Origin of the sequence: Microbacterium marinilacus (assembly GCF_019753765.1) — a bacterium.
In the GTDB taxonomy this organism is placed as follows: domain Bacteria; phylum Actinomycetota; class Actinomycetes; order Actinomycetales; family Microbacteriaceae; genus Microbacterium; species Microbacterium marinilacus.
This window is the reverse complement of the sequence record NZ_JAIJZW010000016.1, coordinates 1-57,088: the sequence shown is the minus strand read 5'-3', so window position 1 is coordinate 57,088 and position 57,088 is coordinate 1. Positions and strand designations below refer to the sequence as shown.

The following is a 57,088-nucleotide window of genomic DNA, read 5'->3' as shown; positions in this document are numbered from 1 at the left end:
CCCCGACGACCGCCACGAACCGGCCAGGGGCGACGCTCATGCTCGCCGCGTCGACGGCGACCACGTCGGCGCTGCCGCGCCGTCCCCGGAACGACTTCGACACCTCCTGCGCCTCAAGCAGCATCGCCGTCCACCTCCGCCGCCAGCTCCGCCCGCAGAGAGGGCGGTATCGAGTACAGCTCGTCGTCGTCCGTCAGGCTGCGGACGCTGCGCAGCAGCGCCTGCGTGTACGGATGACGGGGACGGGCGAGCACCTCGGCGGTCGCGCCCGACTCCACGATCCGCCCGCGGTACATGACGTACAGGCGTTCCGTCATGCCGGCGACGACCGCGAGATCGTGCGAGATCAGGATCAGCGAGGTGCCGAGCTCGCTCACGGTCTCGGCGAGGGTCTTCAGCACCACCGCCTGCACCGTCGCGTCGAGCGCCGTCGTCGGCTCGTCGGCGATGATCAGCTTCGGCAGCTTGGCGATCGCGATCGCGATCAGCACCCGCTGCCGCATCCCGCCGCTCAGCTCGTGCGGATAGCGGCGGGCCAGCTCCGCGACGTCCTCGAGACCGGCGAGGGCGAGGAAGCGCTGCGCTTCCGCCTCCCGCTCCCTCGGCGTGCCCCTCGGCACCGACTCGGCGACCTGCCGTCCGATCCGCATCACGGGGTTCAGGAAGGTGAGCGGATCCTGGAAGATCATGCCGACGGTCTCACGGCGCACGCGCGCCCACTCCGCCGCCGGCGCGCCGAGCATCTCCCGCCCGTCGAACCGGATCGAGCCGTTCACGCGCACACGCGACGACGCCGGCAGCAGCCCCGCGATCGCGCGCCCCGTGACCGACTTGCCGGAACCCGACTCCCCCACGATGCCGACCCGCTCGCCGCGCGCCACCGTGAGCCCGACCCGGGCCACGGCGCAGACCTCGTCGTGCTCCCCCGTCGGCAGATCGACGCGGAGGTCGGCGACCTCGAGCAGCGCCGGACCGCCGGTCTCCCCGGCCCCGTCCGCGCCCCGCGGCACGGCTTGCCTCGTGTCCGTCATTTCACCCTCCCGATCGTGGGATTGAAGGCGTCGTTCAGTGCGTCGCCGAGCATGTTCACCGCGAGCACGACGACGAAGATGCACAGGCCGGGGAACAGCGCCAGCCACCACCCGTCGCGCAGGTGCGCCTGCGCCGCGTTCAGCAGTGCTCCCCAGCTGGGCCGGTTGGCGTCGCCGACGCCGAGGAACGCCAGCCCGGACTCGACGAGGATCGCCCGCCCGACGGTCATGGTGGTCGCGACCAGCACCGGGGGCATGGCGTTCGGGATCACGTCGGACCAGAGGATCCGCAGCCCCCGGAAGCCCGCGGCGCGCGCCGACTCGACGTAGCCGAGCTGCGAGATGCGCATCGCCTCAGCCCGCACGATCCTCGCGACGCTCGGCCACATCGTCACCGACAGGATGACCACGATGATCACGACGTTCGAGCCGATCAGCGCCGCCGCCACCAGCGCGACGACGAGGCCCGGGAACACCTGGAAGAACTCCGCGACCTTCACCAGCGCGACGTCGATGAAGCCGCGGTAGTAGCCCGCGAGGCCCCCGACGACGACGCCGATCGTCATGCAGAGCACGGCGACGCTGAACCCGACGAGCAGCGACACCTGCGACCCGTGGACGACGCGGGCGAGGTAGTCGCGCCCCAGGTGGTCGGTGCCGAGCGGATGCTCGGCGCTCGGCGGCATCACGCTCGGGTACGCCGCCGCCGACGGGTCGCCCACGACGAACGGGCCCACGATCGCCACCACGGCGAAGAACGCCACGATCGGCAGGAAGATCCGGGTGACCGGCTTGCGCAGGAACGCGCCCCAGGCCGATCCGGGCTTGCCCCGCGCGCGCCGGCGCCGGCCGATGCCGCCCGGCTTGCCGGTCAGCGCCACCGAGACGGCGGTGGTGTCTACGCTCTGTCCGACGCTCATGCGGCTCTCCTCGCGGGTCGGGCGAACCGCGCTCGGAGGCGCGGATCGACGATGCCGTAGACCACGTCCGTGAGGAGGTTCACGACGATGATCGTGATCGTGAGGAAGATCACCACTCCCAGGACGACCATGTTGTTCTTGCGCTCGATCGCGTCGACGAAGAGCAGGCCCATGCCCGGCCAGCCGAACACGCGCTCCACCAGCACGGAGCCGGCGAGCATGAAGCCGAGACTGTAGCCCGCGACCGTGACCATGGGCAGCAGGGCGTTCGGCAGGCCGTGGCCCCACAGCTGCCGGGACGACGACAGGCCCTTGGAGCGGGCGGTGTCCATGTAGTCCTGGCCGAGCGACTCGATCATCGAGGAGCGCATGATGCGCGCCTTGAAGGCGAGCTCGCTGGTCGCCATCGTGATGACGGGCAGCACGGCGTACTCCCACGAGATGCCCGGCTGTCCGTAGGGGCTCTTGCCCTGGGTGGGCAGCCAGCCGAGCCACAGCGAGAACACCGAGATGAGCATCAGGCCGAGCCAGAAGTTCGGCACCGAGAACAGCGCGACCGAGGCGCCGGAGATGCCGGCGTCGAGCCACCGCCGACGCGTGCGCGCCGCGATCGATCCGAGCACGATCGCGCCGATGGTCGAGAGGATGAACGAGGGCACCGCCAGCGCCAGCGTGTTGGGGATGCGGCTCAGGATCAGCCCGAGGACCGGCTCGTTCGACCCGAACGAGTATCCGAGGTCGCCGGTCAGCACGTTGCCGAGGTAGATCAGGTACCGCTCCAGCACCGACTTGTCGAGCCCGTACGCCGCGGTGATCTGCTCACGGAAGGCCTCCGAGATCGGGGCATCCCCCACGAGGGACTGGATGGGGTCTCCCGGCGCGATCTCGAGCAGGAAGAACAGGACGGTGATGACCGCGATGAACAGCAGGACGGACGACAGCACGAGCCTGCCGTAGTGGACGACCAGCGCCTTCATCGCCGCCGTGCCGTTCCCGCTCGGGTGTGAGCCTCGCTCATGTTCTCCCTCGAACCTCCGCGTGACGCGGTCGCCTCTGACCGCCGGTGGCGTCCATCCTGGCCACGCCCGACAGGGACGGGACGAAAATCTTCCGTCCTGCGGAACCGCGATCCTCCGGCGTCCGGCACGGCGGGCGCGACGGGCCGCGCGTCCCGTCGTCGCAGGCGGAGAGGACCGCGAGACCGGCACCGCGTTCCGCCGCTCCGGCCTGCCGGAGGACCCGCGGCGTGGTCAGGCCAGGCCGGCCTTTCGTCGGTTGTAGGCGATCGTGCGCGGGTCGGGGCTGGCGGTGCCGTGCACGAGCGCGGCGGTGATGCGGTCGGCGGTGGCGCGGGCGAGCGTCACGAGCCGTCGGGGCTCGGCCTGGCCCAGCCGGTAGACGATGCCGACGGCATGTTCGATCCGCCCGTCCTCACCCGTCAGCGGCACCGCGACGGAGCCGGCGCCGTCGGCGAGGCATCCCTCGGCGATCGCGTACCGGCGACGGCGGATCTCCTCGACCCGGGCGCGGATGTCCGCGGCGGTCACGGGGGTCCGCGAGGTGAACGCCCGGTGCGGCGCCGCCAGGTAGCGCTCCAGCACCTCGTCAGGGGCGAACGCGAGCATCGCGAGGCCCGTCGCGGTGACGTGCAGGGCGAGCCGGCCCCCCATGCGGTTCTCGCCGGTGTAGTTCGGATGCCCGCGCAACGCCTCCAGGTAGACGACCTCGCCGCCGTCCCGCGTCGTGAGGTGCACGGTCAAGCCCGTCATCCGGTGCAGGTCGATCAGATGCGGCAGCGCCGTCTCGCGCAGCCTCAGCGCCTGTGTCGAGGTCGACGCGAGGTCGAGGAACTTGCGGCTCAGCCGGTAGCGCCCGGCGTCGTCGATGTCGAGGCCACCCCAGTCGAGGATCTCGTGCACGAGCCGGTGGGCGGTGGTGAGCGACAGATCGGCGTAGCGGCTGATCTCGGACAGCGTCAGCGCGCCCCCGCCCCGCGAGAAGGCCTCGAGCAGCGCGAGCATCCGCGCCGCCGCGGTGCGCTTCGCGCCGGCTCGCGTCTCGTCGGTGGAGGTCTCCTCCGCAGACGCCCCGTCTGCCGAGGGCTCGTCGGCTCCCGCGTGCCCCGCTTCCGGCGCCGCAGTGCCCATGGGTCGCTCCCTCGCCGAGGCCGCACGCCTCGCGCGACACCGTCACGCGCGCCCGCGAAGCGCCTCGTCTCCATCGTCGTGCGACGCGCCTCTGCGCCGCACGACGATGGTCCCACCGGCGCCGCACGGCGCGACAGGCGCCTTCCGGCCGGCGGAAAGCTGCGGTCGTCGCGTGCGCTCAGTGGACCGGAAAGGCGCGCCCCGACCAGGTGGAGAAGACACGGACGATCATCGAGATGGCCGCGTTGCGCGACCCCGCCACCACGATGGGCAGGCTCGACGGGCTCGCGTCGGCGAACACCGGGTGGAAATGGTCGGGCGCGAACGACTCGCCGCCGCGGCCGCTCAGCGCCTTGCCCACCCGTGCCAGCTCGGCCTCCGTGCGTCCGCTGTGCGCCACGAGCCAGTCCCGCACGTCCTGCTTGGACATGCCGGCGTCGGCGAGCAGCCGCGCATGCTCGGGGTTCATCACGATGCCGACGGACGAGTGGCGGAAGATCCACGAGCCAGAGCGCTGGATCGTGTCGGCGAAGTCGCGCAGCACCTCCTCCGGCGAGTGGAAGTGCCTGTTGTCCACGAACTCGCTGGTCCGCAGCAGGACGGCGCTCACCGCGCTGCGTCCCTCCGGCAGTCCCAGCTCGACGGACAGGGGCTCCCAGGGGCTGCCCTCCTCGTCCTCGCCGATGCACATCGACCACCGCCCGGGTATGCCCTGCGTGGCCTGCTCCAGCTCGTGCGGGAGGATCCCGAACGTGTTGCGCACGGTCAGGCCGACGGCACGCGGGATCGTCGCGTTGGCGCGGAACCCTGGCCCGAAGACGCCGCCGGTGGAGTTGATGCCCAGCTCGGCGCGAGCATCGCCGTTCACGACGATGAGGGGGCCGGGCCCGCTGGTCGACTGCCAGGCGCCGCCCACCGCCGACCTCTCGGCCGCCAGCGCATCCCACGTGGCGAGCACCACCGGCAGGTACTCGGGCCGGCAGCCCGCCATCACCGCGTGGGTCGCGACGTCCCGGACGGTCGCCACCCGGCCCACCTGCGGCAGGCGCGCGACGATCTCATCGGGATCGCGGTCCGTGTGCGAGAGGAACTCGGCGACCGCCTCCTCGGTCGCGGCGAACACCGGCAGCCCGTCCGTCCAGCCGCGCTCGAACAGGTACTCCCCGACCCGCGCCGCGGCCACCGGATCGAGCTCGGCGGCGTCGGCCTCCGTGACCGTCGAGGCACCGCTCATCGCGCGGCGCCCGTGAGCGCCCGCACGACGTCGTCGGCGATCCCGCCGGCTCGCCCGGAGATCTCCCCCGCGGCCAGATTGGCCACCGGGTGCTCCGTCGTGAGGAAGGGGAACGACGCGTCGCCCTGCAGCGACGCCATCGCCCGGGAGGTCTGCGCGAAGGCCTCGGTGCAGATCACGGCGACCGGCACGCCGGCACGCTGCAGCGCGATGCCGTCGGCGACGGCCGCGGCGCTGCACGAGCCGCAGTCGCCCACCCCCACCACGACGGCGTCGCAGGCGGCGACCAGGTCCTCGATCTGCTCCTCGCTGAGAGGCATCGCGAACTGCGGCTTGGTGCGCCGGACGAGCGAGCCCGCCCCGTGCCCGGACACCAGCGCATCCCCCACCGCGTCGAGGATCTGCGCGGCGTTGCGCTTGGTGTTCTCGAGCAGACCGACGCGGAGCCCGGTCACGGAGGAGACCGTCGCGTCGCCCGCCGCCGCCTGGGCCGCATCGGCTCGGGCGCTGGCGGTGGGATCGATGATGGCCGTCGACATGGGGTCCTCCGATCGCGTCATGGACGCCTCCCGCTGCCGGAAGGCACACGCCCACTATCCGAACGCGAGGCACCCGGCGTCGAGCCCCGATTCCGCGCGACGGAATGCCGGTGGGCTCGGGCCGCCCCCGCGGGCGGGCGAGAGCGGCCCGAGGACCTGCCGGAGGTCAGCCCTCCGGCAGGTACTCCTCCGTGATCCACTCGCCCGGGTCCGCGCCTCCCTCGAGGAAGCCGGCCTCGACATACGTGTCGTAGGCGGACTGCCACGCGTCGAGGTCGTTCTCGAGCAGCGCCGTGTCGCCGTCGGGCGAGACCCACGTCTGGCTCGTGTAGATCTCCAGCACGCCCTGGGCGACCTCGTCGTCGTCGAGGGCCGCGAACGTGAAGTCGCCGCTCGAGCGCAGCGTCTCGATGACGTTCGCGAAGTCGTTGTCCGCGTCGTCGATGACGTCCTGCACCGCCTCCTCGATCGCCGCCAGGAACGCTCGCACGTTCTCTGCCTGCTCCGGGTCGGCGAGCGTGTCCTCTGTCGCGATCCACGTCTGGATGTCCGGCGATCCGCCCAGCCCGGCGTCCGTGACGACCGCGTCCTCGTTCTGCTGGGCGATCTGCATGGACGTGTCGAGGCTCACGATGTAGCCCGCGAGGTGCTCCTGCTTGACGAGCTCGAACGCGGCCGCCGTGACCGGCACCGCCTGCCGTGCGACCTCGTCGCGGGGCACTCCCTCCGCGTCGAGGGCGAGGTTCAGGAGCTTCTCGCTCGTGCCGCCGATCGACCCCATGCCGATGGTCTCCCCCGCCATGTCCGCGGGCGACTCGACGGGGTTCTCGGTGGACGAGACGACCCGGACGTTCGACTTGTAGGCCATCGTGCCGACGGCCGTCAGCGGCTGGCCCTGCTCGAGCGGCGGGAAGAGGTCCACCGTGCTCGCGCGGGTCAGCGTCGCCGACCCGCCGAGCAGCGCCTGGATCGCCGCCGACGTGCCCTGCACGGCCTGCAGCTCGACGTCCAGCCCGTGCTTCTCGAAGTAGCCGCCCGCGTACGCGTACATCTCCGGCGTGAACGTGAACGACTCGAGCGGCAGGAAGCTCACGACGACCATCTCCGCGAGCTCGCCCGACCCCTCTCCGCCCTCGCCGGCCGCCTCCGGCGAACCGCCGCACGCCGCCAGCGCCAGCGCCGCGGCCGCGAGGCCCGCCACGGCACCCGCGCGTCTGCCGCGCCGTGCCGTCACCACGAGATTCCTGATCATCGTCGACCTCACTCTCGGTTCGCGACCGCATCGTCGCGGTCGGCACGCACGACGGTCGCCGACGCCGCGCTGGTCGTCAACGCGTTTTCCTCTCACTGAAATCCCGGTCGCGACGCCCCTTCCACCGGGACACGATCGGCATCGGGACGGCGACGTCGCCGCCCCGACTCGACGCACGGTGACGACGCCATGGGCCGTCGCCGGCGTCCCGGATCGACGAAGGAGTCCAGATGACGAACGCCGCGCGCCTCCAGACCAGGATCGAGGATGTCGGAGACATCGCGGGACGGACGTTCGGACCCTCCACCTGGAGAGCGATCCCGCAGGAGGACATCGACCTCTACGCACAGCTGTCCGGCGACGACAACCCGATCCACGTCGACGCGGAGGCCGCAGCGGCGTCGCCGTTCGGCGGGCGGATCGCGCACGGGCTCCTGACGCTCAGCATGGTCGTCCCCCACCTCCGTGAGATCTACCGTGTGGAGGGCACCTCGACCGGCATCGTGTACGGGTTCAATCGCATCAGGTTCCCGCATCCTGTGCCGTCGGGCGGCCGGATCCGCGTCTCGGGCACCGTCGCGGACGTCGCCGCGATCGAGGGCGGATGGCAGGTCGCGCTCGCGCTGGTCTTCGAGGTCGAGGGCGCGGACAAGCCCGCCGTGGCGGCCGAGCTGATCCTGAGGCACTACCGATGAGCGGCGAGGCGATGAGCGGGGACGCGGCGAGCGGCGCCGTGAACACCGCGGACGTGCGGCTCGACGGCCGCGTGGCGATCGTCACGGGCGCCGGGCGCAGCCTCGGACGGTCCTACGCCCTCGCCCTCGCAGACGCGGGCGCGGCCGTGGTCGTCAACGACGTCGATGCGGAGAGCGCCGAGCGGGTCGTGGCCGAGATCGCGGAGCGGGGCGGCCGGGCAGCGGCGGCCCCGGGCGCGGTCGGGCCCGCGGACACCGCCGACGCCCTGGTGGCCGCCGCGCTGGAGCGGTTCGGGCGGCTGGACGTCCTGGTCGCCAACGCCGGCGTGCTGCGCGACCGCGTGCTGTGGAAGATGGGCGACGACGACTTCGACCTCGTCGTCGAGACGCACCTGCGCGGCACGTTCACGACCGTGCGCGCCGCCGCGCGCGCCATGCGCGCCCAGGGAGAGGGCGGGCGCCTGATCCTGATCGGCTCGCCGGCGGGGCAGTTCGGCAGCTTCGGCCAGACCAACTACGCGGCCGTCAAGGCCGGCATCGTGGCGATGACCCGCACGTGGTCGCTCGAGCTCGCCCGCGACCGCATCACCGCCAACGCCGTCATCCCCACGGCGCTCAGCCCCATGACCGCCACGATCCCCGCCTACGCCGAGGTGTGGGAGAGGTTCCAGGCCGGCGAGCCGGTGCCGCACGAGTTCCGGCACGACCACGCGCTGGGCGGCCCCGAGGACGTCTCCCCCCTCGTCGTGTGGCTCGCGTCCGCCGCCTCCGACGAGGTGACCGGCCAGGCGATCGGCATCGGCGGCGACCGGCTCACGCTCTACTCGCACCCCGACGTGCTCGACACCGACTACGCCGACGGCGGCTGGACGGCCGCCGCGATCGACGCGTCGTGGCGCGAGCGGTTCGCATCCCGCGCGCAGCTCTCCGGTCCGCCCAGCCGCCGGGGCGGCGCGGCATGAGCGCCCCGCATTACAGCGACCTGTGGCAGGGCATCGCCCGCGCCGTGCCCGACCGCCCGGCGGTGATCACGGCCGACGGGACGACGAGCTGGTCCCGTCTGCACGCGGAGGCCTCGGCGCTCGCACGGCACCTCCGCGACGACCTCGGGCTCGGGCTGGGCGACGCGGCGGCGACCATCCTGTACAACCGTCCCGAGTACCTGGCGTTCACCTGGGCGTGCCTCTCGATCGGCGTCGCGCCGGTGGCGGTCAACTACCGCTACCGTGCGGGCGAGGTGCGGGCCCTGCTCGTCGACTCCGACTGCCGCGTCCTCGTCGCCCCCACCTCGCTCGGGGGCGTCGCCTCCGAGGCCGCTGACGGCCTCGGCACCGCGCTCGTCAGCGTGGACGACGGCGGCGACGAGATCCCGGGCGCGATCGCGTACCGCGACCTCGTCGCGCGCGGCGGCCGGATGCCGGCGACGGCACCGCGCGGCGCCGAGCTGCGGCTCTACACCGGCGGCACCACCGGCGCGCCCAAGGCCGTAGTCTGGGAGGTCGACACGCTGCTCGTGGCGCGCCGCCAGTCCACCTGGGGCATGATCGGCGTCGAGCCCCCGGAGACGCTGTCGGAGGCGGTGTCGATCGCCGTGTCCGACGATCGTCGGCGCGTCGTCACCCTGCCGCTGAGCCCCCTGCTGCACGGCACCGCCCAGTCGACGACGACGGGCACGCTCGCGATCGGCGGCACGATCGTCCTCCACGCCCGCCCGCGGATGGACATGGACGAGGCCTACCGGCTCATCCGCGAACACGGCGCCACGCGCCTCATCGTCGCCGGCGACGTGCTCGCCCTTCCGCTCGCCGAGGCGGCGGAGCGGGGGGACGGGCTGCCGGGCGTCGACTCCATCGTGAGCTCCGGCATGAGGTTCAGCGACGACGTGAAGCGGAGGCTGCACGCCCTCGGAGACCTCACCATCGTCGACATGTTCGCGTCCAGCGAGGGCGGCCCGTACGCCTTCGGCACCACCCGCAGCGCCGCCGACCTTCCGGCCCGCCTCGTGCTGACCCCCGATGCCGTGCTCCTCGACGAGGACCTGCGCGAGATCACCATCGAGCCCGGCGCGCTCGGCCTCGTGGGGTACCGCGGCATCCTGCCGCGCGGCTACTACGGCGATCCCGCGAAGACGGCCGAGACCTTCCTCGCGATCCGCGGGCACCGCTACGTTGTCCCGGGCGACTGGGCCCGTGCGCGCGGCGACGGCACGATCGAGCTGCTCGGGCGGCTCAGCGCGGTCGTCAACACCGGAGGCGAGAAGGTCTTCCCCGCCGAGGTCGAGGCGGCCCTGCTGGCGCACCCCGACGTCGACGACGCGGTCGTCTTCGGGCTGCCGGACCCGCGATTCGGCGAGATCGTGAGCGCCGCCGTCGCCCCGACGCCCGGCGCCGAGATCGACGTGAGCCGCCTGCTCTCGTTCGTCGACGACCGCCTGGCCGGCTACAAGAAGCCGCGCCTGGTGATGGTGCGCGCGAGTCTCGAACGCTCCGGCGCGGGCAAGGTCGACCTGCCGCGTCTCAAAGCCGAGGCGGCGCGCGAGCGAGAGGCCGCCACCGCATGACCCCGTCCCCCGCCACCGATCTGCTCGGCTACGGCGAGGAGCTGCTCGACGACGTCGAGCGCGAGAAGCTGTCGGCCCTGCGGGAGCTGCTCGACCGGCGCGCCCGTCCCCAGCTGGCGCAGTGGTGGGAGGCGGCGCACTGCCCCGAGCACCTGCGCGGCGAGCTCGCGGCGCTCGACCTGGAGGACGATCCCGCGCTGCTGCGGGAGGGCGGGCACCCGAGCCCCTACTACGTCGGCTTCAAGCACTTCGAGTTCCAGCGTTTCGACGCGTCGATCGGCACGCTCTACGGCGGCCAGGTGGGCATGTTCCGCACGGTGGTCCGAGAGGGCGGCACCGCGGAGCAGGTCGCCGAGCTCGACCCCCTCATCGGGCGGTTCGACTACACCGGCTGCTTCGCGCTCACCGAGCCGGACCACGGCTCGGACGTCGCCCGCGGTCTGGAGACGACGGCCACGCGAGACGGCGACGGCTGGCGCATCACGGGACGAAAGCGGTGGATCGGGAACGCGGCGATCTCCGACGTCATCGTCGTGGTGGCCCGAGACAGCTCCGACGGCGACGCGAAGGCCTTCCTGGTCCCGCGGGACGCGCCGGGCGTCGCCCTCTCCGACATCACCGGCAAGATCGCGCTGCGCATGGTGCGAAACGCCGACATCGTGCTGGACGACGTGCACGTCCCGGAGTCGCAGCGGCTCGGCCGCATCTCCTCGTTCCGCGACGTCGCGGCCATCCTCGGCAGCCTGCGTTACGTGATCGGCTGGAACGCCGCGGGCATGCAGGCCGGTGCGTACGAGGCGGCCCTCGCCTATGCCCTGCGGCGACAGCAGTTCGGGCGCCCGATCGCGGGGTTCCAGCTGATCCAGGAGAAGCTCACGCGCATGCTCGGCAACGCCACCGCCACGCTCGCTTTCGCCGTGCGGCTCACCGACCTCAGACACCGCGGCATGCTCACCGAGCCGGTCGCCGCGCTGGCCAAGACCTGGGCCGCCGACCGCGTCCGCGAGACGGTCGCGCTGGGGCGCGAGATCGGCGGCGCCGAGGGGATCCGCGTCGACACCGACCTCGCCCGGTACTTCGCGGACGCCGAGGCCGTCTACACGTTCGAGGGCACGCACGAGATGAACTCGCTGATCGTGGGCCGGTCGATCACCGGCCTCAGCGCGTTCACCGGGTGAGCTCCGAGCGGGTGCCCGCAGCGCGGTCAGCCCGTGCGCTCGGCGATCCCTCGACGCCAGTAGCCCATGAAGGCGACCCGACGGCGGTCGACGCCGTGCCCGGACACGAGCAGTCGGCGCAGCTGCTTGATGGTCGCCGCCTCGCCCGCGATCCAGGCGTAGAACTCCCCGTCGATCGGACCGTCCTGGCCGGTCCCGGGGCTGTCCCACAGCAGCTCGCGATCCACGTCGACGTCTGCGAGCACCTGCGGCCGCGGCGCGGCGGCGAGCGACAGGATCTCGCCGCTCTCGGCGGCCCACGCCGTCACGGCCTCGATGAGCCCCTCCCCATGCTCGCGATCGGGCAGCCCCTCCCGCTCTTGAGAGATCCAGCGCACGTCGGCGTGGGCGGGCGCCGCGAAGACGCCCGTGTCGGCGCGGCTCGGCACCTCGACGAACACATCCGCCACGCGATCGGCGGGAAGGGCGTCGAGGATGCTCGCGATCGCCGGCACCGCGGTCTCGTCCCCCACCAGCAGCAGGCGGGAGGCGTTCGCCGGCTGCCAGTCGATGCCGGTCCGAGAGTGCGGGCTGCGCTCGTCCGGGCCGACGATCACCAGCTGCTCGCCGACGCGCGCGCCCTCCGCCCATGTGCCGGCGGGCCCGGCGTCGTGGTGCACGACGAAGTCGATCGTCAGCGCTCGGGCGTCGGGATCGATCCGCCGCACCGTGTACGTCCGGAAGGGGTTGCGCTGCTCGTCGTCCAGCGCCCGCCACGCGTCGTACCAGCCGCCTTCCGCCCGGCGCGCCTCGTCGTCCTGCCCCACGTCGCAGAGGGACCCGTCGGCGAAGGGGAACAGCACCTTGATGCGCTGGTCGAGGCCCGCCGTGCCGAAGTGGACGAAGTCGTCGCACGCGAAGACGATGCGCGCGAAGTGCGGGGTCAGGCGCTCCACCGATTCGACGATCGCCCGGTACGGCCGGTAGGCGGGACGGACGAGGGGCTCGGCGGTGCTGGTCACGGGCAGCCAGTCTACGCAGGTAAGGCGAGCCTCAGCTACCTTCCCCGGGCGCTAGCCCAGCTCGCGCGCGTGCCCTAGCCGGAGGCCCGGCAGCAGCGCGAGCAGCGTCAGCACCGCCGCCACAGCGAAGACGACGGCGAACTCCGCTCCGCTTCCGCGCAGCGCGGTGAAGACCAGGCCCATGACGGCGATCGTCGCCGACGCGCCCACCGAGTCGCTGATCTGCAGCGCGGAGGAGTTGAACCCCTGGTTCGCCCCGCTCGAGTACGCGAGCGTCAGCACCGTGAGGCGGGGGTACATCAGCCCCATGCCGAAGCCGGCGAACGACCAGCACAGGATCGGCACGGCCGGCGGCAGCCCCAGCAGCACCGTGAGGCCGCAGGCGACCGACGCCGTCAGCAGCAGGGCGACCCCGACGACGGCGATGCGCGCGTTGCCGATCCGGTCGCCGTGACGGCCCGACACGTGGGCGCTGACCGCCCAGGCGATCGCCGCGGCCGTGAGACCGAGGCCCGCGAGCGAGGCGGAGAAGCCGAACCGGTCGATCAGCAGATACGGCACGTACACCTCGGCGCCGAACAGAGCGCCGGCGATCAGGCCGCGCATCAGGATGACGCTCGGCAGCCCGCGCCCCATCCGCAGCGTGCGGCGCGGCAGCAGCGGCAGCACCGCCACCCCGATCACGACGACCGACGCCGCGGCGACGATCCAGCCCGCTCCCGGTGACACCGACGCGCTCAGCTCGCCGGCGAACCCGAGCGCGAGCGCGGCACCCGCCACGACGGTCGCCAGGGCGAGCCGGCGTGCGACACCCGGCACGTGCACCGCGGCGGTGTCGCCCGACAGCCCCCGCAGCCGCGGCGCGATCATCGCGATCGCCACGACCGTGAGCGCGGCGAGCCCGGCGAACACCCAGCGCCAGTGCAGGTGCTCCGTCACCAGACCTGCCAGCAGCGGGCCGACCAGGGACGGCACGACCCACGCCGCCGAGAACGCCGCCATCACCCGGCCGTGCAGAGCGGGGGCGTACATCCGGGCCACCACCACATACAGGGCCACGACCTGCGCCCCGGAGCCGAGGCCGGTGATGAGACGGCCCACCACCAGCACCTCCATCGTGGGCGCCGCCGCATCGATCAGCAGTCCCGCGACGAACAGGCCGACGGCCGTGTACAGCGGCGCCACCGGGCCCGACCGGTCCGACCAGGCACCCGCCGCGACCATCCCGATCACGCCGGTGGCGAGCGTCCCCGAGAACGCGAGGGCGAACAGCGCGTCACCGTCGAGATCCGCGCTCACGATCGGCATCACCGTCGTCAGGGCCAGCGACGTCAGCGCCGCGAGGAAGATCAGCGCGACCGACCCGACCGTCACCCAGGCGACGCGCGGATCCCAGATCGACGCGCCCTTGTCGGGCGGCGCCATCGGGATCGGCCCGGAGAACCCGCGTGGATCGATGCTCATCGGGCGAGCGCGCCGATGCGCGTCACGGCCTCGGTGAGGATCTCCGGCCCGGTGCCGTAGTTGATCCGCACATGCCCGCGCCCCTCGTCGCCGAACAGCGGCCCGAGGTGCAGCGCGACCCGTGCCTCGCGCAGGATCCTGACGGCGGGGTTGTCGCCCCAGCCCAGGGCGCTCAGATCGACCCAGCCCAGGTAGCCGGCCTGCCCCGGCGCGTACCGGGCGCCCGGCACGTGCTCGGCGAGCAGGTCCCGCAACAGGAAGCGGTTCAGGTCGAGACGCGCGACGAGGGCGTCGAGCCAGCCGTCGCTCTCGTCGAAGGCAGCGACCGCGGCGATCACGCCGAACAGCGACGTCCGCCACTCCACCTCGTCCGGCAGCGCGGCGACGATGCGAGCCGGCGCCTCCGCCGCCGTGACCGCGAACGCGCACTTCAGCCCGGCCAGGTTGAACGCCTTGCTCGCGCTCGTCAGCGCGAAGCCCACCTCGGCCGCCTCCGGGGCGGCGTCGAGGAACGGCGTGAACCGGGCACCGGGCAGCGTGAGGGGCGCGTGGATCTCGTCGCTGATGATCCATCCGCCGTGCCGATGGGCGATGCGGGCGAGCTCGGCGAGGGTCGCGCGGTCATGCACCGTGCCGGTGGGATTGTGGGGGTTGCAGAGCAGCATGGCCTTCGCACCGCGCGCGAAGGCGTCCTCGATGCCTCCGAGGTCGAGGCGCCAGCCGTCGCCCTCGCGCAGCAGGGGCACCCGCACCGCCTCGGTGCGCGACTCCTCGTTCACCGCGAAGAACGGCGGGTAGACCGGCGGCGTCACGATCACACGATCGCCGGGATCGGTCACCGCGCGCAGCAGCTCGGCGACCCCCATCATCACGTCGCACGTCGTGCGCACCCGGGCGGGATCGACCGTCCATCCGAAGCGGCGCTCCGCGAAGCTCGCGAAGGCCTCGGGCAGGCGCGTGCGCGGGGGCGTGTATCCCGTGTCGCCGCGTTGCACCGCCGCCGTCAGCGCCTCGGTGATCGCCGGCGCCAGCGCGAAGTCCGTCTCGGCCACGAACAGCGGCAGCACGTCCTCGGGATACCTCGCCCACTTCGTGCTGCTGCGGCGTCGAAGCTGGTCGAGGGGAAGGGCGTCGAGGGGGGTGGTGCTCACCCGATCGAGCCTACAGACGACAGAGGGCCCGGGGTCTCCCCCAGGCCCTCCGTGCACGTCACACGCGATCTCAGATCGCGCGGTGCTCGATACGCGATCTCAGATCGCACAGTGCTCCATACGCGATCTCAGATCGCGCAGTGCTCTATACGCGATCTCAGATCGCGAAGCCCAACGCCCGCATCATGTCCCGCCCGTCGTCCGTGATCCGCTCCGGACCCCACGGCGGCATCCAGACCCAGTTGATGCGGAACCGCTCGACGACCTCGTCCAGCGCCTGCGCCGTCTGCTCCTCGAGCACGTCGGTGAGCGGGCATCCGGCGCTCGTGAGCGTCATGTGGATGATCAGGGCGTCGTTCTCGTCGTCCCAGGCGAGGTCGTAGATGAGGCCGAGGTCGACGACGTTCACCCCGAGCTCGGGGTCCATGACGTCCTTGAGCGCCTCGGTGACCTCGTCGTACTTCTCCGGGGTGAGCGTCGCGGTCATGCGGCGATCCTACGCCTCGACCGGCTCGCCGGGGGCGAAGTAGCCCTCGTAGCCCTCGTTCTCGAGGCGCTCCGCGAGCTCGGGGCCGCCCTCCTCGACGACCTCGCCCTTGACCATGACGTGCACGAAGTCCGGCTTGATGTAGCGGAGGATGCGCGTGTAGTGCGTGATGAGCAGCACGCCCAGGCCGGTGCTCTCCTTGGCGCGGTTCACGCCCTCGGACACGATCTTCAGCGCGTCGACGTCGAGGCCCGAGTCGGTCTCGTCGAGGATCGCCAGCTGCGGCTTCAGCAGCTCCAGCTGCAGGATCTCGTGACGCTTCTTCTCGCCGCCGGAGAAGCCCTCGTTGACGTTGCGCTGAGCGAACTTGTCGTCCATGCGCAGGTTCTTCATGCCCTCCTTGACCTCCTTGGTCCAGGTGCGCAGGGAGGGGGCCTCGCCGTCGATGGCGGTCTTCGCGGTGCGCAGGAAGTTCGTCACCGTCACGCCCGGGATCTCCACGGGGTACTGCATCGCGAGGAACAGGCCGGCGCGGGCGCGCTCGTCCACCGCCATCTCGAGCACGTCCTCGCCGTCGAGCGTGATCGTGCCGCTCGTGACGGTGTACTTCGGGTGGCCGGCGATCGTCGACGCCAGGGTCGACTTGCCCGAGCCGTTCGGGCCCATGATCGCGTGGGTCTCGCCGGAGCGCACCGTCAGGTTCACGCCGTTGAGGATCGGGGTCGTGCCTTCATCGGTCTCCACCGTGACGTGGAGGTCGCGGATCTCGAGGACAGCCATGTTCAGATTTCCTTCTTGCGTGTGGGGTCGATGAGCACGTCGTCTCCGTCGATCTCGACGACGAAGACCGGGACGGGCTCGTAAGCGGGGAGGTTCAGGGGCTTGCCGGTGCGCAGCGAGAACGCCGAGCCGTGGGCCCAGCACTCCAGCGTGTCGCCCTCGACGAAGCCCTCCGACAGGGAGATGTCGCCGTGGGTGCAGGTGTCGCCGATGGCGTGCACCTCGCCGGCGGAGTCCAGCACGAGCGCGATCGCGACGCCCGAGACGTCGACCTTGAGCGGGGTGTCCTGCTCGAGGTCGCTCAGGGCGCAGACGCGGGTCGCGCTCACGCCGCGGCTCCCTCGGCCAGCTCCTTCTCGATGAGCGCTGTCAGCTCCTCCTCGAGCGAGGGGATGCCGATCTTCTGCACGATCTCCGAGAGGAAGCCGAGCACCACGAGGCGTCGGGCCTCGTCCTCGGCGATGCCGCGAGCCTGCAGGTAGAACAGCTGCTCGTCGTCGAAACGGCCGGTGGCCGACGCGTGGCCGGCTCCCTTGATGTCGCCGGTCTGGATCTCGAGGTTCGGGATCGAGTCGGCACGCGCGCCGTTGGTGAGCACCAGGTTGCGGTTCGCCTCGTACGAGTCGGTGCCGGTCGCGCCGGGGCCGATCAGCACGTCGCCGATCCAGACGGTGCGGGCGCTCTCGCCCTGCAGCGCACCCTTGTAGAGCACGTCGCCCGTCGTCTCGACGCCCTTGTGGTGCAGGTAGACCTGGCTCTCGAGGTGCTGGCCGGAGTCGCTGAACGCGAGGCCGAACATCTCGCCGTGCGAGCCGGCGCCCGACAGCTCGAGGTTCGGGTTGACCCGCACCACCCCGCCGCCGAAGCTGACGACGACGTGACGCACCGAGGCGTCGCGGTCGACGCGGGTCTGGTGCGCCGCCGCGTGCACCGCGTCGTCCGCCCACTGCTGCACCGAGACGACGGTCAGGCTGGCGCCGTCCCGCGCGATGATCTCGACGTTCTGGGCGTACCGCGCGGAACCCGTGTGACGGAGCACGACCGTCGCCTTGCTGTGCTCGAGCGCCTCGATCACGAGGTGACCGTCGGCGCGGCGCTCCGCGCCCTGGCCCGTCAGCTCGACCACGATCGGCGCGTCCACCTCGGCCTCACGGGGGACGCGGATGTGCAGCGCCTCCGTGGCGCCCTGCCAGGCGAGCGCGGCGGGAAGGTCCTCGGGCACGAAGAACTCGCCGCGCGGCGCGTCGTCGGCCTTCAGCGGCTCGCCCACGTACTCGGCTCCCGCCGCGACCGTCACGGTCACGCCGTCGCCGGACTCGGCCGGCTCGAACAGCGGGGCGAGACGCGCCACCGGGGCGTGCTTCCAGTTGACCTCGCGGCCCGTGGGGCGACCGAAGTCGCCGGGCTCGTACGAGCGCAGCCGCTCGGAGCGCGTCTGCACCGGCACGGTCGTGCCGGACTCCGCGGCGGCCACCTGTGCCGCCGGGTCCACGTGGGCGTGCGTGTCCTGCGCCGTCTCCGGCGCCGTCGTCGACGTCGTCATCTCAGGCGACCAGTCCTCTCATCGTCAGATGAAGGGTCATCCGACACTACCTTCCATGCCCATCTCGATGAGCTTGTTGAGCTCGAGGGCGTACTCCATGGGCAGCTCGCGCGCGATCGGCTCGATGAAGCCGCGCACGATCATCGCCATCGCCTCGTCCTCCGGCATGCCGCGCGACATGAGGTAGAACAGCTGCTCCTCGCTCACCTTCGAGACGGTCGCCTCGTGGCCGAGCTGCACATCGTCGACGCGGATGTCGATGGCCGGGTACGTGTCGGAGCGCGAGATCGTATCCACCAGCAGGGCGTCGCAGCGCACGGTGTTCGCCGAGTGGTGGGCGTTCGCGTCGACGCGGACCTCGCCGCGGTAGCCGGCGCGACCGCCGCCGCGCGCGATCGACTTCGACACGATCGACGACTGCGTGTAGGGCGCCATGTGGATCATCTTCGCGCCGGCATCCTGGTGCTGGCCCGGTCCGGCGAACGCCACCGACAGGGTCTCGCCCTTGGCGTGCTCGCCCATCAGGAAGATCGACGGGTACTTCATCGTGACCTTCGAGCCGATGTTGCCGTCGACCCATTCCATGGTCGCGCCCTCGTGCGCGACGGCGCGCTTGGTCACGAGGTTGTAGACGTTGTTCGACCAGTTCTGGATCGTCGTGTAGCGAACGCGGGCGTTCTTCTTCACGATGATCTCGACGACGGCCGAGTGCAGCGAGTCCGTCTTGTAGATCGGGGCGGTGCAGCCCTCGATGTAGTGGACGTACGAGTCCTCGTCGGCGATGATCAGGGTCCGCTCGAACTGCCCCATGTTCTCGGTGTTGATCCGGAAGTAGGCCTGCAGCGGGATCTCCACGTGGACGCCCTTCGGCACGTACACGAACGACCCGCCCGACCAGACGGCCGTGTTCAGCGCCGCGAACTTGTTGTCGCCGGAGGGGATGACCGTCCCGAAGTACTCCTCGAAGAACTCGGGGTGCTCGCGCAGCGCGGTGTCCGTGTCCATGAAGATGACGCCCTGCTCCTCCAGGTCCTCGCGGATCTGGTGGTAGACGACCTCCGACTCGTACTGCGCCGCCACGCCGGCCACGAGACGCTGACGCTCGGCCTCGGGGATGCCGAGCTTCTCGTAGGTGTTGCGGATGTCCTCCGGAAGGTCCTCCCACGACTGGGCCTGCTTCTCGGTGGACCGCACGAAGTACTTGATGTTCTCGAAGTCGATCTCGCTGAGATCGGCGCCCCACGTCGGCATCGGCTTCTTGCCGAACAGGTCGAGACCCTTCAGACGGGTCTTGAGCATCCATTCGGGTTCGCTCTTGAGCGCGGAGATGTCCCGCACGACGGCCTCGTTGAGGCCGCGCTTCGCGCTGGCGCCCGCCGCATCGGGGTCGTGCCAGCCGAACTCGTACACCCCCAGACCTTCGAGCTCCGGGCGGTCGATCAGCACATCCGACATGGCGTCACACTCTCCTCTTCAGGCCTCAGACGGTGTCAGCCGCTCCGGCGCCCCTTCCGGCGAGCCGGGAGGGATGTCGTAGTGGGCCTTCAAACGAGACGCGAGGAACTCGCGCCTAGACTTGGAGCGGCGCCGCGAGGGTCCTCGCGCGCATCCGCTGCATCAACCGATTCTACAGGCTCCGCCCCTCACGGGGCTCCGTCCGCGCCCGAGCGCAGCGGTCCGCCCGCCGCTCCCCGCACGGCCGTGCCGGACCCGCCGCACGGGGCCACCAGGAGGCTTCACCCGCATGTCCGCCGACACCGCCGCTCCCCCCGCCGCGCCCGCCGCCCCCGCGCCCGCCGTGCTCGGCCGCCCGCTGCGCGTCCTCGCCTGGCTCTCGTTCCTCGCCGAGGTGCTGATCATCGGCACCGGCGGGGCCGTCCGGCTGACCGGATCGGGCCTCGGCTGCTCCGAGTGGCCGCTGTGCACGCCGGAGTCGATCGTGCCCACCCAGGACCTCGGCATCCATGGCTTCATCGAGTTCGGCAACCGCACGATGACCGGGGTCGTCGGCCTGCTCGCGCTGGCGGTGCTGGTCCTCACCCTGCTGCGCCTCGGCGCGCGCCGCCAGCTCGCCGTCGTCGGGTGGTTCGCGCTCGGGGGGCTCGTCGCGGCCGGCGCCGTGTACGCGATCGCGAACGCGTTCGGAGCGCCGGCCTTCGTCCTGGCCGTCACGACCGCCCTGCTGGCCTGCGTCGCGGCCGCCTACGTCACCGTCCGCGCCGTGCGGGCCCGCCGCGAGCTCGTCACGCTGGCCTGGCTCGTCGTCATCGGCGTCGTCGCGCAGGGGCTCGTGGGAGGCATCACCGTGCTCACGGGGCTCAACCCGTTCATCGTCGGCTTCCACTACACGTCGTCCGTGGTGCTCGTGTGCGTCACCGCCGCGTATCTCGTGCGCGCGTACGCCGTCGCCGGTCCGCGCGAGCGCGCCGTGCCGCTGTGGTTCGCCGTCGTCACGCACGTCACGACCCTGGTGCTCGCGGTGACGATCGCGTTCGGCGTGCTGACCACCGGGAACGGCCCGCACTCGGGCGACGCGGACGTGATCCGCACGGGCTTCGACGCCACGGTCCTCGCGCACGTGCACGCCTGGCCGGGCTACGTCCTCCTCGCCCTCGTGCTGGTGCTCGCGGTGGCGGCGTGGATGCGGCGGCTCTCCCCGCGCCGCTGGCTGGCGGCCGTGCTCGTGGTCATCGCGGTGCAGGTCGCGGTCGGGGTCGTGCAGGCGCGCAACGGCCTGCCCGAGCTGCTCGTGGGCATCCACATGGTGCTCGCCGCGCTGTCCGCCGCCGCCTTCACGGTGGTCGTCCTGCGCCTCAAGCGTCCGGTGGCCGCACCGGCGGAGTAGACCCGGCCGTCAGTCGTTCGTCGCCGTCGGCACCAGGATGCCTCGGGCGAGCGAGTGGAAGTGCCGGTTGAACCCGAGCACCGCCGGCGTCGCGCCGTCGGGGAGGTCGAGGCTCTCCACGTCCAGCGCGTCGACGACGAAGAAGTAGCGGTGCAGCCCGGTTCCGGGCGGCGGGGCCGCGCCGATGTAGCCCGCGACGCCGGCCTCGTTCTTCAGCGCGATGCCGGCCTCGGTGCGCCCGGCCGCGAACGACGTCACGTCGGCGGGGATGTCGTACACGGCCCAGTGCCAGTAGCCGGATCCGGTCGGCGCATCGGGGTCGAAGCACGACAGCGCATACGACCGCGTGCCCTCGGGGGCGCCCGACCAGCTGAGCTGCGGCGAGGTGTCCGCGCCTCCCCCCGCCGATCCCCACTGCGCGCGCGGCAGCGGCTGGCCGTGCGCGATGTCGGTGCTGGTGAGGGTGAGCGGCGCGAAGTCCCGCAGGGTGGCGAGCTCGGCGTACGGGTCATACGAGAACATGGACCCTCCTTCCGCCGCCAGGCTATCGCCGGCGCGGTCGCCTGACCACGGCACCGGCCGCCGGATCGCGACCGCACGCGCGCCCAGCGGATGCACAGCCATCGCATCGGGGCCGCATGGGATCGGCGGGGAGGGTGGGTGGCCGCCGAACCCGGCACCACCCGGCACCCCGGTGCCCTACGAGGAGGAACATGACCAGCCCCCGCACCCTGCCCGCCCCTCGCCCGCTGCTGCGCCGCAGCATCCCGTTCTGGCTGCTCTTCGCCGGATCGGCCGGCACCCTCGCCTCCGGCATCGCGCTGACGGTGCCGAACATCGACACCATGACCTCGACCCTGCTGGACAACACGGCCACCGGCGTCGAGGTGTACTCCGGGCAGGCATGGGTGACGCTGGGCGCCGCGCTGGCCGGCGCCGGTGCCATCGGACTGGCGCTCACGCTCGCCCTGGCCGCCGCGTCGTCCCTGATCCCCCGTGCCTCTGCCGCGGGGCCCGCCCCGGTCGAGGACGAGCCCGTGGCGGAGGACGAGTCCCCGGCCGACGAGCCCGTCGTCCCGGAGACGAAGGACGCCGCCGAGGCGCCGGAGAAGCCGGTCGCCGAGGATGACGTCGTCGACCCCGCGCCTACGACGCGGGGCTGATCGCGATGGCGCCTCAGGCCTCGCCCGGCGCGTCGCCCGCGCGACGTCGCTGGGCGAGGTCGGCGATGCCCGCCGCCAGCGCCAGCGCGAGGAACGCACCCACGGACGCCATGCCCAGCGCGTACCCGTCGTGGTACGCGACGAGATCGGCGACCTCGCCGCGCTCGCGGTACAGCGTCGAATAGAAGAGCGACAGGGCGATCGCCATCCCGATGGCCGAGCCGATCCGCTGCCCGAGCTGTCCGACCGATCCGGCGAGGCCGGCCTGCCGCACCGGCACCTCGGAGAACATCAGGGTCTGATTGGGCGAGATCACGAAACCGCCACCGATGCCGCTCACGATCATGATCGCCGCCATCACGGGGCCGACGGCCCCCGGCGGCAGCAGGAGAGCGGCGAGGACCATGCCGGCCACCCCTACGAGCATCACCGACACCCCGAGCACGACCAGGCCCCGGCCGCGGCGGGCGACGAGGCGGCCGCCCAGCCAGGATGAGACCGAGCTCGTGAGCGCGAAGCCGATCGTCACGAAGGCCGCGGTGAGCGCGGTGAGCTGCACGCCGGACTGAAGGAACAGCGTGGTGAGCAGGAACATCGCCGGCATGGCCGCGAAGTAGGCGGTGCCGACGACCGCCCCGTTGCGGAACGAGGGCACCGCGAACAGGCTCAGCGGCAGGAGCGGAGCCTTGCCCCGCGCCTCGTAGCTCCGCTCCCAGAGGACGAGGGCGATCAGCAGCACGGCGAACCCGGCGAGGCTCCACCACCGCTCCGCCGGGTCGTCCGGCGCACCGGTCGTGAAGAGGAAGGGCAGCATGAGCGCCAGCACGGCGCCGCCGAACAGCACGATCCCGACGGGGTCCAGGGTGAGTCGGCGCCCCGAGCCGCGATCGCGCGGCAGCAGCCGCAGCGCGAAGACCACGGCGATCGCGCCGAGCGGCAGGTTCATCCAGAAGATACCGCGCCAGCCGTCCGCCACCCCGCCGATCGCGATGGAGAGCCCGCCCACCATCGGCCCGAACGCCGTCGCGAGGCCGATGGTCGCGCCGAACAGGCCGAACGCCTGGCCGCGCTCCTTGCCGGGGAAGAGCTGCTGGATCAGCCCGATCACCTGCGGCATGTGGATGCCGGCCGCGATGCCCTGCACCAGCCTGCCGACCAGCAGCACCTCGGCGTTCGGCGCCAGCGCGCACAGCACGCTCGCGAGGGTGAACAGCGTGAGGCCGCTGACGAAGAGCGTGCGGCGCGACCGCTGGTCGCCCACGCGACCCATCGGCACGAGCAGCAGCCCCATCGCGAGCACGTACCCCGACAGCACGAGCTGCAGCTCGGTCGACCCGACCTCGAAGGCCTGCTCGATCGAGGGCAGCGCGACGTTGACCTTGGTCATGTCGAGGATGGTCAGGCTCGCCACGCCGGCGCAGACCCAGAAGGCCGGCCACCGTCGCAGGGCGCCGGCTTCCGGCTCTGTCGCAGTCATCGCGAACACGCTACCTCCCGTCGGCGTCGCACGGGCGCTCCGCGGCCGTCGGACGACCCGTGCCGGCATGCGAGAGGCCCCGCTCCCCACCGCATGAGGGCGGCGGAGCGGGGCCGGGGTCGCGCGGCGCCTAAGCCCAGAGGAACGGCACGACCATCGTGGCCAGGGTCACCACGGGGCCGATGACGACCATCGACAGCCCCCAGATCGTCAGGTTCCGGTTCACGCGAGGGCGGTCCTCCTCCACCGTCGACGCGACGATCGTCGCGCCGGTGGTGCCGAACGGCGCGCAGTCGACCAGCGAGGCCGAGATCGCCAGGGCGTAGATGAAGCCCGTCGTCTCGAGCCCGCCGCCCGGGATGAGGAGCGGAACCGCCAGGGGGATCAGCGCGCCGATGATGCCGATGGTCGACGCGAAGGCCGACACGAGCGCGGCGATCACGCAGATGACGAATGCCGCCACGAGCGGCTGGCTCACCGAGCGCGCGGCCTCGCCGAGCTGGTCGATGGCGCCGAGGCGCGTCAGCACCTCGACGTAGGTGATGATGCCGCCGAGCAGCAGGATCGTGCTCCAGTCCACACGGCCGATCGCCTTGCGCCCCACACCCGGGTCGATGAGGGCGATGATCACCGCGATGGTCAGCGCCACGACACCGAGGTTCACGTCGACGTCGAGCTGCGTGAGCAGGAAGAAGCCGCCGATCAGCACGAGGATCGACACGATCACCGTGGCCTGGAGGGCCGAGAGCCGGGTGCGGGTCTTGGTCGCCGTCTGCACGGCGCCCCCGCCCGTCGACGACGCGGATCCGGTCGAGCCGTCGCGCCCGCCACGGGAGCGGGCGATCAGCTCGCGTCCGCCGAACATGAAGAACGCCGCCGCGACCACCAGCGCGTTCACGCCGACCGACAGCGCGAACATCAGGCCGGCGTTGTAGGGCAGGTCGGCGGACGATGCCACCGTCTGCACCGTGATGCCGACGATGCTGGTCGGGGCGAGCGCGCCTCCGACGATCGCCGAGCTCATGGCGATGCCCATCATCGTCGAGTTGATCCGGTGGCTGTGCGCCAGGCTCATCGCGATCGGGACGACCGCGAACGCCGCGTGGGAGGTGCCGAGGCAGGCGACGGCCGTGGCGATGAGCCACAGGCCCCAGGGCAGCAGAGCCACCCGGTCCCCGATGAACTCCAGCGAACGGTCCACGAGCCAGTCGATGGTGCCGGTCTCACGGGCGATGCCGAACAGATACGTGATGCCGAGCAGGATCACCAGGGCGTCGACGGGGAACCCGCCGAGCACATCGTCGAGCCCCTCGCCGACCACGCCGATCCCGACGACGAAGGCGGCCACGAGCGCGAGGGCGCCCATGTGCACGTTGCGCAGCGACGAGATGGCGAACACCGCCGCCAGGCCGATGAGGGCGATGATCTCGGCGGTCACGACGCGCGCTCCCCTCGGGCGAGAGCGCGCTGCGGCGCTCGCCTGGTGCAGATCGTCATCGATTCACTCCGTTCGTGTGTGCGGTGCGGGCGACGCCCGCGCGATATGCGTCGAGGGCGCCCGGGTCGGCTCCCTCGACGTCGTCGAGGCCGATCAGCTCGCCGGCGGCCACGGGACGGCGCAGACGCGCGCCGTCCAGCAGGTAGTACGGCGCCGCGGCGGCGTCGGGGGCGATCATCACCGGCGCGACGCCGGCGATCTCGTGATGGTGGCCCGTGACAGCGAACGGCGTGCCGGCGGGCAGCTCGTCCGTGGCCCTCGCGGCCAGCAGGGTCGTCCATCGCGCCGGCCTGGCGGGCGCACGGTCGACGGCGGCGTGCACCGTCAGCGGCGTCTCGACGCCCATGTAGTGGTACGGCCAGTACACGCAGGCGTAGCGTCCGTCGCGGCTGAGCACGTGCCCCTTGCCGCGGAGCGTGTCCCAGGTGAGGCGGTCACCGGTGCGCACGACGGCGAAGACGCCGCCCGCGAAGCTCGCCTCCCCCGGCAGCCGCAGAGCGGAGAACACGTCCACCACGCCGTCGCGGGCGACGAGGCCGCCGTCCGCGCGGGCGGCATAGACGTCGGCGAGCTCGTCGATCCGCGCCACGGGGTAGTGCATCGCCTCCACGTCCGCCGGCATCCCGATGCGGCTGGCGACGACGGTCATCTCGCACGAGTCGGCTGCGGCGGCGCGCTTCAGCCCGGACACCGCGTCGGCACGGGCAGCGAGGGTCGCACGCACGTCGTCGCCGAGCTCGAGCAGGTCGCCCAGCTCGGGAGCCTGCACCGAGACGCCGGCCTGCGTCACCGTGCCGGTGGCGGGGTCGAGCTCGAGGTCGTACTCGCCGGACTTCCCGACCGCGACGATGTCGAGCCCGACGGCGGAGACCCAGTCGAGCAGGCGCAGGAGGTTGGCCGGCTGGTCGCCGTCGCCGGGGAGGTAGCTGAGCCCGCGTTCCGCGGCGCGCGCGCTCAGCTCGACGCCGACGACGGTGTCGACCTCCTTGCTCACCATCACCACGTGCGCGCCGTTCTCCAGCGCCGACGAGGCGTAGCGGTAGCCGTGGGACACGCGGCCGCAGGCCTCGACGAGCACGTCCACCTGGGACCAGTCGACGGCGTCCGCGCCGGGGACGAGCACGATGTCCCCGGCGCGCACGCGCCGGGGACATCGTGCTCGTCCGCGTCCTGCGACTCGACGATGCGGTCGGCATCGACGCCCAGCTGGTGGAGCATGCGTCGCACGCCGTCGATGTCGGGATCGACGAGGACGGCCGGCACGATCTCCGGCGTCGAGGACAGCTGGGCGAGGAAGGTGCGGCCGTAGCCGCCGTTGGCGCCGGTCAGCGCGATGCGGATGGGGGCTCTGCCGCGAGCGGAGTGCGTGAGGATCACCGTCGTCCCGTTCTTCGTGCCCCGGCTCGGCCTTCGAGTGGGGTCCGGGCCACTGTGCCAGAGATTCCACTTTCATACAAATTTGCACCAAATCATCACATGCGGTGTGATTGTCACCGTCGGCGGGACCATCCGCCGCGCAGCGCGGGGCCGTTCCCGCGATGCAGAGAGGAGCGGCGTGCTGGGAGCGATCGCCGATGACTTCACGGGCGCGACGGATCTCGCGACGATGCTGCGACGGTCCGGGCACCGCGTGTCGGTCGTGATCGAGGACGCGGAGCTCGCGCCCGAGGAGGCCCGAGCGGCAGACGCGGTCGTGGTCGCGCTGAAGACCCGCACGGCACCCGCCGCGGAGGCGGTCCGTGCATCGCTGGACGCCCTCGGGCGGCTGCGCGGCTGGGGCGCCGACCGCTTCTATGTGAAGTACTGCTCGACGTTCGACTCCACCGACGAGGGCAACATCGGCCCGGTGCTCGACGCCGTCGGCGACGCCCTGGGCACCGCGCGCACCGTGGTCGTCCCATCGCTGCCCGCGAACGGCCGCACCGTCTACCAGGGGCACCTCTTCGTCGGCCGCGAGCTGCTCGAGCACTCCTCGATGCGCAACCACCCGCTCACCCCGATGACCCGGTCCCGCGTCGCCGACCTGCTGCGCCCTCAGACCCCCGCCGAGGTGTCCGAGATCGACCACGCCACCGTGCGCGCCGGCGCCGACGACTTGCGCGCCGCTCTCGACGCCGCCGAGGCCCGCTACGTCGTCGTCGACGCGATCGACGACGACGATCTGCGCGCGATCGGGGCGGCGACCGGGCAGCACCCCCTCGTCTCGGGCGGGTCCGGGCTCGCGCTCGGCATCCCCGGTCCGCACCGGCCGGACACCCTGTGGGCACCGCCCGCCACGGGGCGGGGAGCCGTTCTGTGCGGCAGCGTCTCACGCACCACCCTTGCTCAGATCGAGCACGCGGCCCGCACCCAGCCGGTCCGCCAGATCGACCTCGCGGCGGCGGTCGCCGACCCCGCGGCCACCGCCGCGGAGCTCGCCGCCTGGACGCTCAACCAGGACGCCGACAGCGTGCCCGTGGTCTGTGCGGCTCGCAGCCGCGACGACGTCCGAGCCTCTCTCGACGGCACCGCGGTGTCGCCTGTGGTCGAGGAGGTCCTCGCACGCACAGCGGCGCTGCTCGTCGCCGACGGGGCGGTCTCGGCCCTGGTCGTCGCGGGCGGGGAGAGCAGCGGTGCCGTCGTGCGCGAGCTCGGGGTCGGCGTCCTGCACATCGGGCCGGAGCTCGCGCCGGGCGTGTGCTGGGCGGCGGCGGAGTCCGGCGGACGGCGCATCGCGCTCGCCCTCAAGAGCGGCAACTTCGGCCGCACCGAGCTGTTCACGGACGCCTGGGAGGCCCTCGCATGAACGCCGCAGAACAGCTGATCGCCGCGGGGCGCGCCGTCGTCGAGGCCGGGCTCAGCCCGGGATCGAGCGGGAACATCAGCGTGCTCGACGGCGACCGCCTCCTCATCACCGGCACCGGTGCCTCGCTCGGCGCGCTCACGCCGCAGGCGCTGACGGAGACCGCCCTGGACGGCACCCACCTGGGCGGCGCCCGCCCGTCGAAGGAGACGCCGCTGCACCTCGGCCTGTACGCGCGCGACGAGCGCCACCGTGCGGTGGTGCACGTGCACTCGCCCCAGGCGGTCGCCCTCTCGTGCCTGGCACCGTGGCGCGAGCACAGCGCGATCCCGCCGCTGACCCCGTACTTCGTGATGCGCGTGGGCCAGACCCCGCTCCTCCCCTATCGGCATCCCGGCGATCCCGCGCTCGGCGCCGACATCCGCGACGCGCGCTGGCCGCTCCGTGCCGCGCTCCTCGCGAACCACGGGGCGGTCGTCGCGGGCGCCTCGCTGGAAGAGGCCGTCGAACGCGCGGCCGAGCTCGAGGAGGCGTGCCGCATCGCCCTGCTCACCGCCGGGCGTCCGCGCAACGAGCTCGACCCCGCACAGGTCCGCGAGCTCGCCGAGCGGTGGGACAGCCCCTGGACGCCGCCGACCATAGACTGAGCGCGGGAGGACAGATGGCACGGACGACATCGCTCATCCCGGAGCAGCGGCGGCAGCAGATCCTGCGGCACCTCCGGGCGGAGGAGGTGCTCAGCTACCGCCAGATCACGGAGCTGCTCGGCGTGAGCCAGATGACCGCCCGACGGGACGTCGCCGCCCTCGCCGAGCAGGGCCGGCTGCGCGCGACGCAGGGCGGGGCGGCCGCCATCGCGCGCCTCGACGCAGAGCCGTCGCGGGCGGACAAGGCCGTCGCCGAGCTCCCCCAGAAGTCGGCGATCGCCCGCGCCGCCGCAGACCTCGTGTCCGACTCGATGACGGTCTACCTCGACGCCGGGACCACCGTGCAGGCCGTGCGCCCCCACCTCGAGCATCGCCGCGATCTCACCATCGTGTCGAACGACCTCGGCACGCTGCTGTCGTTCCTCGACCATCCCAGTGCCGACCTGATCTGCGTGGGGGGACGCATCGACCGCGACAACCAGTCGATGATCGGCCGCCTGGCGACGATCACGCTCTCCGAGCTCTCGCTCGACCTGGCCCTGCTCTCCTCCAGCTCGTGGGACGTGCGCCACGGCGTCACGACGCCGGTCGAGGCGAAGATCGACCCGAAGCGCGCGGCGCTGGCGTCGGCGACGTCCGTGGCGCTGCTCGCCGACAGCGGCAAGTTCGGCCGGTACGCGAAGTACCGGGTGCTGGGCCTGGACGAGGTCGACACCGTGATCACCGACGCAGGGCTGCCGGTCGCCGACGCCGATCGCATCGAGGCGCTCGGCACGGAGGTCGTGCGCGCGGCGCTCGCGCCGGAAGCCCGAGACGCCGCCCGCTCACAGGCGTCTCGCGACGCCGCAGCGGGCTGACCGACCGATCCCCTCCCGGCCGCGAGCTTTCGGCGCGAGCGAAGGAGGCTCAGCGCGGCGTCAGAACGGCAGGAGCGGGTCGATCGCGACCGCGACGAACACCAGCGTCAGGTACGTGATCGAGGCGTGGAACACCCGCATCGGTCCCGGCGTCGTGCCGTCTCCGGCCGCCGCGCTCAGCACGGTGCGGTTGTAGAGCCGGTGCGACTCGTACAGGAACCAGCCGCCGAAGACCAGCGCCGACACCGAGTACACCAGTCCCATGCCCGCCACCGGGATCAGCAGCAGCGAGCAGGCGACGGTGGCCCACGCGTAGAGGATGATCTGCAGACCGACCTGGGCGCCGTTCCGCGTCGCGCCCAGCATCGGCACATCGGTGTTGGCGTAGTCGGCGGCGTACTTGATCGACAGCGGCCAGTAGTGCGGCGGCGTCCAGAGGAACACCAGCGCGAAGAGGATGAAGGCGGCCCAGTCGAGCGAGTTCGCGACCGCGGCCCACCCGATCAGCACCGGGAAGCAGCCTGCGATCCCGCCCCACACGATGTTCTGCTCGGTGCGGCGCTTGAGGATCATCGTGTAGATGACCACGTAGAAGAAGATCGCCGTGGCCGACAGCGCGGCCGTCAGCAGGTTGGTGGTGAGGAGGAACCAGCCGGTGGAGACGATCGCAAGCGTCCACGCGAACACGAGCGCGTTGCGCGGCGAGATCTCCCCCGTCACGATCGGGCGGTTCTCGGTGCGCTGCATGTGCGCGTCGATGTCCCGGTCGAGGTACATGTTGAACGCCGCCGCGGACCCGGCGCTGAGCGACCCGCCGATCACCGTGGCGAGCACCAGGCCGAGGTTCGGCAGGCCGCCCTGCGCCAGGAACATCACCGGCACCGTGGAGACGAGCAGCAGCTCGAGGACGCGCGGCTTCGTCAGCGCGACGTACGCCCGGATCTTGCGTCCGAGACCCGTCGACCTCGTGGCCTCCGGCGCGATCGTCGACATGGCGACCCTCTCCTCGTAGACCTCGTGAACGACCTTTCGATTCTAGGGCATGCCGCACGCCGCGAAGCGCCGCCGACGCGCCCGCGAGGCGCCGTCACGCTCCGTCACCCGGCACGATCCGGCGAGGGCCCCCGGGGCTATGCTGGGGTCACACGCGCGCCTCGCGCCGGCTGCTCCACCCGTGCACCCGCACGTCCGCCCCCAACGGGCGCGATCGCCGAGCGGCCCGCCGGGCGCACCACCCCACCACGAAAGGGCATCCGGTGACGGAACTGCGTTGGGATGAGATCGACAGGCGCGCCGTGGACACGGCCCGCGCTCTTGCCGCGGACGCCGTGGAGAAGGTCGGCAACGGCCACCCCGGCACGGCGATGAGCCTGGCCCCCGCGGCCTACCTGCTGTATCAGCGGGTGATGCGACACGACCCGGCCGACGTGCACTGGCCCGGGCGCGACCGCTTCATCCTGTCGGCCGGCCACTCGTCGCTCACGCAGTACGTGCAGCTCTACCTCGGCGGCTTCGGCCTCGAGCTCGACGACCTGAAGTCGCTGCGCACCTGGGGCTCGCTCACGCCGGGTCACCCGGAGTACGGCCACACCGACGGCGTCGAGATCACCACCGGCCCGCTCGGCCAGGGCCTCGCCTCCTCCGTCGGCTTCGCGTACGCGGCGCGATACGAGCGCGGCCTGTTCGACCCGGAGACGCCCGCCGGCGAGAGCCCGTTCGACCACCACATCTACGTGATCGCGTCGGACGGCGACATCCAGGAGGGCGTCACCAACGAGGCGTCCTCGCTCGCGGGCCACCAGCAGCTCGGCAACCTCGTCGTGATCTACGACGCGAACCAGATCTCGATCGAGGACGACACCAACGTCGCCTTCACGGAGGACGTGGCCGCCCGCTACGAGGCGCTCGGCTGGCAGGTGCAGACGGTCGACTGGAAGAAGACCGGCGAGTACGTCGAGGACGTCCCGGCCCTGTTCAGCGCGATCGAGGCGGCGAAGGCCGAGACCTCGAAGCCCTCGATCATCGTGCTCAAGACGATCATCGGATGGCCCTCCCCCGGCAAGCAGAACACCGGCAAGGTGCACGGCTCCGCGCTCGGCGCGGACGAGCTCGCGGCGACCAAGAAGGTCCTGGGCTTCGACCCGGAGCAGACGTTCGCGGTGGCCGACGACGTGATCGCGCACACGCGCTCGCTCTCCGAGCGCGCACAGCAGGTCAAGGCCGAGTGGCAGGAGCGGTTCGACGCCTGGGCCGCGGCCAACCCCGAGCGCAAGGCGCTCTGGGACCGCCTGCAGGCCGGCGAGCTGCCCGCCGACCTCGACGCCGCGCTTCCGGTCTTCGAGACCGGCAAGGACGTCTCGACCCGTGCCGCATCGGGCCAGGTCATCAACGCCCTCGCCGAGCGCCTTCCCGAGCTCTGGGGCGGCTCGGCGGACCTCGCCGAGTCGAACCTGACCACGATCAAGAACGCCCCGTCGTTCATCCCCGACGAGTGGTCGACCGGCGAGTGGACGGGCAACCCCTACGGCCGTGTGCTGCACTTCGGCATCCGCGAGCACGCCATGGGCGCGATCGTGAACGGCATCGTGCTGCACGGGCCCACCCGCGCCTTCGGCGGCACGTTCCTGATCTTCAGCGACTACATGCGCCCGTCGGTGCGGCTCGCAGCGCTCATGGACATCCCGAGCATCTTCGTCTGGACGCACGACTCCGTCGCGCTCGGCGAGGACGGTCCGACGCACCAGCCGATCGAACAGCTGACCGCGCTCCGGGCGATCCCGAACTTCTCGGTCGTCCGCCCCGCGGACGCGAACGAGACGGCGGCCGTCTGGCTCGAGATCCTGCGCCGCCGCAAGGGACCGTCGGGCATCGCGCTCACCCGCCAGAACATCCCCGTCTTCGAGCGGGGCGATGGCGAAGCCTCCGGCGACGCGTTCGCCTCCGCGGCGCTGGCCGCGAAGGGCGCCTACGTGCTCGCCGAGGCGCCGGGCGGCACGCCTGACGTGATCCTGATCGCGACCGGCTCCGAGGTGCAGCTGGCCGTCGAGGCGCGCGAGACGCTGGCCGCCGAGGGCGTGAACGCCCGCGTCGTGTCGGCGCCGTCGCTGGAGTGGTTCGCCGAGCAGGACGAGGCGTACCGCGAGAGCGTGCTGCCGTCGGGCGTGAAGGCACGGGTCTCGGTCGAGGCCGGTCTCGGCCTCAGCTGGCGCGGCATCGTCGGCGACGCCGGCCGCTCCGTCTCGATCGAGCACTTCGGCGCCTCGGCCGACTACAAGACCCTTTTCGAGAAGTTCGGCATCACCGCCGAGGCCGTCGTCACCGCGGCGCGCGAGACCCTCAAGGAGAACGCATGAGCACCCCCACCGCCGCCCTGGCCGCCCAGGGCGTGAGCATCTGGCTCGACGACCTCTCGCGCCAGCGCATCACGACCGGCAACCTCGCCCAGCTGATCGAGACGCGCGACGTCACCGGTGTGACGACCAACCCGACGATCTTCCAGGGCGCGATCAGCGCCGGTATCGGCTACGAGGAGGCCATCGCCGCGCAGGCGGCGGCCGGCGCATCGGTCGACGACGCGATCTTCGCGATCACGACCACCGACGTCCGCGACGCGTCGGACATCTTCCGTCCGATCTACGACGCCACGAGCGGCGTGGACGGCCGCGTGTCGATCGAGGTCTCCCCCGATCTCGCCCACGACACGGACGCGACCGTCGCCCAGGCCAAGGAGCTGCACGCCGCGGTCGACCGCGACAACGTGCTCATCAAGATCCCCGCCACCCTCGCCGGCATCCCCGCGATCACCGAGGTGATCGGCGCCGGCATCAGCGTCAACGTCACGCTGATCTTCAGCCTCGAGCGCTACGACCTCGTGATCGACGCCTACCTCGCGGGCCTCGAGAAGGCGCAGGCAGCCGGCCTCGACCTGTCGAAGATCCACTCGGTCGCGTCGTTCTTCGTGTCGCGCGTGGACACCGAGGTCGACAAGCGCCTCGCCGCGATCGGCTCCGACGAGGCCAAGGCGCTGTCGTCGAAGGCCGGCCTCGCGAACGCACGACTCGCGTACGAGCTGTTCGAGAAGCGCTTCGCGGAGAGCCGGGCGACCGACCTCGTCGCCGCCGGTGCGAACGTGCAGCGCCCGCTGTGGGCGTCGACCGGGGTGAAGGACCCGGCACTGCCGGACACGCTCTACGTGACCGGCCTCGTCGCCCCCGGCACCGTCAACACGATGCCGGAGAAGACGCTCGAGGCGACGTTCGACCACGCCGAGATCACGGGCGACACCGTGACGGCGGCCTACGCCGACGCGCACGACGTGTTCGACCGGCTCGCCGACGTCGGCATCGACCTGGTCGACGTGACCGAGGTGCTCGAGGTCGAGGGCGTCGACAAGTTCATCGCCTCGTGGCACGACCTCCAGCAGACCGTCAAGGACGCGCTCGAGGACGCTGCGAAGGGAGCGGACGCGTGACCTTCTCGATCCGCGTCTCCGGCGACGCCGAGACGGCGGTCGCGACGCATCTTCCCGCCCTGATCGCTGACTACGTCGCGTCGAGCATCACCAACCTCGACACGACCCTCTGGGGCCCCGACGCCGAGGAAGAGGCCGGCAAGCGGCTGGGCTGGGTGCAGGCTGTGACGGTCTCGCGACCTCTGGTCGCCGACATCGTCGCCCTACGCGAGGAGCTCGGCGCCAAGGGCGTCGACCGCTTCGTGCTGGCCGGGATGGGCGGCTCGTCCCTGGCCCCGGAGGTCATCACGCAGACCGAGGGCGTCGAGCTGACGATCCTCGACTCGACGGCACCCGGCCAGGTGCTCGCCGCCCTCGACGGCGGCCTCGAGCGCACGGCGCTCGTGGTGTCGTCCAAGTCCGGCTCCACGGTCGAGACCGACTCGCAGCGCCGCGCCTTCGAGGCGGCGTTCCGCGACCTGGGCATCGACCCGGCCGAGCGGATCGTGGTCGTCACCGACCCCGGCTCACCTCTCGACGAGTCCGCCCGCGCCGCCGGCTACCGCGTCTTCAACGCCGACCCGTCGGTCGGCGGCCGCTACTCGGCGCTCACCGCGTTCGGCCTGGTGCCGTCCGGTCTGGCCGGCGTCGACATCGATGCGCTCCTCGACGAGGCCGAGGCCTCGCTGCTCGAGGTCGCCATCGACGCCCCCGAGAACCCGGCGCTCGCCCTCGGGGCGGCCATCGCCGGCACGCTGACGCCCGACGGCACGTCCCGCCGCGACAAGCTCGGCCTGATCACCGACGGCACGCACATCGTCGGCCTGCCCGACTGGATCGAGCAGCTCATCGCGGAGTCCACCGGCAAGCAGGGCACCGGCATCCTGCCCGTCGTGCTGCTGCCCGTCTCCCCCGAGCTCGACACGAAGCCCGCCGACCTCCAGATCGTGCGCCTCGTGGACGACGCCGACGAGGTCGAGCACCGCCACCCGGGCGAGATCCTCGTCAGCGGCACGCTGGGCGCCCAGCTGGTGGTGTGGGAGTACGCGACCGCGATCGCGGGCCGTCTCCTCGGCATCAACCCGTTCGACCAGCCCGACGTCGAGTCGGCGAAGGTGGCGGCACGCGGACTTCTGGACGCGCGTCCGGAGCCGACCGCGCCGGCGTTCGTCGAGTCGGGCGTCGAGGTGCGCGTCAGCGACCCGTCGCTCGCGACCGGCGGAACGGTCCAGGCCGTGCTCGACGCCCTCTGGGCGGCGCTGCCCGAAGACGGCTACGTGTCGATCCAGGCCTACGTGAACCGTCTCGAGGTCCCGCAGCTGCAGGGCCTGCGCGAGATGGTCGCCGCCGACTCCGGCCGGCCGACCACGTTCGGCTGGGGGCCGCGCTTCCTGCACTCCACCGGTCAGTACCACAAGGGCGGGCCCGCGCAGGGCGTGTTCCTGCAGATCACGGAGCGCACGGAGACGGACGTGGAGATCCCCGATCGTCCGTTCACGTTCGGTCAGCTGATCGAGGCGCAGGCCGCCGGCGACGCGGCGGTGCTCGCGGAGCACGGCCGTCCGGTCGTGACCCTCACCCTCACCGACCCGCAGGCCGAGGTGCTGGCGCTGTTCGAGGCCGCGCAGTAAGGCGACAGGGAGAACCTCACTCGATGACCGTTAAGATCTCGCGCGGCGTCAACCCGCTGCGCGACCCCGGCGACCGCCGCCTCAACCGCATCGCAGGACCCAGCGCGCTGGTGATCTTCGGCGTGACGGGCGATCTCTCGCGCAAGAAGCTGATGCCCGCCGTCTACGACCTCGCGAACCGCGGGCTGCTTCCTCCAGGCTTCGCGCTCGTCGGCTTCGCGCGCCGCGACTGGGAGGACCAGGACTTCGCGCAGGTCGTGCACGACGCCGTCAGGCAGTATGCGCGCACGGAGTTCCGCGAGGAGACCTGGCAGCAGCTGCAGCAGGGCATCCGGTTCGTGCAGGGCGAGTTCGACGATCCGGCGGCCTTCCGCCGCCTCCGGGAGACCGTGGATCGGCTGGACGTCGATCGCGGGACGATGGGCAACCACGCGTTCTACCTCTCGATCCCGCCGAAGTCCTTCCCGATCGTGGCTCAGCAGCTGCTCGAGTCGGGCCTCGTCGAGGACAAGCCCGACGACAACCGCTGGCGTCGTGTGGTGATCGAGAAGCCGTTCGGGCACGACCTCGCCTCCGCGCGGGAGCTGAACGACTCGCTCGAGGCGGCCTTCCCGGCCGACTCGATCTTCCGGATCGACCACTACCTCGGCAAGGAGACGGTCCAGAACATCCTGGCCCTGCGGTTCGCCAACGAGCTGTACGAGCCGATCTGGAACCGCAACTACGTCGACCACGTGCAGATCACCATGGCCGAGGACATCGGCGTGGGCGGACGCGCGGGCTACTACGACGGCGTGGGCGCTGCCCGCGACGTCATCCAGAACCACCTCCTGCAGCTGCTGGCGCTGACCGCGATGGAGGAGCCCATCAGCCTCTCGGCCGAGCACCTTCGGGCCGAGAAGGAGAAGGTGCTGGCGGCGGTGCGCCTGCCCGACGACCTCGCCACGGCGACGGCGCGCGGGCAGTACGCCGGCGGGTGGCAGGGCGGCGAGCTGGTCTCGGGCTTCCTCGACGAGGACGGGATGAACCCCGGCTCGACGACGGAGACCTACGCGGCGATCAAGCTGGAGATCAACACCCGCCGCTGGGCCGACGTGCCGTTCTACGTGCGCTCGGGCAAGCGGCTCGGGCGTCGCGTGACCGAGATCGCCGTGGTCTTCAAGCGCGCGCCGGAGCACCTCTTCTCGCGCGGGCAGACCGCCGAGCTCGGGCAGAACGCCCTCGTGATCCGCGTGCAGCCCGATGAGGGCGTGACCATCCGCTTCGGCTCCAAGGTGCCGGGCAACGGCACGCAGGTGCGCGACGTCACGATGGACTTCGGCTACGGCCACGCGTTCACGGAGGCGAGCCCCGAGGCGTACGAGCGGCTCATCCTGGACGTCCTGCTGGGAGACCCGCCGCTCTTCCCCCGCCACGAGGAGGTCGAGCTGTCGTGGCGCATCCTCGACCCGGTCGAGGAGTACTGGGCGTCGCTCGGCGGTCCGCTCGAGCAGTACGAGCCCGGCTCGTGGGGCCCCTCGGCGGCGGACGAGCTGCTCGCCCGCGACGGGCGCGTCTGGAGGAGGCCGTGACGGCCGTCGGCGCCCTGCGGCGCCGCAGCCTCGCCGCGGCAGCGACCTCGACCGACTGGAGTGACCGATGATCATCGACCTGCCCGACACCACGATCAGCAAGGTGGCGCGCCAGCTCGTCAGCACCCGTGAGGAGGGCGGCGCCGTCGCCCTCGGCCGCGTGCTGACGCTCATCATCAAGTCGACCCGGCACCTGGACGAGGACGCCATCGAGGCGGCCAACGACGCGTCCCGCGAGCACCCGATGCGCGTCATCATGCTCGTCACGCTCCCCGGTGACGAGCCGCGGCTCGACGCGCAGATCCGCGTCGGGGGCGATGCCGGGGCGAGCGAGGTCATCGTGCTGCGCGCCGTCGGCGACGTGGCCCGCAACGAGGAGGCGCTCGTCACCGGCCTGCTGCTTCCCGACGCTCCGGTCGTCGTGTGGTGGCCGGACGAGGCGCCCACGCGTCCCGGCGGGTCGTCGCTCGGCCGCATCGCGCAGCGCCGGATCACCGACACCGCCACGGCGCCGTACTCCCCTGACCGGCTCGGCCGGCTGGAGAGCTCCTACTCCCCGGGCGACACCGACCTCGCGTGGACGCGGCTCACCCGCTGGCGGGAGCAGCTCGCCGCGGTGCTCGACCAGCCGCCCTACGAGCCCGTGACCGCCGTGGCGGTGCGCGGCGCGTCCACGTCGCCGTCGACCGCGCTGCTCGCAGCGTGGCTCGGGCTGGCGCTGGACCTTCCCGTCGACTGGCAGTACGAGGACCCGGCGGAGTGGGATCACGGCATCCACTCGGTGCGGCTGACCCGGACCAGCGGCGACATCGTGCTCGAGCGGCAGTCCGAGTCGCTCGCGCTGCTGACGCAGCCCGGGCAGCCGGATCACGAGCTCCACCTCCCCCGCCGGTCGCTGCGCGAGTGCCTCGCGGAGGAGCTGCGGCGCCTCGACCCCGACGTGCTCTACGGCCGGGTCATCAGCGAGGGCTGGTCACGTCTCGCCGAGCCGCGGGGGTCCGCATGAAGCGCGTGGTGGTGCTGCCCGACAAGGCCGGGCTCGCAGAGGGGGTGGCCAACCGCTTCGTCGGCAAGCTGGCGCAGCTCACCCAGGAGGGGCGCCCCGTCCATGTCTCCCTGACCGGCGGGTCGATGGGCTCGGCCGTCCTGGCGGCCGCCGCCGACCACGGCTGGGCGGAGAACATCGACTGGTCCCTCGTGCACTTCTGGTGGAGCGACGAGCGGTTCGTGCCGTCCGACGACACAGAGCGCAACGCCGGGCAGGCGCGCGCCGCGCTGCTCGATCGCGTCGGCGTGCCCGCCGGCAACGTGCACGAGCCTGCGTCGACGGACGGGGGCCTCAGCCTGGACGAGGCCGCCGACGCCTACGCGGCCGAGCTGGCACGCTTCGGCACGGACGGCCGGGAGTGGCCCGAGTTCGACATCTGCTTCCTGGGCGTCGGGCCGGACGGCCACATCGCGTCGCTCTTCCCGGATCGTCGCGAGGTGCTGGTCCGCGATCGCGCGGTGCTGGCCGTGCGCGACTCCCCCAAGCCGCCGCCGGAGCGCATCACCTTCACCCTGCCGGTCATCAACTCGTCCGTGCGGATCTGGATGGTCGTCTCCGGCGCCGACAAGGCCTCGGCGCTGGGGCTCATGCTCGCCGGCGCCGGTCCCGCGAGCGTCCCGGCCGCCGGCGCGGAGGGCACCGCGCGCACGGTCGTGTTCGTCGACCAGGACGCGGCGACGGACGTGCCAGAGGACCTGATCGACCCGGACTACTAGACACCCGTTCGCGCCCCCGCCACTCCGCGCCGGATCACGCGACGGGCGGAGACCCGCCGAGGAGAGCCATGGACGCGCAGCCGCAGACGATCGTCTTCCTGCACGGCCTGGGCGTGGGCCCCGAGTGCTGGGACGCGCAGATCGCGGCGCTGCCCGCCGGTTTCACGCCCGTCGTGCCCCGCATTCTCCCCTCGGACGGTCGGCCGTTCAGCCTGTCCCGCTCGGTGGACGAGCTGCGGGGGCTGCTCGACGCGCAGGGCGTGGGGCGCGCCCACCTGTGCGGCCTGTCCCTGGGGGCGGTCGTCGCGACGCGGTTCGCGGCCGCGCACCCGGATCGCGTCTCGTCGCTCACCCTGTCCGGCGGTCAGGTGCGCCCGAGCCCCGCGCTCATGAGGCTGCAGCGCGCGATCATCGCCCTGCTGCCGGCACGGCTCGCCGCGCCGGCGGGCGTCGACAAAGCGACCATGCTGCAGGTGCTCGATGCCATCGCCGCGCTGGATCTGCGCGACGACCTCCCCCGCATCACCGCTCCGACGCTCGTGCTCTGCGGCGCGCGGGACCGGCCGAACCTCGGTGCCGCCCGCGAGCTGGCCCGCGGCATCCCTCGTGCCGAGCTTCAGGTCGTCCCGGGCGCGGGCCACGAGTGGAACACGCAGCTGCCCGCGGAGTTCACGCGACGGCTCGGGGCGTTCCTGCGCGGTCCCGGCTCCGCCGCCGGATAGGCGAGAGGGCCCCCGCCGCGGCGGGGGCCCTCTCGTCTATCCGTGGTCTCACTGACCGCGCTTCTCGCGCAGCTTGTCGAGCGCCTCGTCGAGCAGCTGCTCGGCCTCGTCGTCGGTCCGGCGCTCCTTCACGTAGGCGAGGTGCGTCTTGTACGGCTCGTTCTTGGCGACCTCGGGCGGGTTCTCCTTGTCCCGCCCCGCGGGCAGGCCCGAGTGCGGGTGGTCCACGATGTCGGGGATCTCCTCCTCCGGCAGGCCGGCGGCGTAGTAGCGCACCGTCTCGTTGCCGAGGCCGTCCCAGTAGCTCACCGCGATGCGGTCGGCGTGGTGCCCGTGGTCCTGCTCGCCCATCGGGCCCGATCCGACGCGCGTACCGCGGATCGCGTTTCCTCCGACGGCCATCAGATGACCTGGAACTTCGTGACGAGGCCGAGGCCGACGATCGAGAAGAACCACACGAGCGACAGGATCACGGTGAGGATGTTCAGGTTGCGCTCGGCGAGGCCGGACGATCCCATCGCCTGGGACACCCCGCCGCCGAACATGTCCGACAGCCCGCCGCCGCGCCCCTTGTGGAGCAGGATCAGCAGCGTCAGCAGGAGGCTCGTCAGACCGAGCAGCACCTGCAGGATGAATTCGATGATCTGCACGGATAAGGCCTTTCGTGGGTGCGGGACGGAGAACCCGCACGAAGGTTCAGTATACGACGCGCCCGGTCGCCGGCCGCGAACCGCCGGCGACCGGGCGCGATCCGTCAGACGCCGACGTGCTTCTGGAAGCGCACGATCGCGGCGAACTCGTCCACCAGCAGGCTCGCGCCGCCGACGAGCGCGCCGTCCACGTCGGGCTGGCGCATGAAGCTCGCGATGTTCGCCGCCTTCACCGAACCGCCGTACAGCACGCGCGTGCGCGCCGCCGCGTCGTCGCCGAGCTTCGCCGCGACGACCTGACGCAGCTTCGCGCAGACCTCCTGCGCCTGCTCCGGGGTCGCCGCCTGACCGGAGCCGATGGCCCAGACGGGCTCGTACGCGACGACGATCTCGGCGCTCGACGCGACGCCGTCCAGAGCCGTCTCGAGCTGGCCGACCGGCACCGCGCTCGCGCCGTGCGTCTCGAGGTCCTCCGCGGTCTCTCCCACGCAGATCACCGGCACGAGACCGTGCTTCAGCGCGGCCTTCGTCTTCGCGGCGACGACGTCATCGCCCTCCGAGTGGTACTCGCGACGCTCGGAGTGCCCGATGATCACCGAGGCGACGTCCAGGCGCTTCAGGAACGCGCCGGAGACCTCGCCGGTGTACGCCCCCGAGTCGTGCACCGAGAGGTCCTGCGCGCCGAGGCCGAACGGGATCTTGTCGGCGTCGATCAGCGTCTGCACGCTGCGCAGGTCGGTGAAGGGCGGGAACACCGACACGTCGACGGTGTCGAACTCATGCTTGGCGTCCTTCAGCGCCCAGTGCAGCTTCTGCACGAACGCGACCGCCTGCAGGTGGTCCAGGTTCATCTTCCAGTTGCCCGCGATGAGCGGGGTGCGCTTGGTCAGATCGACCATCCGAGGACCTCCAGTCCGGGGAGCTTCTTGCCCTCGAGGAATTCCAGGCTCGCTCCGCCGCCCGTCGAGATGTGACCGAACCGGTCATCAGAGAAACCGAGCTGACGCACGGCCGCGGCGGAGTCGCCGCCACCGACCACGCTGAGCCCGTCGACCGCCGTCAGGGCCTCCGCGACGGCGCGGGTGCCCTCCGCGAACGGCGCGAGCTCGAACACGCCCATGGGACCGTTCCAGAAGACGGTCTTCGAGCCGCGAATGGCCGAGGCGAACGCGGTGGCCGTCTCGGGACCGATGTCGAGCCCGAGGCCCGACGCGCCGAACGGCGTCTGCTCGATGGCGTCGGCGCCGGTCACCACGTGCTCGGCGTCCGCGCCGAACTTCGAGGCCACCACGATGTCGGTGGGCAGCACGATCTCCACGCCCTTCTCCTCCGCCTCGCGGAGGTAGCGCCGGACCGTGTCGAGCTGGTCCTGCTCCAGCAGGCTCGCGCCGACGGCGTGCCCCTGTGCGGCGAGGAACGTGAAGAGCATCCCTCCGCCGATGAGCAGGCGGTCCACGCGCGGCAGCAGGTGGTCGATGACGCCCAGCTTGTCGGACACCTTCGATCCGCCCAGGACGACCGTGTAGGGGCGCTCGGGGCTCTCGATGAGCCGCTCGAGCACGCCCAGCTCGGACGCGATCAGGAGGCCGGCCGCGCTCGGCAGCCGCTCGGCGAGGTCGTAGACGCTGGCCTGCTTGCGATGCACCACCCCGAACCCGTCGGAGACCAGCACGTCGCCGAGCTCGGCCAGACGCGCGGCGAACTCTGCACGCTCGGCGTCGTCCTTGGCTGTCTCGCCGGCGTTGAAGCGCAGGTTCTCCAGCACAGCCACGTCGCCGTCCCCGAGCGCGGCGACCGCCTCGCGGGCGGACTCGCCGACCGTGTCGCGCGCGAAGGCCACCGGCTTCCCGAGCAGCTCGGACAGCCGCTGCGCGACGGGCGCCAGGCTGTACTGCGCGTCGGGCTCGCCCTTCGGGCGCCCCAGATGGGAGACCACGACAACGCGGGCGCCCGCGTTGATCAGGGCGTTGAGGGTCGGCAGCGACGCCCGCACGCGGCCGTCGTCCGTGATCTGACCGTCCTTGAGAGGGACGTTGAGGTCGCAGCGCACGATGACGCGCTTGCCGGCGACCGAACCGAGGGATTCGAGAGTTCGCAGAGACATCGATCCGACTCTACCGCGCCGCCTCGCCTTCGGCCGACCCACGACGAAGGCCCGCCGGCTCCCGGGGTTCCGGGGCCGACGGGCCTTCGAGCGGATCAGGTCAGAGACGCTCGCCCACGTACTCCGCGAGGTCGACGAGGCGGTTCGAGTAGCCCCACTCGTTGTCGTACCAGGCCGACACCTTCGCGAGGTTTCCCGCCACGCTCGTCAGGCCCGAGTCGAAGATCGACGAGAACGGGTTCTGCTGGATGTCGCTCGACACCAGCGGGTCCTCCGAGTACTGCAGGATGCCGTGCAGGCGTCCCTCGGCAGCGGCGGCGGCGTACGCCTCGTTGATGGCCTCCTTGGTGAGACCGTCACGCGTGACGAGGGTCAGGTCGACGATCGAGCCGGTGGGAACCGGCACGCGGTAGCTGGTGCCGTCCAGCTTGCCGTTGAGCTCGGGCAGCACGAGGCCGATCGCCTTCGCCGCACCGGTGGACGTGGGCACGATGTTGATCGCGGCGGCGCGGGCACGACGCAGGTCGCTGTGCGGGCCGTCCTGGAGGTTCTGGTCGGCGGTGTAGGCGTGCGCCGTCATCATGAAGCCGCGCTCGATGCCGAAGGCGTCGTTGAACACCTTGGCCAGCGGGGCCAGGGCGTTCGTCGTGCACGACGCGTTGGAGATGACGTGGTCGGTCTCGGGGTTGTAGTCCTCCTCGTTGACGCCGATCACGAACGTGGGCGCCGGGCCGCTGGCGGGCGCCGAGATCAGCACCTTCTTGGCGCCGGCGGAGAGGTGCGCGGAGGCGGCGTCCGGCTTGGTGAAGCGACCGGTCGACTCGATCACGATGTCGGCGCCGATCTCGCCCCACGGGAGCGCGGCGGGGTCACGCTCGGCGAAGGCCTTGATGACCTTGCCGTCGACCGTGATCGACTGCTCGTCGTAGGTGACGTCCTTGCCGAGCGGCCCGCCGACGGAGTCGAACTTGAGCAGCTGCGCGAGAGCCTTGTTGTCGGTGAGGTCGTTGACTCCAACGATCTCGAAGTCCGCGCCCTGCGCGAGCGCAGCACGGACGAAGTTGCGGCCGATGCGGCCGAAGCCGTTGATTCCGATCCTGACGGACACTGATGTCTCCTGTTGGTCTTGCGCGCTCGTCGCGCGCGATGGGGTGGTGACGGTGGTGTCCCGGCGGGCACGCACCCCGCCGGGACCTCCGTCTGTCAGCCGGCGACGATCAGGCCGGCGGTCTTCTCGCGGGCGGCGGCGAAACGAGCGGAGACATCCTGCCAGTTGGCGATGTTCCAGAACGCCTTGACGTACTCCGCCTTCACGTTGAGGTAGTCGAGGTAGAACGCGTGCTCCCACATGTCCAGCAGCAGGATCGGCGTCAGGCCGAGCGGCACGTTCGCCTGCTGGTCGAACAGCTGGAAGATCGACAGGCGCTGGCCGATCGAGTCCCAGGCCAGCACCGACCAGCCCGAGCCCTGGATGCCGTTGGCGGCGGCGGCGAACTGCGCCTGGAACGCGGCGAACGAGCCGAACTGGTCGGCGATGGCCGCCGCGAGCTCGCCCTCGGGCTCCCCGCCGCCGTTCGGCGAGAGGTTGTTCCAGAACACCGTGTGGTTCGTGTGGCCGCCGAGGTGGAACGCGAGGTCCTTCTCGAGCTTGTTGATGTTGGCGAAGTCGCCGCTCCCGCGCGCGGCCTCGAGCTGCTCGAGAGCCGTGTTGGCGCCCGCGACGTAGGTCGCGTGGTGCTTGTCGTGGTGCAGCTCCATGATCTTGCCGCTGATGTGCGGCTCGAGGGCCGCGTAGTCGTAGGGCAGGTCGGGCAGGGTGTAGACGGCCATGCGATGTTCCCATCCGCGCCGAGGCGACGGCGCTTATCGGTGTACCTCCGCGTCGCTGTCGCGACGGGACCGGACCCTCCTCATCCTAGTGACGGATGCGGCGGTGCGGGATCGCTCAGCTGCCCGCCGGGACGGCCGACTCGGTGCCGGGCACGCCGTCCTGCTCCGCGCGCTTGTCGGCCATCGCCAGCAGGCGACGGATCCGCCCCGCGACGGCGTCCTTCGTCATCGGAGGCTCGGCGTGGTGGCCGAGCTCGTCGAGGCTCGCGTCGCGGTGCGCGAGCCGCAGCTCGCCCGCCTGGCGCAGGTGCGGCGGCACCTCGTCGCCGAGGATCTCGAGGGCCCGCTCGACGCGCGCGCACGCGGCCACCGCGGCCTGTGCGGAGCGGCGGAGGTTCGCGTCGTCGAAGTTGACCAGGCGGTTGACGCCCGCCCGCACCTCGCGACGCTGACGCAGCTGGTCCCACTCCTCCGCGGTCTGCGCGGCGCCGATGGCGACCAGCATCCCGCGGATGCCCTCGGCCTCGCGCACGACGACGCGCGGCACGCCCCGCACCTCGCGTGCCTTCGCGGCGATCCCGATGCGGTGCGCGGCACCGACGAGGGCCATTCCGGCCTCGCTCGTCGGGCAGGCGACCTCGAGCGACGCGGAGCGTCCCGGCTCGGACAGCGTGCCCGCCGCGAGGAAGGCGCCGCGCCAGACCGCGGCGAGGTCGTCGCGCGAGCCCGTCGTCAGCTTGTTCGGCAGGCCGCGCACCGGGCGGCGTCGCACGTCGAGCAGGCCGGTCTGGCGGGCGAGCGTCTCGCCGCCCTCGACCACGCGGACGGCGAAGTACTCGCCCTCCCGGCTGCCCGAGCCCTGGATGCGGGCGAGCTCCGGGCGGACGCCGTAGATCTCGGCGATGTCACGCGCCGTGCGCCGGGCGAGGTCAGGGGTGTCGACCTCCGCCTCCACGGCGACGCGACCGGCGATGGAGTGCAGGCCTCCGGCGAAGCGCAGCAGCGTCGTCAGCTCGGCGACACGCACCGTCGGACGCGGATCGCGCACCGCGATCAGTTCGGCCTTTACATCGGCGGTCAGTGACACCGTTCTCCCCACTCTCGGACTGCGGCGCCACGGGTGGCGCGAGGGAACAGCCTACCCGCCCCCGCCCGGCCGTGACCGGGGGCGTCCTCCCAGCCGCACGCGCTAGAAGTGGAGCACGACGCCGAGGATGCCGGGCGGCGCGTCACCCTCGCTCCGACATCGTCCGGCTCCTACTCGCGTCCGAGGTCGCGGTGACGCACGCGGACGGCGACACCCGGCACGTCGGCGAGGCGCTTCGCGAGAGCGATGGCCATCGCCACCGAGCGGTGCTTGCCGCCCGTGCAGCCGACCGCGACCGTCGAGTGCCGCTTGTTCTCGCGCTGGTATCCCGCCAGCACGGGCCGCAGCGCGGTGGCATAGGCGTCGAGGAACTCCGACGCCCCCTCCTGCTGCAGCACATAGCCGCTGACCTCGGCGTCCTCGCCCGTGAGACCACGGAGCTCGTCGACCCAGAACGGGTTCGGCAGGAAGCGCATGTCGGCCACGAGGTCGGCGTCGGGCGGCAGTCCGTACTTGAAGCCGAAGCTCTGCACCGTGAGGATGTGCGCGGGCGCCTCGGCGTCCGCGAACAGGTCTCCCACCCGGTTCGCGAGCTGGTGGATGTTGAAGCGCGACGTGTCGATGATCACGTCCGCGCTCTCGCGCAGCGGCGCGAGCAGGCTCCGCTCCCGGTGGATGCCGTCGACCAGCGTGCCGCTGCCCTGCAGCGGATGCGGGCGACGCACAGCCTCGAATCGGCGCACCAGCACGTCGTCGGACGCGTCGAGGAACACCACGCGCAGGTTGCTGCTGTCGCGGATCGCCTGCGCCTCCGCCGGCAGCTCGGCGAAGAGGTCCCGCCCGCGCACGTCGACCACCGCGGCCACCCGGGGCAGCGCCCCGCCGAGGCGGCCGGCGAGGTCGAGCAGCGGACGCAGCATCTGCGGCGGCAGGTTGTCGACGACGTACCAATCGAGGTCCTCGAGGGCGTTCGCCACGGTCGATCGCCCGGCTCCGGACATGCCCGTGACGATCAGCACCTCACCCGTGCCGGACTGCGTCTCTCCACGCACCTCAGCGTCGTCGATCATCACGTCCCACCCTATGCGGTGGATGCCTCCGCGGGAATATCCGGCTCCTCCCCCGTCCCGTCCGAAGGGGCGGGTTCGCCTTGCAGATGCCGGTGGATGGTCTCGGCCAGCTTCGGGCCGATCCCCGGCAGCTCCACGATCTGCTCCACGGTCGCGCCCCGCAGCGCGGAGACCGAGCCGAAGTGGCGCAGCAGCGCCTTGATGCGGCTCTCGCCCAGGCCCGGCACCTCGCTGAGAACGCTGCGGATGTCGCGCTTGCGGCGACGGCGCTGATGCGAGATCGCGAACCGATGGGCCTCGTCGCGCAGACGCTGCACGAGATACAGCGCCTCGCTCGTCCTGGGGAGGATCACCGGGAAGTCGTCGTCCGGCAGCCAGATCTCCTCGAGCCGCTTCGCGATGCCGCACAGCGCGATCTCCTCATGCCCCGACTCGCGCAGGGCCCGAGCGGCGGCCTCGACCTGGGGCCTGCCGCCGTCGACGATCAGCAGCTGCGGCGGGTAGGCGAATCGCGGGCGCCGTTTCGGCTCGGTCTCGACCACCGCGTCCCCGTCGGCGACGTCGGGGGCCGCGGCCTCGCCCTCGTCCGCACGGTCGAGGTGCGCGAGGCGACGCGTGAGCACCTGGTGGATCGAGTCGGTGTCGTCCGTGGTCTCGGCGATCGAGAAGGAGCGGTACTGGTCCTTGCGCGGCAGCCCGTCCTCGAACACCACCATCGAGCCCACGACGTTCGTGCCCTGCAGGTGCGAGATGTCGTAGCACTCGATCCGCAGCGGCGCCTCGTCCATGCCGAGCGCCTCCTGCAGATCACCGAGCGCCTGGGTGCGCGCCGCGTAGTCGCTCGTCCGCCGTGTCTTGTGTCGCAGCAGCGCCTGCTGCGCGTTCAGCGTGGCGTTGCGGAGCAGCTCGGCACGCTGGCCCCGGTGCGCCACGGCGATCTCCACGGCCCGCCCGCGGCGCGCCCGCAGCCACTGCTCGAGGTCGTCGGCATCGGGCGGCAGCACGGGGACCAGCACGCGACGCGGCACATCGGCCGCGGCGGCGTCACCGTACACGCGCTGCAGGATCTGGTCGACGAGGTCGCCGCCCGAGATGTCGAGCTCCTTGTCGATGATGGTCGAGCTGACGCCGCGCACGCGACCGCCCCGGATCACGAAGTGCTGGACGGCCGCCGACAGCTCGTCCTCGGCGATGCCGAACAGGTCGGCGTCCACGTCCTCCGGCAGCACGAGCGCGCTCTTGTTCAGCACGGCCTCGATCGACGCCAGCTTGTCGCGCAGCACCGCCGCCTGCTCGTAGTCCATCGCGGCGGCGGCGGCCTTCATCCGCGCCGTCAGGTCGCGCGTGAAGCGCTCGTCGCCCCCGTTCATGAAGGCGACGAAGTCGTTCACGATGGCCCGGTGCTCCTCGATCGTGACCCGATGCGAGCACGGCCCGCCGCACTTGCCGATCTGCCCCGGGAAGCACGGGCGGCCCGTCTGCATCGCGCGCTTGTACGAGGAGTCGCTGCAGGTGCGGATCGGGAACACCTTGATCATCAGATCGATCGTGTCGTGCACCGCCCAGATCTTCGGGTACGGCCCGAAGTACTTCGCGCCCGGGATGCGGCGGTTGCGGGTGACCATGACCCTCGGCGCCTCGTCGCCCAGCGTGATCGCCATGAACGGATACGACTTGTCGTCGCGATAGCGCACGTTGAAGGGCGGATCGAACTCCTTGATCCACTGGTATTCGAGCTGCAGCGAGTCGACGTCGGTGGGCACCACCGTCCACTCCACGGACGCCGCCGTCGTGACCATGCGGCGCGTGCGCTCGTGCAGTGTGTGCAGGGGGGCGAAGTAGTTCGACAGCCGCTGCCGCAGGTTCTTCGCCTTGCCGACGTAGAGCACGCGCCCCTGCGCATCGCGGAACCGGTAGACGCCCGGGTCGGTGGGCACCTCCCCCGGCCGCGGCTTGTAGGCGAGCTGGGTCGCCATCAGCCCGCCTTGCGCTGGCGCTCCCGGGTGCCGAGCACCTCCGCGAGGAACGCCCCGGTGTGGCTGCCCTCGATCTCGGCGACCTTCTCCGGTGTGCCCGTGGCGACGATCTGCCCGCCGCCGGAGCCGCCCTCGGGGCCGAGGTCGATGATCCAGTCGGCCGACTTGATGACGTCGAGGTTGTGCTCGATCACGATGACCGTGTTGCCCTTGTCGACGAGGCTGCCGAGCACCTCGAGCAGCCGGCGGACGTCCTCGAAGTGCAGGCCGGTCGTGGGCTCGTCGAGCACGTACACGCTGCGCCCGTTGCTGCGACGCTGGAGCTCGGTGGCGAGCTTCACGCGCTGCGCCTCGCCGCCGGACAGCGTGGTCGCCGACTGCCCGAGACGCACGTAGCCCAGGCCGACGTCGACGAGCGTCTTCATGTAGCGGTGGATCGCCTGGATCGGCTCGAAGAACTCCGCCGCCTCGGCGATCGACATCTCGAGCACCTCGGCGATGTTCTTGCCCTTGTAGTGGACCTGGAGGGTGTCGCGGTTGTAGCGCTTGCCGTGGCACACCTCGCAGTCGACGTAGACGTCGGGGAGGAAGTTCATCTCGATCTTCAGCGTGCCGTCGCCGGAGCACGCCTCGCAGCGCCCGCCCTTGACGTTGAAGCTGAACCGCCCCGCCTGGTAGCCCCGCACCTTGGCCTCGGGGGTCTCGGCGAACAGGTTGCGGATCCTGTCGAACACCCCGGTGTAGGTCGCCGGGTTCGAGCGCGGCGTGCGTCCGATGGGGGCCTGGTCCACGTGCACGACCTTGTCGAGGTGGTCGAGGCCAGTGACGCGGGTGTGCTTGCCGGCGACGCGGCGCGCGCCGTTGAGGCGGGTGGCGAGGACCTCGTACAGGATGTCGTTCACGAGCGTCGACTTGCCCGACCCGCTCACGCCGGTGACGGCGGTCAGGACGCCCAGCGGGAAGTCGGCCGTAACGTCGCGGAGGTTGTTCTCGCGCGCGCCCACCACCGACAGCATGCGCTTGCGGTCGATGCGACGCCGCTTCGCCGGGGTGGGGATCTCGCGGCGACGCGCGAGGTAGTCGCCGGTGATCGACGACTCGTCCGCAAGCAGCTGATCGTAGGGCCCAGAGTGGACGACCTCGCCGCCGCCCTCGCCGGCGCCCGGCCCGATGTCCACGATCCAGTCGGCGGCCTCGATCGTCTCCTCGTCGTGCTCCACGACCACGAGCGTGTTGCCGAGGTCGCGCAGGGTCACCAGGGTCTCGATGAGGCGTCGGTTGTCGCGCTGGTGCAGGCCGATCGACGGCTCGTCGAGCACATACAGCACGCCCGTCAGCCCCGTTCCGATCTGCGTGGCGAGCCGGATGCGCTGCGCCTCGCCGCCGGACAGCGAACCCGCCGCGCGGCTGAGCGTGAGGTAGTTGAGGCCGACCCTGATGAGGAAGTCGAGCCGGACCCGGATCTCACGCAGGACCTGCGCAGCGATGTGCGTCTCCCGGTCGGTGAGCTTCAGGAGGTCCATGAAGCTCCGGGCGTCCTCGAGGCTGAGGTGCGAGACCTCGGCGATCGAACGCTCGTGGATCTTGACCGCGAGCACCTCCGGCTTGAGCCGGTCGCCGTCGCAGACGGGGCACGGCACCTCGCGGAGGTACTCGGACCAACGCTGGCGCTGGCTGTCGCTCTCCGCCTGCGACCACTGCCGCTCGATGTACGGCACCACGCCCTCGAAGCCGCTGGCGTAGCGGACCTCCCGGCCCCAGCGGTTCTTGTAGCGCACGTTGACGTTGTAGCCCTCGCCGTGCAGCACCGCGTCCTTGACGGCCGCCGGCAGCGCGCGCCACGGTGTGTCGAGCGAGAAGTTCAGGTCGTTCGCCAGGCCGACGAGCAGACGCTCGTAGTACTGGAACAGTCCCTTGCCCTGCGTGGTCCACGGCACGATGACGCCCTCGCGGATCGAGAGCTCCTGATCGCCGAGCATCAGCTCGACGTCGACCGACATGCGGGTGCCGAGGCCCGAGCACGCCGGGCACGCGCCGAACGGGGCGTTGAACGAGAAGGTCCGCGGCTCGATCTCGGTGAGCTGCAGGGCGTGGCCGTTCGGGCACGCGAGCTTCTCGGAGAACGACTGCCAGGCGTCGTCGCCCTCTTCGTCCACGAAGTTCACCTGGATCACGCCGCCGGCGAGCCCCAGCGCGGTCTCGACCGAGTCGGTGACGCGACCGAGGATGTCGCCGCGCGCGACGAGCCGGTCGATGACGACCGAGATGTCGTGCTTGTAGCTCTTCTTGAGCGTCGGCGGCTCGGCGAGCTGGATCAGGTCCCCGTCGACGATCGCGCGGGAGTAGCCCTTCGCGCCGAGCTCCTTGAAGAGGTCGACGAACTCGCCCTTCTTCTGGCTGACGACGGGCGCGACGACCTGGAAACGGGTGCCCTCGGGCAGCGCGTTGAGCTGGTCGGCGATCTGCTGCACCGTCTGACGCTGGATCCGCTCGCCGCACTCCGGGCAGTGCGGGACGCCGATGCGCGCCCAGAGCAGGCGCATGTAGTCGTAGATCTCGGTGATCGTGCCCACGGTCGAGCGCGGGTTGCGGTTGGTCGACTTCTGATCGATCGACACCGCCGGGCTGAGCCCCTCGATGAAGTCGACGTCGGGTCGGTCGACCTGGCCGAGGAACTGGCGCGCGTACGCGCTCAGCGATTCGACGTAGCGACGCTGACCCTCCGCGAAGATCGTGTCGAACGCGAGACTCGACTTCCCCGAGCCCGACAGCCCGGTGAAGACCACCATGGAATCGCGTGGGATCTCGAGGTCGACGTTCTTGAGATTGTGGACGCGGGCACCGCGCACACTGATCTTTCCGGGACTGGAGACAGGGACGATCGGCACCCGGCAAGTCTAGGCGGCCCCACCGACATCCGGACGAATGTTCGAGGTTTTCCCGGCGAACATTCGAAGATCCTCGGCACGAGCGGCGTCCGCGCCGGCGCTCGTGCGCTCAGGGAGTCCGGTCGGCCCCTCCCGCGAACGGGGACAGGGCGTCGCGCAGCGCCGCCATCTGGGTCGGGGTCATCCCGACGCGGGACATGATCTGCTCCGGCACGGCGAGCGCACGCTGCCGCAGCGCCCGCCCCTTCTCGGTCAGATGCACGTCGAGGCGTCGCTCGTCCTCCGGGCGCCGCCGGCGGGCCACCAGACCCTGGGTCTCGAGACGCTTGACGAGCGGCGACGCCGTCGCCGGGTCGAACGCCAGCTCCTCCGCGATCTCGCCGATCGATCGCGGGGAGCTCTCCCAGAGCGCCAGCATCACGAGGTACTGCGGATGGGTGAGCCCCAGGGGCTCGAGCACCGGTCGATAGATCGACACCACGTTCCGCGCCGCCGTGACGATCGCGAAGCAGAGCTGGTTCTCCAGCCTCAGCAGGTCGTCCTGTGAGTTCGACACTCCCGCAGTATAGGCGACAATTGTTTAGTACACTAAGGGTTATGGCAGAGAAGGCCCCGTTGCGCACCCGCATCCGCGAGGCAGGCGGCCTGTACCTGTGGTTCAACAGCGCGCTCATCAGGCTGGCGGGCCCGCCGCATGTCAGCCCCAATCTCCCCCGCAACCGCGACGCCGACCCTTGCGGGCACTGCGGCGCCCGTAAGGACGAGCATCGCGCGCAGGCCGATGGATCGCTCGCCTGCCCGACGCCGAGGTGATTCCGCGCCGTCGTTCGTGCATTGCGCGGCCTACCGAGAGCATGACCGAGACCGGCGACCGGACCGCCACAGACCTCGGCAAGGGGTGCTGGAGCACTGAGTCCTGACGCTGTTCGACACGCGCGAGCGATACACCCTGGCCCCTGGCGAGTGCCTTATGGCACTCTGCACGGCGTCGCGAGTGCCATAAGGCACTCGGCGCGCGACGGCCTCGGTGCGCAGCTTCCGCGGTGGGTGCCATATGGCACTCGCGGTCGGATCGTGAGTGTCATATGGCACTCACGGAGCGCACGCCGCACGCCGCGCGCTCAGGCGTGGCCGGCCTTCTCCATCGACCGCAGCTCCTTCTTGAGGTCCTGCACCTCGTCGCGAAGCCGGGCGGCGAGCTCGAACTTGAGCTCCTCGGCGGCGGCGAGCATCTGTCGGCTCAGGTCGGCGATCGTGTCCTCGAGCTGCTGGGCGCCCTCGGCGGCGATGCCCTCGCGAAGACGCGGCGTCGGCGCCTTGCCCTTGCCGCTCTTCAGGCGCGATGCGTCCCGCTTCGAGAGCAGGGCGTCGGTGTCGGCGCCCTCCCGCGCGAGCTGGTCGGTGATGTCCGCGATGCGCTTGCGCAAGGGCTGCGGGTCGATGCCGTTCTCGAGGTTGTACGCGATCTGGATCTCGCGGCGGCGCTCGGTCTCCTCGATCGCGTTCCTCATCGAGTCGGTCATCGTGTCGGCGTACATGTGCACCTGGCCGGACACGTTGCGCGCGGCGCGACCGATGGTCTGGATCAGCGAGGTGCCCGACCGCAAGAAGCCCTCCTTGTCGGCGTCGAGGATCGCGACCAGCGACACCTCCGGCAGGTCGAGACCCTCGCGCAGCAGGTTGATGCCGACCAGCACGTCGTAGACGCCCTGGCGCAGCTCGGTGAGCAGCTCGACGCGACGCAGCGTGTCCACGTCGGAGTGCAGGTACCGCACGCGGACGCCGTGCTCGCCGAGGAAGTCGGTCAGCTCCTCGGCCATCTTCTTGGTCAGCGTCGTCACCAGCACGCGCTCATCCCTGTCGACGCGCAGCCGGATCTGCTCGAGCAGATCGTCGATCTGTCCCTTCGACGGCTTCACCACGATCTCGGGGTCGATGAGGCCGGTGGGGCGGATGATCTGCTCGACGACGCCGTCGGCGATGCCCATCTCGTACTTGCCGGGGGTCGCGGAGAGGTACACGGTCTGGCCGATGCGGTTCTTGAACTCGTCCCACCGCAGCGGCCGGTTGTCCATCGCGCTGGGCAGCCGGAAGCCGTGCTCGACCAGGGTGCGCTTGCGCGACGCGTCGCCCTCGTACATCGCGCCGATCTGCGGCACCGTCACGTGGGACTCGTCGATGACCAGCAGGAAGTCGTCCGGGAAGAAGTCGAGCAGCGTGTGCGGCGGCTCGCCCGCCACGCGGCCGTCGAGATGCCGCGAGTAGTTCTCGATCCCCGAGCAGAAGCCGAGCTGCTGGAGCATCTCGAGGTCGAAGGTCGTGCGCATCCTCAGCCGCTGCGCCTCCAGCAGCTTCCCCTGCGACTCGAGCTCGTTCAGGCGTCCCTCGAGCTCCTCCTCGATCGTCTTGATCGCGCGCTGCACGGTGTCGGTGCCGGCGGCGTAGTGGGTGGCCGGGAAGATCGCGATCGCGTCGAGCCGCTCGATCACGTCGCCCGTCAGCGGGTGCAGCTTGTACAGCGCCTCGATCTCGTCGCCGAAGAGCTCGATCCGGATCGCGTGCTCCTCGTACACGGGGATGATCTCGATCGTGTCGCCGCGCACGCGGAAGTTGCCGCGCGAGAAGTCGACGTCGTTGCGGTTGTACTGCATGGCGATGAAGCCGCGGATGAGCGCGTCCCGGTCGTAGCGCTCCCCCACCTGGAGGGCGACGAGGGCGCGCAGGTACTCCTCCGGCGAGCCGAGGCCGTAGATGCAGGACACGGTGCTCACGACGACGACGTCACGCCGGCTCAGCAGCGAGTTCGTCGTCGAGTGGCGAAGGCGCTCCACCTCCGCGTTGATGGACGAGTCCTTCTCGATGAAGGTGTCCGTCTGCGGCACGTACGCCTCGGGCTGGTAGTAGTCGTAGTACGACACGAAGTACTCGACGGCGTTGTTCGGCAGCAGGTCGCGGAACTCGTTGGCCAGCTGCGCCGCGAGCGTCTTGTTGTGCGCCATCACGAGCGTGGGCCGCTGCACCTGCTCGACCAGCCAGGCCGTCGTGGCCGACTTGCCGGTTCCCGTCGCGCCGAGCAGGACGACGTCCGTCTCGCCCGCGTTGATGCGCGCGGCCAGCTCGGCGATCGCCTTCGGCTGATCGCCGCTGGGCATGTACTCGCTGACCACCTCGAACGGGCGGACGCTGCGCGTCGTCTGCATGCCTCCAGCCTAGGAGGGGCCTCCGACACGGGCGCCCCGCTTCGCTGCCGGCGGACGCTCAGTCGATGAAGCGCGCGGCGATCGCGTCCACCACCAGGCCCGCAGCCGCCGCCTCGGCCGCGTCGAGGTGCCACACGTATTCGTTCTTCAGCTTGCGGCCGTCCTCGGAGAAGACCCCGGTGCGCCACTCGTAGACGCCGAACGTCGGCAGCGAGGCCTCCGCGCTGGTCCTGATCGCGTTGTGGAAGTCGCCGTTCGCCCGGCGCATCGCCGCGAGGACGCGCGCCGCGGCCTCCGCCGCATCCGGCTTCGCGACGCCCTCGTGCAGCTGCACGGCGAGGTGCAGCTGGGGGCTGCCGTCGGCGTCCTCGTAGGAGACCAGACGGTGGTTCGCCACGCGCTCGAAGAGCTCCGGATCGGCCTGGACGGCGTCGCGCAGCCCGTCGGGCGGGACGACCGCTCCGTTGAAGTCGACCGACAGATCGCTGCGCCCGTACAGGAACAGCACCGGCAGATCGAGGATGCGCTCGTCGAGCACCGCCTCGTGACCGAGCTCCGTCAGCGCCTCCGCCACATCCCGGAACCGCGCGACGTGGCCGCGGTCGTGGATGTTGTACCGCACGCGCGGGTTGATGTTCTCGGCCCGGTTGATCGTGACGACGAGCTCGCCCGCCGCGTTCGACTCGATGTAGTACTCGTACGGGTTGAACTGGAAGACCGCCGGCAGCACGCCGTGCACGCCCATCCTCGTGAGCCGCTCCTGGAGGCGCGGGTCGGCGAGGATCGCGCGGCGCAGCGCGATGGTGAAGTCGTTCTCGAGCGCGATGTTGATCTCGAGGTCGCTGGCGCCGTACGAGCCGAGCACCTTCTTCGCGGTCTTCAGGATCCGGTCCCGCATGCTCTCGGAGATGCCCTCGCCTCCGTAGGCGCACACGATGTCGTAGCGCGACCAGTCGAGCCGGTCGTCGTCGAACAGGTCCTTCAGGAACGGCGGGTAGCTCGTGATGATGTAGGTGTAGTCCGGGCCGAACTCCTTCATCGTCTGGATGATCTTGTCCTTGTCCGGCCCGATCGACTTCATCATCGTCCGGTCGGTGAGGCTCGAGGTCACGTTCATGCCCGTGGCCCAGGCGCCCAGCGAGAACGCGTTGAGCAGGAAGGGCTGCTTGGTGAGTCCCTGCGCGGTGTTCGCGTAGCCGAGCTGCAGCAGATCGCGCGTCGCGGCGCGCTCGGCGGGCCCTCGGACCCAGCTCGTCGGGACGCCCGACGAGCCGGACGACTCGTCCACCACGACGCCGCGGCGCGGCAGACGGCCGTCGACACAGCGCTCGGTGATCGGGTACTGCCGGATGTAGGACGCCTTGTCCATCTCGGGGATTCGGGTCCAGGCGCGCGCGGGACTGCCCGCCTCCGGCAGCCTGACCGGGCAGCGGTGCGCGCGGAGGAACGCGCGATAGGCCGGCACGCGCCTGGCCGCGTGTTCGAACGTCCGGTACGCGCGCCACCGTCCCAGCTGCCAGCGGAGCGGTTCGAAGCCGGGCGCGAGCAGCAGCCTGTGCGTCGCGGGGAAGGCCCGCAGCGCGCGGACCAGTCTGTCCTGCGCCGTGATCATCACGAGCGGCAGCGTCTTCATGCGCGGTCCTCCACGAGCAGGGACGAGACGGGACGACGACGCGCGGCCGGGGGTCGCGGGGCATGGCCGAGACGGAACAGCATCCAGGCCATCTCGCCCTCGCGTTCGACGATCGCCGCGCTCTCGACGAACTCGGCGTGAGAGGCGGGGTTGGTGATCACGGTTCCGAGGGGGTGCAGCACCACGCCGCGAGCCTCGAAGTCGAGCCAGAGGGCCAGGAAGCACCTCCCCGCACGCAGATAGTCCGCGGGGCCCGCGAACGGCCCGGTGAGCCAGCCGAGATGGCGCACCCCGCCCATCGTCCGCAGGTACGTCCCGCGCACGATGGGACCGATCACGGGCAGCTGCCACAGCCCCCGGTGCCGCATCGCGAAGCCGAGCAGCCACCCGGGCAGCAGCATCGTCTCGGCGCTCAGCCCGTCGCCCGTGCGGGCGGCCTCGGCGCGCGTCGTGCGCAGCCAGTGCAGGATCTCGGCGTGCACGTCGTCGTTCTGCAGGTCGCGGAAGAGGGTCTCCTGGTTGACCCGGATGATCCGGTCCACCAGCCGCCCGTCGTCCGTGTGGGCGAAGGCGAAGCCGAAGCCGTCGGTGACCGCCGCGGCGGAGACGAAGGTGTCGCGCGCGATCGGGACGGGGTCGTACGGTCGGCGGTTCGTGCGGCGGCTGCGGAACAGCGCGAGGAGGCGGCGATCGGCTGCGGTGGCGGGCTCGTCCGTCAGGGTGACCGTTGCGATCGGGTGCAGTCGGTCCGACGCCGAGAAGTCCATCTCACGGTGGATCTCGACGATCTCCGCCCGCAGCCCCTGGGCGCGTGCGATGAGCTCGATCGCCTGGAGGAAGACGCCGGCCGCGACGTGCCCGAACGGGATGCCGAAGCTCTCGGCGGGCAAGCCCCGGTCGAGGTCGTAGAACACCTCGGCGCGCCGTTCGTCGAGCACCCGCACCCGCATCGGCTGTGAATTGTGCGGCGACGGAGCCCAGCGCGCGTGCTCGAGGATCGTCGCCCAATGCTCACCCGTCATCAAACCCCCTCACCGCGAGAACCTAGCATCGACGGGTGCCGTGGGTCGGCCCGCCGCAGGACACGGCCCCAGCCCTCCACGGCTCCGCGTGGAGCGCGGCCGCGCGGCTAGGTGTAGTGCCCAGGGTCGTTGTTTGATCTGATTGCCGTGATGTGACGAGAACCTCCCGGCAGAGTGGAGCTGCTACCGCTTCCGCTCTGAACCAGGAGGTTCTCGTGTCTCATGCTAATGCGGCCTTG

Annotated in this window: 52 protein-coding genes (1 of these 52 cut by a window edge); 17 read left to right on the top strand and 35 right to left on the bottom strand. The window is 71.4% G+C overall.

The features are described from left to right. The 8 genes from K5S26_RS17555 to K5S26_RS17520 all read right to left on the bottom strand — a co-directional run. Window positions 1–124: the beginning of an ATP-binding cassette domain-containing protein gene (locus tag K5S26_RS17555; RefSeq protein ID WP_221860619.1), read on the bottom strand. The gene continues 662 nt to the left of window position 1, outside the view; 124 of the gene's 786 nt are visible here — the first part of the coding sequence; the start codon lies at window positions 122–124; its stop codon lies off the left edge, out of view. Further along, complete coding sequence (locus tag K5S26_RS17550) at window positions 114–1,031, bottom strand: ABC transporter ATP-binding protein (protein WP_221860617.1); 918 nt, start codon at window positions 1,029–1,031, stop codon at window positions 114–116. Before K5S26_RS17550 ends, K5S26_RS17555 begins: the two co-directional genes overlap by 11 nt. After that, window positions 1,028–1,951 (bottom strand): ABC transporter permease, encoded by a 924-nt coding sequence (locus K5S26_RS17545; RefSeq protein WP_221860615.1) that lies wholly within the window; start codon window positions 1,949–1,951, stop codon window positions 1,028–1,030. Before K5S26_RS17545 ends, K5S26_RS17550 begins: the two co-directional genes overlap by 4 nt. Next, window positions 1,948–2,928, bottom strand: coding sequence for an ABC transporter permease (locus K5S26_RS17540; RefSeq protein WP_221860613.1), 981 nt, complete (start codon window positions 2,926–2,928; stop codon window positions 1,948–1,950). The genes K5S26_RS17545 and K5S26_RS17540 overlap by 4 nt, the downstream gene beginning before the upstream one ends. A 273-nt stretch (window positions 2,929–3,201) precedes the next feature. Beyond that, the gene (locus K5S26_RS17535) at window positions 3,202–4,098 is read right to left on the bottom strand and encodes an IclR family transcriptional regulator (RefSeq protein ID WP_221860611.1); all 897 of its coding nucleotides are present in this window, start codon (window positions 4,096–4,098) and stop codon (window positions 3,202–3,204) included. A gap of 178 nt (window positions 4,099–4,276) precedes the next feature. Beyond that, complete coding sequence (locus tag K5S26_RS17530; protein WP_221860609.1) at window positions 4,277–5,332, bottom strand: hypothetical protein; 1,056 nt, start codon at window positions 5,330–5,332, stop codon at window positions 4,277–4,279. Beyond that, window positions 5,329–5,871 (bottom strand): UGSC family (seleno)protein, encoded by a 543-nt coding sequence (locus K5S26_RS17525; protein ID WP_221860607.1) that lies wholly within the window; start codon window positions 5,869–5,871, stop codon window positions 5,329–5,331. Before K5S26_RS17525 ends, K5S26_RS17530 begins: the two co-directional genes overlap by 4 nt. Window positions 5,872–6,037: 166 nt before the next feature. Beyond that, window positions 6,038–7,123 (bottom strand): ABC transporter substrate-binding protein, encoded by a 1,086-nt coding sequence (locus K5S26_RS17520; protein WP_221860605.1) that lies wholly within the window; start codon window positions 7,121–7,123, stop codon window positions 6,038–6,040. Between the two features lie 230 nt (window positions 7,124–7,353). Between K5S26_RS17520 and K5S26_RS17515 the strand changes: the two genes are divergently transcribed. Genes K5S26_RS17515 through K5S26_RS17500 form a run of 4 tightly spaced genes read left to right on the top strand, consistent with a single transcriptional unit; the run spans window position 7,354 to window position 11,556 of the window. Beyond that, window positions 7,354–7,818, top strand: coding sequence for a MaoC family dehydratase (locus K5S26_RS17515; protein ID WP_221860603.1), 465 nt, complete (start codon window positions 7,354–7,356; stop codon window positions 7,816–7,818). Beyond that, window positions 7,815–8,780: an SDR family NAD(P)-dependent oxidoreductase gene (locus K5S26_RS17510; protein WP_246604213.1), complete on the top strand. Its 966-nt coding sequence runs from the start codon at window positions 7,815–7,817 to the stop codon at window positions 8,778–8,780. The genes K5S26_RS17515 and K5S26_RS17510 overlap by 4 nt, the downstream gene beginning before the upstream one ends. After that, complete coding sequence (locus K5S26_RS17505; RefSeq protein WP_221860601.1) at window positions 8,777–10,378, top strand: AMP-binding protein; 1,602 nt, start codon at window positions 8,777–8,779, stop codon at window positions 10,376–10,378. The genes K5S26_RS17510 and K5S26_RS17505 overlap by 4 nt, the downstream gene beginning before the upstream one ends. Next, complete coding sequence (locus K5S26_RS17500) at window positions 10,375–11,556, top strand: acyl-CoA dehydrogenase family protein (RefSeq protein WP_221860599.1); 1,182 nt, start codon at window positions 10,375–10,377, stop codon at window positions 11,554–11,556. Before K5S26_RS17505 ends, K5S26_RS17500 begins: the two co-directional genes overlap by 4 nt. A 26-nt stretch (window positions 11,557–11,582) precedes the next feature. Here the strand turns inward: K5S26_RS17500 and K5S26_RS17495 are convergent, their stop codons facing one another. From K5S26_RS17495 to sufB, 8 genes are all read right to left on the bottom strand, one after another. After that, window positions 11,583–12,557 carry a siderophore-interacting protein gene (locus K5S26_RS17495; protein WP_221860597.1) on the bottom strand — a complete coding sequence of 325 codons (975 nt, stop codon included), beginning with the start codon at window positions 12,555–12,557 and terminating at the stop codon, window positions 11,583–11,585. Between the two features lie 51 nt (window positions 12,558–12,608). Further along, window positions 12,609–14,021, bottom strand: coding sequence for an MFS transporter (locus K5S26_RS17490; protein WP_246604212.1), 1,413 nt, complete (start codon window positions 14,019–14,021; stop codon window positions 12,609–12,611). Further along, window positions 14,018–15,172 carry a MalY/PatB family protein gene (locus tag K5S26_RS17485; RefSeq protein WP_221860595.1) on the bottom strand — a complete coding sequence of 385 codons (1,155 nt, stop codon included), beginning with the start codon at window positions 15,170–15,172 and terminating at the stop codon, window positions 14,018–14,020. The genes K5S26_RS17490 and K5S26_RS17485 overlap by 4 nt, the downstream gene beginning before the upstream one ends. Before the next feature lie 157 nt (window positions 15,173–15,329). After that, window positions 15,330–15,659, bottom strand: coding sequence for a metal-sulfur cluster assembly factor (locus K5S26_RS17480; RefSeq protein WP_221860593.1), 330 nt, complete (start codon window positions 15,657–15,659; stop codon window positions 15,330–15,332). Between the two features lie 9 nt (window positions 15,660–15,668). Then, entirely contained in the window at window positions 15,669–16,439 is a 771-nt protein-coding gene (gene sufC, locus K5S26_RS17475; protein WP_221860592.1) for a Fe-S cluster assembly ATPase SufC, read from the bottom strand. 2 nt (window positions 16,440–16,441) lie between these two features. Next, on the bottom strand, window positions 16,442–16,768 hold the full coding sequence (locus K5S26_RS17470; protein ID WP_221860590.1) for a non-heme iron oxygenase ferredoxin subunit: 327 nt from the start codon (window positions 16,766–16,768) through the stop codon (window positions 16,442–16,444). Beyond that, on the bottom strand, window positions 16,765–17,982 hold the full coding sequence (gene sufD / locus K5S26_RS17465) for a Fe-S cluster assembly protein SufD (protein ID WP_221860588.1): 1,218 nt from the start codon (window positions 17,980–17,982) through the stop codon (window positions 16,765–16,767). Before sufD ends, K5S26_RS17470 begins: the two co-directional genes overlap by 4 nt. Window positions 17,983–18,018: 36 nt before the next feature. Beyond that, complete coding sequence (gene sufB / locus K5S26_RS17460) at window positions 18,019–19,437, bottom strand: Fe-S cluster assembly protein SufB (RefSeq protein WP_221860586.1); 1,419 nt, start codon at window positions 19,435–19,437, stop codon at window positions 18,019–18,021. A gap of 289 nt (window positions 19,438–19,726) precedes the next feature. Here sufB and K5S26_RS17455 point away from each other — a divergent pair, with 289 nt between their 5' ends. Beyond that, window positions 19,727–20,827, top strand: coding sequence for a COX15/CtaA family protein (locus K5S26_RS17455; RefSeq protein WP_221860584.1), 1,101 nt, complete (start codon window positions 19,727–19,729; stop codon window positions 20,825–20,827). Window positions 20,828–20,836: 9 nt separating this feature from the next. On the opposite strand, the gene K5S26_RS17450 is transcribed toward K5S26_RS17455, so the two are convergent. After that, the gene (locus tag K5S26_RS17450; RefSeq protein ID WP_221860582.1) at window positions 20,837–21,349 is read right to left on the bottom strand and encodes a YbhB/YbcL family Raf kinase inhibitor-like protein; all 513 of its coding nucleotides are present in this window, start codon (window positions 21,347–21,349) and stop codon (window positions 20,837–20,839) included. 191 nt (window positions 21,350–21,540) lie between these two features. Between K5S26_RS17450 and K5S26_RS17445 the strand changes: the two genes are divergently transcribed. After that, window positions 21,541–21,990, top strand: coding sequence for a hypothetical protein (locus tag K5S26_RS17445; protein ID WP_221860580.1), 450 nt, complete (start codon window positions 21,541–21,543; stop codon window positions 21,988–21,990). A gap of 13 nt (window positions 21,991–22,003) precedes the next feature. Here K5S26_RS17445 and K5S26_RS17440 read toward each other — a convergent pair whose 3' ends face one another. The 3 genes from K5S26_RS17440 to K5S26_RS17430 form a co-directional block, all read right to left on the bottom strand. Then, window positions 22,004–23,467 (bottom strand): MFS transporter, encoded by a 1,464-nt coding sequence (locus K5S26_RS17440; RefSeq protein ID WP_221860578.1) that lies wholly within the window; start codon window positions 23,465–23,467, stop codon window positions 22,004–22,006. Between the two features lie 130 nt (window positions 23,468–23,597). Further along, on the bottom strand, window positions 23,598–24,905 hold the full coding sequence (locus tag K5S26_RS17435; protein WP_221860576.1) for an SLC13 family permease: 1,308 nt from the start codon (window positions 24,903–24,905) through the stop codon (window positions 23,598–23,600). Between the two features lie 55 nt (window positions 24,906–24,960). Beyond that, entirely contained in the window at window positions 24,961–26,106 is a 1,146-nt protein-coding gene (locus K5S26_RS17430; protein WP_246604211.1) for a homoserine dehydrogenase, read from the bottom strand. A gap of 414 nt (window positions 26,107–26,520) precedes the next feature. Here K5S26_RS17430 and otnK point away from each other — a divergent pair, with 414 nt between their 5' ends. Genes otnK through K5S26_RS17415 form a run of 3 tightly spaced genes read left to right on the top strand, consistent with a single transcriptional unit; the run spans window position 26,521 to window position 29,251 of the window. Then, window positions 26,521–27,750 (top strand): 3-oxo-tetronate kinase, encoded by a 1,230-nt coding sequence (gene otnK, locus K5S26_RS17425; RefSeq protein WP_221860574.1) that lies wholly within the window; start codon window positions 26,521–26,523, stop codon window positions 27,748–27,750. Beyond that, the gene (locus tag K5S26_RS17420; protein ID WP_221860572.1) at window positions 27,747–28,394 is read left to right on the top strand and encodes a class II aldolase/adducin family protein; all 648 of its coding nucleotides are present in this window, start codon (window positions 27,747–27,749) and stop codon (window positions 28,392–28,394) included. The genes otnK and K5S26_RS17420 overlap by 4 nt, the downstream gene beginning before the upstream one ends. Before the next feature lie 14 nt (window positions 28,395–28,408). Then, window positions 28,409–29,251 (top strand): DeoR/GlpR family DNA-binding transcription regulator, encoded by an 843-nt coding sequence (locus K5S26_RS17415; RefSeq protein WP_221860570.1) that lies wholly within the window; start codon window positions 28,409–28,411, stop codon window positions 29,249–29,251. 60 nt (window positions 29,252–29,311) lie between these two features. Here the strand turns inward: K5S26_RS17415 and K5S26_RS17410 are convergent, their stop codons facing one another. Beyond that, window positions 29,312–30,244, bottom strand: coding sequence for a heme o synthase (locus K5S26_RS17410; protein ID WP_221860568.1), 933 nt, complete (start codon window positions 30,242–30,244; stop codon window positions 29,312–29,314). Between the two features lie 263 nt (window positions 30,245–30,507). Between K5S26_RS17410 and tkt the strand changes: the two genes are divergently transcribed. The 7 genes from tkt (at window position 30,508) to K5S26_RS17375 (ending at window position 39,389) form a co-directional block, all read left to right on the top strand. Continuing rightward, a complete protein-coding gene (gene tkt / locus K5S26_RS17405; protein WP_221860565.1) occupies window positions 30,508–32,604 on the top strand; it encodes a transketolase in 2,097 nt (698 codons plus the stop codon). Continuing rightward, complete coding sequence (gene tal / locus K5S26_RS17400; protein ID WP_221860562.1) at window positions 32,601–33,722, top strand: transaldolase; 1,122 nt, start codon at window positions 32,601–32,603, stop codon at window positions 33,720–33,722. The genes tkt and tal overlap by 4 nt, the downstream gene beginning before the upstream one ends. Next, complete coding sequence (locus K5S26_RS17395) at window positions 33,719–35,332, top strand: glucose-6-phosphate isomerase (protein WP_221860560.1); 1,614 nt, start codon at window positions 33,719–33,721, stop codon at window positions 35,330–35,332. The genes tal and K5S26_RS17395 overlap by 4 nt, the downstream gene beginning before the upstream one ends. Window positions 35,333–35,355: 23 nt before the next feature. Beyond that, the gene (gene zwf, locus K5S26_RS17390; protein ID WP_221860558.1) at window positions 35,356–36,903 is read left to right on the top strand and encodes a glucose-6-phosphate dehydrogenase; all 1,548 of its coding nucleotides are present in this window, start codon (window positions 35,356–35,358) and stop codon (window positions 36,901–36,903) included. Between the two features lie 67 nt (window positions 36,904–36,970). Continuing rightward, window positions 36,971–37,909: a glucose-6-phosphate dehydrogenase assembly protein OpcA gene (locus K5S26_RS17385; protein ID WP_221860556.1), complete on the top strand. Its 939-nt coding sequence runs from the start codon at window positions 36,971–36,973 to the stop codon at window positions 37,907–37,909. After that, window positions 37,906–38,667 carry a 6-phosphogluconolactonase gene (pgl, locus tag K5S26_RS17380; protein WP_221860554.1) on the top strand — a complete coding sequence of 254 codons (762 nt, stop codon included), beginning with the start codon at window positions 37,906–37,908 and terminating at the stop codon, window positions 38,665–38,667. Before K5S26_RS17385 ends, pgl begins: the two co-directional genes overlap by 4 nt. 68 nt (window positions 38,668–38,735) lie before the next feature. Continuing rightward, complete coding sequence (locus K5S26_RS17375; RefSeq protein ID WP_221860552.1) at window positions 38,736–39,389, top strand: alpha/beta fold hydrolase; 654 nt, start codon at window positions 38,736–38,738, stop codon at window positions 39,387–39,389. A 48-nt stretch (window positions 39,390–39,437) separates the two neighbouring features. Here the strand turns inward: K5S26_RS17375 and K5S26_RS17370 are convergent, their stop codons facing one another. The 11 genes from K5S26_RS17370 to K5S26_RS17320 form a co-directional block, all read right to left on the bottom strand. Then, window positions 39,438–39,791, bottom strand: coding sequence for an RNA polymerase-binding protein RbpA (locus K5S26_RS17370; RefSeq protein ID WP_221860550.1), 354 nt, complete (start codon window positions 39,789–39,791; stop codon window positions 39,438–39,440). Beyond that, complete coding sequence (gene secG, locus K5S26_RS17365; protein ID WP_221860548.1) at window positions 39,791–40,039, bottom strand: preprotein translocase subunit SecG; 249 nt, start codon at window positions 40,037–40,039, stop codon at window positions 39,791–39,793. The genes K5S26_RS17370 and secG overlap by 1 nt, the downstream gene beginning before the upstream one ends. A gap of 104 nt (window positions 40,040–40,143) precedes the next feature. Next, the gene (tpiA, locus tag K5S26_RS17360) at window positions 40,144–40,938 is read right to left on the bottom strand and encodes a triose-phosphate isomerase (RefSeq protein ID WP_246604210.1); all 795 of its coding nucleotides are present in this window, start codon (window positions 40,936–40,938) and stop codon (window positions 40,144–40,146) included. Then, entirely contained in the window at window positions 40,926–42,143 is a 1,218-nt protein-coding gene (locus K5S26_RS17355) for a phosphoglycerate kinase (protein ID WP_221860545.1), read from the bottom strand. Before K5S26_RS17355 ends, tpiA begins: the two co-directional genes overlap by 13 nt. Before the next feature lie 100 nt (window positions 42,144–42,243). Beyond that, entirely contained in the window at window positions 42,244–43,251 is a 1,008-nt protein-coding gene (gene gap, locus K5S26_RS17350) for a type I glyceraldehyde-3-phosphate dehydrogenase (protein ID WP_221860543.1), read from the bottom strand. 95 nt (window positions 43,252–43,346) lie between these two features. Further along, window positions 43,347–43,973 carry a superoxide dismutase gene (locus tag K5S26_RS17345; RefSeq protein WP_221860541.1) on the bottom strand — a complete coding sequence of 209 codons (627 nt, stop codon included), beginning with the start codon at window positions 43,971–43,973 and terminating at the stop codon, window positions 43,347–43,349. A gap of 115 nt (window positions 43,974–44,088) precedes the next feature. Beyond that, a complete protein-coding gene (gene whiA, locus K5S26_RS17340) occupies window positions 44,089–45,060 on the bottom strand; it encodes a DNA-binding protein WhiA (RefSeq protein WP_221860539.1) in 972 nt (323 codons plus the stop codon). A 170-nt stretch (window positions 45,061–45,230) separates the two neighbouring features. Next, window positions 45,231–46,130 (bottom strand): RNase adapter RapZ, encoded by a 900-nt coding sequence (rapZ, locus tag K5S26_RS17335; protein WP_221860537.1) that lies wholly within the window; start codon window positions 46,128–46,130, stop codon window positions 45,231–45,233. 11 nt (window positions 46,131–46,141) lie between these two features. Next, window positions 46,142–48,106: an excinuclease ABC subunit UvrC gene (gene uvrC, locus K5S26_RS17330; RefSeq protein ID WP_221860535.1), complete on the bottom strand. Its 1,965-nt coding sequence runs from the start codon at window positions 48,104–48,106 to the stop codon at window positions 46,142–46,144. Further along, complete coding sequence (gene uvrA, locus K5S26_RS17325) at window positions 48,106–50,994, bottom strand: excinuclease ABC subunit UvrA (RefSeq protein ID WP_221860533.1); 2,889 nt, start codon at window positions 50,992–50,994, stop codon at window positions 48,106–48,108. The genes uvrC and uvrA overlap by 1 nt, the downstream gene beginning before the upstream one ends. A gap of 109 nt (window positions 50,995–51,103) precedes the next feature. Further along, window positions 51,104–51,550: a MarR family winged helix-turn-helix transcriptional regulator gene (locus K5S26_RS17320; RefSeq protein WP_308123051.1), complete on the bottom strand. Its 447-nt coding sequence runs from the start codon at window positions 51,548–51,550 to the stop codon at window positions 51,104–51,106. A gap of 41 nt (window positions 51,551–51,591) precedes the next feature. Between K5S26_RS17320 and K5S26_RS17315 the strand changes: the two genes are divergently transcribed. Then, entirely contained in the window at window positions 51,592–51,807 is a 216-nt protein-coding gene (locus K5S26_RS17315; RefSeq protein ID WP_221860531.1) for a hypothetical protein, read from the top strand. A gap of 308 nt (window positions 51,808–52,115) precedes the next feature. Here K5S26_RS17315 and uvrB read toward each other — a convergent pair whose 3' ends face one another. The 3 genes from uvrB to K5S26_RS17300 are packed head-to-tail and all read right to left on the bottom strand — an operon-like array spanning window position 52,116 to window position 56,849. Further along, entirely contained in the window at window positions 52,116–54,194 is a 2,079-nt protein-coding gene (gene uvrB / locus K5S26_RS17310; RefSeq protein WP_221860529.1) for an excinuclease ABC subunit UvrB, read from the bottom strand. A gap of 58 nt (window positions 54,195–54,252) precedes the next feature. After that, entirely contained in the window at window positions 54,253–55,827 is a 1,575-nt protein-coding gene (locus K5S26_RS17305) for a phenylacetate--CoA ligase family protein (protein WP_246604209.1), read from the bottom strand. Then, complete coding sequence (locus tag K5S26_RS17300; protein WP_221860527.1) at window positions 55,824–56,849, bottom strand: nitroreductase family protein; 1,026 nt, start codon at window positions 56,847–56,849, stop codon at window positions 55,824–55,826. The genes K5S26_RS17305 and K5S26_RS17300 overlap by 4 nt, the downstream gene beginning before the upstream one ends. Window positions 56,850–57,088 lie beyond the last annotated feature (239 nt).

Coding starts and splice junctions, on each gene's coding strand:
- K5S26_RS17550 (WP_221860617.1), bottom strand. CDS start 1,031: ATGACGGACACGAGGCAAGCCGTGCCGCGGGGCGCGGACGGGGCCGGG.
- K5S26_RS17545 (WP_221860615.1), bottom strand. CDS start 1,951: ATGAGCGTCGGACAGAGCGTAGACACCACCGCCGTCTCGGTGGCGCTG.
- K5S26_RS17540 (WP_221860613.1), bottom strand. CDS start 2,928: ATGAAGGCGCTGGTCGTCCACTACGGCAGGCTCGTGCTGTCGTCCGTC.
- K5S26_RS17535 (WP_221860611.1), bottom strand. CDS start 4,098: ATGGGCACTGCGGCGCCGGAAGCGGGGCACGCGGGAGCCGACGAGCCC.
- K5S26_RS17530 (WP_221860609.1), bottom strand. CDS start 5,332: ATGAGCGGTGCCTCGACGGTCACGGAGGCCGACGCCGCCGAGCTCGAT.
- K5S26_RS17525 (WP_221860607.1), bottom strand. CDS start 5,871: ATGTCGACGGCCATCATCGATCCCACCGCCAGCGCCCGAGCCGATGCG.
- K5S26_RS17520 (WP_221860605.1), bottom strand. CDS start 7,123: ATGATCAGGAATCTCGTGGTGACGGCACGGCGCGGCAGACGCGCGGGT.
- K5S26_RS17515 (WP_221860603.1), top strand. CDS start 7,354: ATGACGAACGCCGCGCGCCTCCAGACCAGGATCGAGGATGTCGGAGAC.
- K5S26_RS17510 (WP_246604213.1), top strand. CDS start 7,815: ATGAGCGGCGAGGCGATGAGCGGGGACGCGGCGAGCGGCGCCGTGAAC.
- K5S26_RS17505 (WP_221860601.1), top strand. CDS start 8,777: ATGAGCGCCCCGCATTACAGCGACCTGTGGCAGGGCATCGCCCGCGCC.
- K5S26_RS17500 (WP_221860599.1), top strand. CDS start 10,375: ATGACCCCGTCCCCCGCCACCGATCTGCTCGGCTACGGCGAGGAGCTG.
- K5S26_RS17490 (WP_246604212.1), bottom strand. CDS start 14,021: ATGAGCATCGATCCACGCGGGTTCTCCGGGCCGATCCCGATGGCGCCG.
- K5S26_RS17480 (WP_221860593.1), bottom strand. CDS start 15,659: ATGACCGCGACGCTCACCCCGGAGAAGTACGACGAGGTCACCGAGGCG.
- sufC (WP_221860592.1), bottom strand. CDS start 16,439: ATGGCTGTCCTCGAGATCCGCGACCTCCACGTCACGGTGGAGACCGAT.
- sufD (WP_221860588.1), bottom strand. CDS start 17,982: ATGACGACGTCGACGACGGCGCCGGAGACGGCGCAGGACACGCACGCC.
- sufB (WP_221860586.1), bottom strand. CDS start 19,437: ATGTCGGATGTGCTGATCGACCGCCCGGAGCTCGAAGGTCTGGGGGTG.
- K5S26_RS17455 (WP_221860584.1), top strand. CDS start 19,727: ATGTCCGCCGACACCGCCGCTCCCCCCGCCGCGCCCGCCGCCCCCGCG.
- K5S26_RS17450 (WP_221860582.1), bottom strand. CDS start 21,349: ATGTTCTCGTATGACCCGTACGCCGAGCTCGCCACCCTGCGGGACTTC.
- K5S26_RS17445 (WP_221860580.1), top strand. CDS start 21,541: ATGACCAGCCCCCGCACCCTGCCCGCCCCTCGCCCGCTGCTGCGCCGC.
- K5S26_RS17440 (WP_221860578.1), bottom strand. CDS start 23,467: ATGACTGCGACAGAGCCGGAAGCCGGCGCCCTGCGACGGTGGCCGGCC.
- K5S26_RS17420 (WP_221860572.1), top strand. CDS start 27,747: ATGAACGCCGCAGAACAGCTGATCGCCGCGGGGCGCGCCGTCGTCGAG.
- K5S26_RS17415 (WP_221860570.1), top strand. CDS start 28,409: ATGGCACGGACGACATCGCTCATCCCGGAGCAGCGGCGGCAGCAGATC.
- K5S26_RS17410 (WP_221860568.1), bottom strand. CDS start 30,244: ATGTCGACGATCGCGCCGGAGGCCACGAGGTCGACGGGTCTCGGACGC.
- tal (WP_221860562.1), top strand. CDS start 32,601: ATGAGCACCCCCACCGCCGCCCTGGCCGCCCAGGGCGTGAGCATCTGG.
- zwf (WP_221860558.1), top strand. CDS start 35,356: ATGACCGTTAAGATCTCGCGCGGCGTCAACCCGCTGCGCGACCCCGGC.
- K5S26_RS17385 (WP_221860556.1), top strand. CDS start 36,971: ATGATCATCGACCTGCCCGACACCACGATCAGCAAGGTGGCGCGCCAG.
- pgl (WP_221860554.1), top strand. CDS start 37,906: ATGAAGCGCGTGGTGGTGCTGCCCGACAAGGCCGGGCTCGCAGAGGGG.
- K5S26_RS17375 (WP_221860552.1), top strand. CDS start 38,736: ATGGACGCGCAGCCGCAGACGATCGTCTTCCTGCACGGCCTGGGCGTG.
- K5S26_RS17370 (WP_221860550.1), bottom strand. CDS start 39,791: ATGGCCGTCGGAGGAAACGCGATCCGCGGTACGCGCGTCGGATCGGGC.
- tpiA (WP_246604210.1), bottom strand. CDS start 40,938: ATGGTCGATCTGACCAAGCGCACCCCGCTCATCGCGGGCAACTGGAAG.
- K5S26_RS17355 (WP_221860545.1), bottom strand. CDS start 42,143: ATGTCTCTGCGAACTCTCGAATCCCTCGGTTCGGTCGCCGGCAAGCGC.
- K5S26_RS17345 (WP_221860541.1), bottom strand. CDS start 43,973: ATGGCCGTCTACACCCTGCCCGACCTGCCCTACGACTACGCGGCCCTC.
- rapZ (WP_221860537.1), bottom strand. CDS start 46,130: ATGATCGACGACGCTGAGGTGCGTGGAGAGACGCAGTCCGGCACGGGT.
- uvrC (WP_221860535.1), bottom strand. CDS start 48,106: ATGGCGACCCAGCTCGCCTACAAGCCGCGGCCGGGGGAGGTGCCCACC.
- K5S26_RS17315 (WP_221860531.1), top strand. CDS start 51,592: ATGGCAGAGAAGGCCCCGTTGCGCACCCGCATCCGCGAGGCAGGCGGC.
- uvrB (WP_221860529.1), bottom strand. CDS start 54,194: ATGCAGACGACGCGCAGCGTCCGCCCGTTCGAGGTGGTCAGCGAGTAC.
- K5S26_RS17305 (WP_246604209.1), bottom strand. CDS start 55,827: ATGAAGACGCTGCCGCTCGTGATGATCACGGCGCAGGACAGACTGGTC.
- K5S26_RS17300 (WP_221860527.1), bottom strand. CDS start 56,849: ATGACGGGTGAGCATTGGGCGACGATCCTCGAGCACGCGCGCTGGGCT.